Here is a 57,671-nt window from a genome sequence, read left to right on the forward strand (position 1 = left end):
ATATCAATTACTGTTGCTTCGACAATATCAACAACCTGCATGTCCAATTTAAAGAAGAAACATTCATCTTTAAATATAAAGTTTTGAATCGCAATATTATCTGGTGTAATTATGGTATCGATATCACTAAGTAGATTATAGTGTACATCTTCAATCGATACGCATAAATCAAATTCAGCTATCCCCTCCTCCATAACATTGAATGTAAAGTAATTGGTGAATTTGTATGTAGCTTCTGGTAGATGATCTATGGATATGTTGAAATTTTCAATGCTGAAATCTAGAATGTTATCTTCGTCATAATTGTACTCTTGGTAAATTACTTCAAACGTTTTAATTTTACCATTCTCGTAAATTGGCTCACCCATTAGCTCAACTTGTGATGGAATATTACCTTTTGCAATAAGTTTGATCGATGTGATTAATGTGTTCATTTCTCATTCTCCTCTTCTTTTGTGAAATTTATTTAGTTTTGTACGTTTGTACGTATTTGAGTACATTTACAATTTAGCATACAGTAAAAATTAAAGTCAACGTTTTTCTGTACGTTTTTCCGTAAAAACGGTATAATACTATAAAAGCAATATGATTGGAGAATGAAGTTCTATGAAGATAATCGAAGTAAAACTTAAAAAAGTTTTGAAGGATAAAAATTTAACACAAGAACAGTTATCAGAAATGACAGGGATAAGAAGAGCTACTATTAGCGAAATCAGCACCAATAGTAAAACTGCTATGAATAGAATTCATTTAGCTCGCATTGCAGAAGTCTTGGAGATCGATGATATTAGAGAACTTGTTGACTTTAAAAATGAATAAATTGCTACATATATCATAAATTTCATAATTATGCTATCCTATTTGTATACAATTTTGTATTTCAGGAGGCGTAATTATGAAATTTAAAGTATTACCTGTATGTTTATTATTCATAAAGAGGGAGACTTTTTATGAGTGATAAAAATTTAAAATTAACATTGACTGGTATGCTTTTTGTGTTGAGTATATGTTTAATATTTATCCCCTTTTTAATTGACGGTTTACTAGATGACTTTGTAGGAGTATCTATGCTGATAGTAGGACTCTTATTTAGTGGAGTATCGATTGGTTTATTTTTTAGGTTTAATCAAAACAAGCCTCATTTAGTAAAGAAATTAGAAGATGAGATAAAATTTAAGTATCAATTAGATGATATCTTTGTTTCAAATGATTTAAGTGGAGTTGTTGGTTTTTCAAAAGAACGGAATACTCTGTACTTAATGACTAGAGCAGATTTATCTACAGGGATAGAAATTTTAAATAATCGATACATGATTGATGCCTTCCCGTTAGATAGCGTTACAAAAATAAACATAATTGAAAATGATAATGTCATTATTAACTCTTCTAATAAAGACTCGATAGGTAAATCTGTTCGTGGTGGATTTGGTAATGGCGGAATTGATAACAAAAAAGTCATATACAAAGTTAGAATCCAAGCCATTACAAAAGATATCATAAGACCATCATCAGAAGTCTTTTTATACAACAGTAATATTGGGCTTAAACGCAATTCTAGTGAACAATTGGAATTATATAAAACGGCAAATGAACTACTTGATAAAATGAAAAAACTTTTAAAAAGACAAATGAGTTTTTAAATCATTAATTCAAGTCTTCACCACCCTACCCACCTAACAGTGGGTTTAATTTTAAGTTTTATATTAATAAATACATAATATATAATAAAGGAGAATAATAAAATGTCAAATAAAATTACTACAGTAGATGCGTCATTCTTTACTCAAAGAGCTAAAAACGCCAATCGTAAAGAGGTATATCATTTCGACGAAGAAAAAGGACATAGTATTACTTACTTCCCTAAGTTTAGCAAATCTAAAAAAGACAGTCTTATTGTAGAATTAATGGGAACTATTCAATACTGTAAAACTAATAATATCGATTATCTTAAAGATGATGCAGATATGGAACAGTATACTGGTTATCTTATCATCAAGTACTTCACTTCTCTATTCGACACCCTATCTAAATGGTCAGTTGAAGATAATATTGCATATTTAAAAGGTTTATATGATAGTGGTGATTTTGAATTATTCTTTGATGAAATATTTAGTTTTGAAGAAGTGACTAAAGTATTTGATCAACTTAAAAAGACCAATGAAATTGCCAATATGTATAAAAAAGAATTGGATAAACAAAAAGAAATTATTGAATCAAATGTTAATAGCGATGTACTCAAGGAAAAAGCAATAAATCAATTACCTAATTAATAGGTGATGATTATACAACTAACCTGTTTAACTGCGCTTTATTATTTACAAAAATACATAACTATATTATTGTTACTCTGTTTTGTATATGTTAATATTTAACTCTCCCCCCCCCCTCACATTATATAGATAAATAATACTGGAGATTGTCGAAGGAAAAGTTAAACATTCTTGAAAATAAGCTAAGATATGCTATAATTTTCCTAACTAAACTCTATCAAACTCTCATATATAATAGAGATATCGCTATTATATATTGGGAGGTGATAGAGGATGAATAAAAAGGAGGATGAAGATATGCCAGCAGTCGAAGATAAATATGAAGCAAAAGACAAAGATGCTAAAAAATATGAATTTGACAATGATTGTATTAAGGAAATTGTAGCAAGTAAAGAAACTATAATTGTTAAGAATGGGGTTATGAAAATTAATCCTTCTCATCCTGACTATGATTTTTGGATGGAGGACTAATTGATCTATGAAAGCAAGAGAAATATACAGACTGAACCATAGTTATGAAGAAGGACATGGTGGGAAAGTTCGCCCTGTCCTTATTTTCATTTTAACTACCACGCCTAATGAATTTCTTGCATTGAAAATTACTTCTACTCCAAGACCTCAAAATAGAGTGGAAATCACACATTGGCAAGAGGCTAACTTAGATCATATATCTTATGTTCAATGTGATAGATTGTCACCTATGATGTTAGATGGAGAAGCAGAGTTAATAGGTATACTTGAACAAAGTGATTATGACAAAGTGGTTTTAAAGGTTAATGAATTTTATCCGAGATTGCAAAAAGAGTATGAGAAAAGTTTAAAACGACCATAGCATTTACAACTAAGAAAACTTATATACATAACTCTACCCTTCTATATTCTATGGAAGGGTTTATTGTTCGCCAAAATAACTAAATACATAAAAATAGAAAGAAGAAGTTGAGTGATTATTTCGCTTACCTTCTTCTTTCTATTTTGCAAATTTACAAAGGAGGACGAAAATGGCTACAAATAATCCCATTACATTATTGATGTCACTTGACGTAAACAGCAGTACTTCCCAACAAAATGTTAATCAATATGTAAGTTCTTTAAAAAAATATTATGACAAAAATCCATTACTCATAACAATGGGCATCAATAAAGGTAATTTAGAAAAAGAATTAAATGATATCTCTAAAATCATTAGTAAAAAACAAAATGAGTTAAATGTAAATATTGATCCAAATAATGCCGTTAAAGGTATGAAAGAGCTAGAGAACCAGATAGACAAAGTAGTGTCTAAGTTGAATGAATTAAATGCTAAAATGAGAGCGTCTAGTTCAAGTGGAATTAGTTCTAATGTAGGCAATGTAGCAACAACTTCACTTAGTAACTCCATTTCGCAGTTACAAGCAATAAACTCTAGCACTAAACAATCTGCATCGCATTTTACTAATTTACAACATGCAATAAATAATACTGGAACAAGTTTGAATACAGTTAGTAGGAATGCTTCGGAGGCAAGTCGATCAACCTCAGCTTTAGGAGATGCGTTTCGGACAGCTTTCACGAAATTTCCGATTTGGATATTGGCTGCTCAGGCATTTTATACCCCTATTCGAGGTATTCAGGATTTAACTTCAAGAGTAATAGAATTAGATTCTGCTTTAATTAGTTTACAAAGGGTTGACTTATACTAGCCCCATATAACGGTGACGTTATATAGCAAATGCCGAATATGCTGGAAACTCCTTACAGTCTTTAATAGTAGTTTATATTGGAAACTATATAAGCATCTGAAAATTTAAAGGATTGGACAATCAGCAGAGACAGACCTAAGTGTACTATACATATGGTAAGCTCTCAACGACTACCAAGGCAGTTCTTATCAAAAAAAATAAAATCACATTCCACTGTTTAATAAGATAAATAAATACATAAATAAAATGAAATTAAGTTGTTTAAAATTATTTAATATGTTAATATTTAACTATAGGGATAGATAAGGAAGTCATGAGCCATATTGACAAGTAAAGCATCCTAACTTTACTTCCCTATTTATTATAATTAGGAAAAATAAAATTACTGTAGGAGGTAATTATAAATGCGAGAGATTAAAGTGAATAAATACATAAATATTCAAACTGGCGAAGAATTAGATGTATATAGAGTAAGTGAGTTAAAAGATAATGCAATGTTGAAAGTTAAACCTGAGTTGTTCAATGAATGGGATTTTGAAAAGAATATTAAGTTAGGTTTAAATATATACAACATGACTAAGGGTATGAGTAAAAAAGCTTGGTGGATTTGTCCGAAATGTAAAAGTGATTATGACTCTGCTATTAACGAAAGAACTATGAGAAATGCAAAGTGTTCGTATTGTGCAGGTCAAAGAGTTAATTCCTCAAATTCATTGGAGTCACTAAGACCTGATATAGCAAAACAATGGCATCATACTAAGAATGGAGATTTAACTCCAGATAAAGTACCATGTGGAACAGGCAAGAAGGTTTGGTGGTATTGCGAAGAATGTAAAGGTAGCTATCCACAACGTATAGACTCAAAAATTAGAGGTTCTGGATGTTCTATTTGTACTGGAAAATATGTCACTGAAGTTAATTGTCTTGCGAATACAAACCAAGAAGTGTGTTCATTACTATTAAATAAAGAAAATGGATATAAGTATACTCAATACAGTGATAAAAGATTAGATTGGAAATGTCCTGATTGTGATAATATAATAAGAAATAAGCAGATTAAAACTGTATCTATAGATGGGCTATCATGTGGTGAATGTAGTGATGGAGTTAGTTTCCCTGAAAAAGTAGTAAGTAATATGTTGAGATTATTAAATGTTAATTATGATAATGATATATCCACTGAATTTAGTGACAAAAAGAGGTATGATTTTGTATTTAATCATAATAATGAATCATTTATAATAGAGGTTCACGGATCACAACATTACTATGATGGGTTTAAAGCATTTTCTTCTAGAAGTTCAAATTTCGAAAGAGAAAATGATAAAATAAAAGAAGCATTAGCTATGTCTAATGGAATTGACAATTACATAGTCATAGATGCTAGAAAAAGTGAAATTGGCTTTATAAAAGAAAGTATTATTAAATCTAAACTATCTGAAGTATTCAATTTAAAAGAATTAGAATGGGATTATATAAATGAAAAATCGTGCAAGTCTAATAAGGTAGAATTATTAAATATGTATTTAAATGGTCGCAGAGATTTCAAGATTATGGCTAAAGATTTAAATGTTGACTATGCTACAGTTATGGTTTGGATTAAATACTGGTCTAAAACAGGGAAAATTGAATACAGTCCTTTAGATACAAGAAAGAAAGTAGTACAGTTAACAATGAACTTAGAATTTGTGAAAGAATGGGATTCTGTAGCAGATGTCAGAAAGTATTTTAAAAATGTAAATAAAGTATTAAAAAATGAAAGAAGCAACGATAAAGGAAGTAGATTTATTTATAAGGATGATTATGACTTATATCTACAAGACAATAATTCGTATGAATTTTATGAAAATAAAGATATAACTAAGAAAATAGTACAATTAACCAAGGACGGCAACTTCATAAGAGAATGGGATTCTATGATAGAAGCATCTAGATCACTTGGTAAAGCAAATCAATCAGGAATTGCGGGAGTATGTAAAGGACATAAAAATACTTCAGCAGGATATAGATGGATGTATTTAAATGAATATCACAAATTGACATGAGTAGGGTTCTCCCCTACTCTTTTCTTATTATCTTATTAAACAGTGGAATGTGATTAAGATAAGAATATTGTATAGTCTAGACCGTTCCTGACATATAGGAAGTTAAAGTACTAGGAAACTAGCGGTATAATCGATCTGATGCCCCATTATATCAATTTAATCAAACGATTGAAAAATCATTGGTTAATGTACGTGAATTATCAGGATTAACTACTGAGTATTTAGAGATTTTAAATGAATTTGCACGTATGGACAACACACTTACAGAAGCAACTGCCTTAACAAATACAGCTCAAATATTTACTAATATTTCAGATTTAAATGCACAAGAATCTGTAAATACGTTAACGGCGGCAACTTTAGCATTTAATATAGCTAAGGAAGATTCTATTCGTATTGCAGATACATTAAATGAGGTTGACAATAATTATTCAGTAACGACTAAAGACCTAGCGCTATCTATGAATAAAGCCGCTCAATCGTCAAAAACATATGGTGTAAGTCTTGAACAGTTAGTAGGATATACTACCGCCGTATCCGCTGCAACTAGGGAAACAGGAAACGTCACTGGTAATAGTTTAAAAACTATCTTTTCACGTATGGCAACATTACCAAAAGCACAAGATGCAATGGCAGCTGTAGGAGTATCAGTAAGAAACTCTAGTGGTGAAATGCGCAAAATAGGTGACGTTATCAATGATTTAGGAAGCAAATGGAAGTCATTGAGTGCCGAACAACAACAAAATTTATTAATCAATGTAGCAGGTACATATCAACAGAACAGATTGGCTGCTCTGATGAATAACTTCAAAATGGCGACAGATAGTACTACAACAGCAATAGAATCACAAGGTTCAGCTATGCGTGAGCAGGAAAAGTATAATCAGTCATTGGAAGGACGATTGAATCGTCTTGACACTGCGTGGACTAGCTTCAGTAAATCCGCAGGAGATACTGTGATTTACGACGGAATCGTGGTGGCAACCTCGGCATTAGAAAAAATGACTGACTCTGGTAACGGAGTAGTTTCAACTATAGGATTACTACCGCCTGTCATTACAGTTGCAACAGTTGCCGTTTATGCTTTTAGTGGTAGTTTCAGAGCATTAACACTAAGAACATACGAACAAGCCTCTGCAACTGTTGCAGCTACAGGCGCAACAGGTGTATTCTCTGGAGCATTGGTTGGACTTAGAACTGTTGCAGGTTTAGCCACAGTTGCTCTAAAAGGTTTAGCTATAGCTACAGGTATAGGTGTAGCTTTTTCAGTTGTTGGTGTAGTAATTGAGAAATTGACGAATGTAATATCAGATAATATTCAAAAACAAGAGGAATTCGATACATACTTAAAAAATAATGCATCTGCTCTAACCGATAATCGTGAAGCTGTAGAAAATTTAATCACTAAATATGGAGAATTATCATCAGCTAAAGAAAATGGTAATGCGTGGGATTCAACTAAAGAAGAAGAATATCTAAAGGTGCAACAACGACTAGGCGAGCTTTACCCTGCCCTTATTTCATATACAGATGCATCAGGTCAAGCTCATCTTAAGACTTCCGAAGAAATTAAAAAAGAAGTTGATGCTACAAACGAGTTAATTGAAGCTCAAAACAAAGTAACATTAGCAAAAGCTGTAGAAGAATTTGATAAGTTCAATGAAAAAGTTGATGGTGCTTGGTATGATTCATTCTCTAATTATATCTACGGTAGTTTAGAGTCACAAATCAAGAATCAGAAGCAGATTATTGAGGCTATGCAAAAAAATGGCGTAGACACTTCTGAACAAGAATATGAATTATTAAAATTAGAACAGCAAGTAGTTGATACCTCTGATCAAATTAAAGGCAAAATGTTAGAAGTTGCCAATGCTGTAGACGAAGTTAAAATTGAACCTTCTGTTGCTAAAGATATGGAAAATTTCCTACGAGGGTTAGATGTTTCTAATTTAGATAGTGCTCAATTAAAAGACTTCTCTACTAATTTTGGTAAATTACAAACTCAATTACAAGAAGCAATTAATAATGGAGATAAAAAGCTATATAAAGAAACTGTTGATAGCATCAACGAATTAGCTAAGTCTACTAATAATGCCGATTTTAAAGAGTTCAAAACAGATTTCGTTGAGTTGGTTAATTCTATTTCTGATGGTAAAAATGCAATTGTTGATGCTGAAGTAGAAATTGATGGATTAGGTAATGAGGCTGAAGGTTCAAAAGAGCAGTTAAGTGAACTAGCTTCAAAAATGCAAGACTTCAAAGATGTAACTGAACAAATGGCGGGTGTATCGCAATCAGGAGTCGATGCATTAAACGACCTAATATTCCAATACGATACATTATCTAATCAGGTAGCAGGTTATACTCAACAGCAATTACAAGATATCTACGTTAAAGAAAACTTATCTGCTGAAGAACAACGTGTAAAAGATGTATTAGATAAACGTGTAGCTGTAATGAAAGAATTGTCAGGCGTCTACCCTGACCTACTAGGTAAAGATGACAAAGCTATAGCCTTATCAGATGAGAAACGCAAAGCTATTGAAGAAGAAAGTAAAGCTAATGAAGTTTTACTAAAAGGTTATAAGCTTGCTCGTGATGGCAAATTAAGTGCCGAAGAACAAGCTACGTTAGCGTCTGCTACTGCAACTAGAGCACGTATTGAAAATATAAAAAAAGAAATACAAGCATTAAGTATACTTCAAACTAAGCTTCAAGAAGCTTATGATGATGCAATGGATAGCATGAAAGACGAAGATCCAAACAGTTATACATACGGTATGAAAGCAGCTCGTGCAAGTACTCTATTAGGTCAAGCTCAATCACAAATAAGCAACTATACTTCAGAATTAGATGATCTACAAGGTTCATTGAACACTAATATTGGCACGATTGATAGCTTTAATACTGCAATTGAAAACTCCTCTAAATCCACTAACAGTAACACTAAAGCTACAAAAGAAAACAATGCTGAAAAAGAGAAGTCTATTTGGATTACTGATAAGTATAAGCAAAAATTAGAAGAGCTTACTTTAGCAATTGAAAAACAACAAAAAATACAATCTAAACACTCTGATTACTCTAAAGAATATAAGAAGTCACTAGAAGCTCAAATTAAGCTAGAAAAAGAAAAATTAGCCTTACAACAAAAACAAGCTAAAGCAGTACAAGCTCAGATTGCATCAGGTAAAATTCAGCAGGTTGGAAGTGTTTCTGCTAATTCAAACGGTAATATCAAGGGTTATACTGGTAAAATTACTTCTGGTTATGGTGAACGTAAAGACAACCATCGTGGTATCGATATTGCGATGGATACAGGTACTCGTGTAGATGCCCCTGTCAGTGGTAAAGTTATCAAAGCAGGTTCTGCTACATCAGACACAAATGGTAAAAAGATGGACTGGACTTATGGTAACTTAGTAGTCATTGAAGATAAAGATGGTATTAGACATTTACTAGCCCACTTAGATAGCACTCTAGTAAAAGTCGGAGATCAAGTAGAAGCAGGTACACAAATTGGTAATTCTGGTAATTCAGGTAATACTTCAGGTGCTCACCTACACTACGAGCAAAATAACTCAAAGGGTCAAACAATCAACCCTACTGCTACGCTAAATGCTATTCGTTCTGGTGGTTCTTCTGCCTCATCAGCATCAAGTCAACAAGCTATAGTTTGGAACTATTTCAAAAATAAAGGATTAAATGATAATGCTATTGCAGGGCTAATGGGTAATATTCAACAGGAATCAAGCTTTAATTCAAGCCTTGTTAATAAATCTACAGGAGCATCTGGTATTTTCCAATGGCTAGGCGGAAGAAAAAACGGATTACAAGACTATGCTAAATCTATAGGTAAATCTTGGACAGACTTACAGGTTCAATTAGATTACGCATGGAAAGAGTTAAATGGTAGCGAGAAAAAGGCATTAGCTTCTTTACAAAGAAGTGATTTATCATCTTCTCAACATGCATCTGAGTTTGAAAGATTGTACGAACGCTCTGGTGGTTCACAAATTGCTAAACGACAAGACTATGCTAACCAATATTACAACCAATACGCAGGAACTAATGGTGGTGCAGGTGTCGGTATTGATACGTCTCAACAAGCTATTGACCAAGCTAAATCTGATTTAAACGGTTTGGAAAGTGACGTTCTTAATACTAAAGATACAATTGATAATTTGAATGAACTATTAGTTAAATCTAATCTCTCTTACTATGACCATCTTATTGAGGGTATAGATCGTTCTATTCAGAAGTCTAATATCCTCGCCTCACAACAATCCGAGTACTCAAAAGCATATCGAGATGAACTAGAAAAAGAAACTAAACATCTAAAGTATAAGCAAGATTTATTACATAACGAAGCAAATTTCATTCGCAATCAACTTAAACGTAAAGACCTCTCCCCTGCTCTAAAAGATGAGTTAACTAATCAGTTAAGTGAATTATCTCTATCTTGGTGGGACGTAGCTGAAAGTATAAAGGAAGTAGACAATAAGATTCAAAATAGTAAAGTTGAATCAATCATAGTTAAATATGAAGAACTACGTCAAATACAAGATAAAGCAATTAACAATGAAAAAGCTAATATTGAAGAATTGGACACCTCTTCTGCTAGATATGTAAAAACTCTCGCAAATATAAATAATGCAATGAGAGAAAAGCAAAATTCCAATCGCTATGAATTAACTCAGTTAACTGCTTTAGTAAATGGAAATAAGCTATCTGGTGAAGCTTTAGAATCTACTAGAAACCGTATAGAGGAATTGACTATTGGAATTAAAGAATTGCAAATCGCTATTCAAAATGGCGATTACGATATTTTAATTAATATCAAGACTCAATCTGATGAAAAAGTCGGTTTAATGGATTCTGCAATTAATCAAGCTGAAGCAATTCGTAAAATGTTTGACGAAGGTTCTGCTGACTACGTTAAATATACGAAGATTATACTTGAAGAATATGAAAAAATGGCTAAACAACATTTAGCTACTAGAGATGCCTTAGTAGAAGAATTAAAGCAACGTGATATTACTGCTGAACGTATCAAAGAAGTAAAAAAACTAATAACAGATGAACAACTTGCATATCTGAACGCTACCCTATCGATTAAAGATTACACTAAGCAAGTTGAGGAAGCTAATAAATCTCAGCTTGAAAGTATTGCAGACAAAGCTATCAATGCCTATAAAGAATATATCCAAGAGCGTAGAGATGAACATATAAAGACTCTTGATGATGAAATTAAGCGTGAAAATGAAAAACATGAGCAAATCATAAAAAATCTTAATGATGAGATGGATTTATTCAGAAAGAATGTAGATGAGAAGCTAAAACTTATAGATCGTCAAGAATCACAGCGAAGCTATGACATGGAAATTTCAGATTTAGAAAAAGAGCGTAATGATATTCAAAGTCAATTTGATGACCTAGCCTTAGATAAGTCGCATGAAGGTAAGGCGAAACGCAAGAAGTTGAAAGAACAATTAGATGAAATTGACAAGCAAATTGAAGAAAAACGTCATAATCGTGAAATTGAATTACGTAAAGAATCTTTAAACGATGCCTTAGAAGCCAAAGAAGAAGAAGTGAATGAAAAAATTGAGCTTCAAGATAAAGAGCATGAGAATGTAATCAATAAGATTAATCGTGAAAAGGAATATTGGGAGAAGCATTATAAAGATTTGCTTAACGATGAGCGAAAATTCGCCGAAATGAGAGAGGCTATTTTATCTGGTCATTTTGAAAAAGTAGATGCTGAATTCAAAAAGTTTGCAGATGAAATGAGAGCTACAATGCCTGAACTTGCTGATACGCTTGATGACACAATGCAAGCTGTAGGTATGACGATTCGTCAAAATGTAATTGATAATTTAGAAGAAGCACTAAAATTATTTAAAGAATTCAAGGATAGTCAAATATCCACAGATGATGGTTCATTTAATTTCAATCCTAATATTGATAATGGCAACGGAACTCAAACATCTAACGGTAGTCTAACTCAAGGCGATTTACAAGTATTGCTTGGTAAATTCTTATATGACAATGTCTCAGCACAAACATCTGGAAAAGATAAAGATGCGGTTCGTCAAATGGCTGAACAATTAGCTGAACAAGGTAGAAAAAATGGCAGTACTCAATTCACTAAAGATGACGTTAATTTTAATGATTCGATTAAAGGACTTACTCAAGCAGATATTGATTCTTTATATGAATATTTTGATAGTAATAAAGGTATTTTAGGTGGAAAATATGATGGATTCATTGAACAATTCATTAACAGTATTTCTGGTAATAAACATGAAGCTACAAATGATGGAAGCTTATCGAAAGCAGATATGCAAGTTATGTTAGGTAAATTTATTTATGAAAAGATTGTACCTGACAAATCATTAAGTGCTAATACAAAAACAGCATTAAAAGCTAAAGCTGACGGTATTGCATCACAAGGTAGAAGAAGTGGCTCTGAGATTAAAGATAGTGTAACATTCGACTCCATCAAGAGTACATATAGTTCTGCACAAGTTAATCAATTGAAGTCGTTCTTCGACTCTAATTTAGGAATGATCGATAATGCTACAACTAGAGATTTAATGCAGAAAAAGATAGCTTCACTTGATACGGGTGGATTTATGAATTGGACTGGAACAGGTATTGACGGTAAAGGCGGGAAAGCCATTATTGCTCATCCTCATGAAATTATGCTGGACAAGGTTGATACGAAAGGATTCTTCAATTCGATAAATGTAATGGACAAAATTATGTCTAGTCTATCCCCTATCCTATCTAAGTTTACTCCACCACAAAAAACAACCTCAGTTGTTAGTGGAGATACGTATGGCGATATTAAAATAAACTTCAATATTGACAAAATGAATGGCGACAAAAACGATTTAAATAAATTTAATAAAATGATTGATGATGATCTATTACGTAGGAAAGGAATGAGAAAGTAATGTTGGAGTCTATTCATTTTATGTATGATAACATTTCATCGAAAGAGATGGGTGTTAAAATTGCTTGGTCTAAAGGTGGATTGTACGAAGAAAACTTTCTCCCTACACGTAAAATAATTGAAAAAAAAGTAGCTAATAATGAGAAGCCTTACTTTCAGAGAGTGGAACACGAACCACTCTCTTTTAGTTTGTCTTTTTATCTAGAAAGTTGGGTTGAAGATAAGGATATAAGGAAAATTGCACGTTGGTTATTTCAGCCGTATTACAAACCTTTAGTCTTTGAAAGTAATCCTAACAGAGTATTCAATGCGCTAGTTGAAGGTGATTCTAAATTGCTGCATAACGGTTTAAAACAAGGTCATGTTGAATTTAACATTAGATGTGATTCACCTTACACCTATTCACATGAACACGTATTTAATAATTTAGAATTTAGAGATTCTAATACAGGTTATCAGATTATTGATGACATTAATACTTTTGAACAAGGAAGCCTTATCAATACAAAAGTCACATCTAATGGATTAACTATTGATAAAGTAGACAACTCTTGGGGTGCGTTATATCCCAACATAAAGAGATGGGGTGAATTATAAATATGGAAACTACGGATCAACTTGAATTAAATATTACAACTGAATCATCTTTTAGTGAGGATGATATAAAACAGACAATTGTGAGTTATGGAGACAACTTCAAAAAAATAGAACAATATATGAAGAATTCAATCAGTGATATTGAGGATTTGAATGATAACAAACTTTATAAAATTGGACATATACTTTGGAACAAAACTCCTGTAATTAACTCATTTGTTGGATGGGTTGTAACTAGAGAAGGTATTCAAGCTAAAAAATGGCTACCTAATAAAAATTACAGTATTGGTAATCTGATCAAGCCGTCTGTTGATAACGGTGGATTATATGAATGTGTTGTAGATGGCAAAAGTTCCACCACTCCTCCTACTTTTCTAAATACTTTAAATCAAGAATTTTATGAAGTGACAGGTTCAGTATGGCGGAACGAATTTAACTATGAAGTAGGAAGTTTAGTATTCCCTACAAATGGTAGTAAAACACATTATTACATATGCGAAACAGCAGGTTACTCCTCCCCTACTGAACCCGAATGGTCATCTGTTCAAAACGACACTGCATTTATAGATGGTTCAGTTGTATGGCGAAAGGCTAAAAATATTATTTGGAAAAAGGTCGGAACTAATTGTGAATTTAGACCATTTGGAAAAATAGAATAGGAGTTGTTGGGATGAAATGGGGTTCTTTAATAAAATCAACAGGTTCTTATACATCTAAGAACTACGAAATCTCCAACGTTTCGTCTAAGTATTTAACTACTATACTTTCAAATATTATAAACATACATAATCAAAAGGTAGATTTCTTCTTTTCTATTTCTTATGACTATGTTAATTGGACTGACTGGAAGCTTATAAATTTTAATGGTACTAACTTATTGGATGGTTATGAATTAGATGGTTTAATTTTCAGATACAAGATTGTCATGGATTCAGAGAAAGATAATGAAAAGCCTTATATCCAATCTTTCTCTATCTCTTTTGACCCTTGTGAGTCTTTTGAAAACTTAGGTGACTTCGATATAAAGCCAAAACTATGGATTAGAAAAAAGAATGGTAACGGTGCTATTGAAATTACAAATATAATAACAAATCAAAAAATTGTTGTTGAAAATCTTATAGACAATGAAGAAGTTTTTATTGATTGCGAAAAAGAAGATATCGTATCTAATAGACAAAATTTAGGTGTATATCGATACGATGATCACAATGACGAGTACCTTGAAATAGTGAAAGGTGAAAACTTCTTAAAAGGCAAAGGTGATTTTGATATGGATATTAGACATCGATATGTCTTTTTACAAGAGTGAGGTGATGAATGATTGAAATTAGGTGAAATAGATTATAATTTAAAGCCAGATGATGCTAGAATTTTTCTTTGTAGACCTGACAAAAAAACAATAGCTAGAATTAGTGAAGCTTATGACATCAATTACAGTACTAAGCTTTCAGTGTTAAATGAAATATCATTTAAAATTCCAACAGTATTAATTGAAGACGGAGTTCCTGTTGATAATAAAAATATTGATAAGATAAAAAATCGATACCTTTTTAAATTAAAGTACGGTAATGTCACAGAGTATTTCTTAATTAACGAATCTAATAAATCGTATAGCGAAGATGAGCATATTGAGTTCACTTCCCTGTCGCTTGGTGTTCAGTTAAGTGATAAAAATATAAGACAATTTGAAGTCGTCAGTAAAACTTTATCTCAAGTAACAACTGAAATTCTGTCATCAGTTAATACAAAATGGAAATTAGGCTATGTAGATACTTACTTCGAAGAAATTTACAGAAGCTATGAAGTTGCCTCTAATAATGTTTTAGAAATAATATATGATTTGGCTAATGTTTGGAATGCCTTAATTGTATGGGATTCAGTTAAGTATGAAATAAACTTCTACAAACCTGAGAATATTGGGAAAGATAAAGGATTTTACTTACGAGACGGAAAATACTTAGAGTCATTTAATTTAGCTACAAATACCATTGACACCATAACACGCTTAAAAGTTTATGGACAAGATGGTTTATCAATACATAGATTAAATCCTACAGGTCAATCTTACCTTGAAGACTATAGATATTACCTCTACCCTTTTAAGCGTGAAAATGGAGTTGTAGTTAGTCATTCAAAATACTTGAGTGACAGTTTATGTATTGCATTAGAAGACTTTAAAGAACTAGTAGAATCATTATCAGAAAGATTTACTAACTTGACTGAGATAATCACTACTCAAAAATCAATTATTCAAACAGAAGAACAAAGACTAAGTAGTTTAAATACACAAAGGATAATAATTGAAGATGAATTAGATTTATCTAATGCTAACTTTCAATCCTCCTCCCCTAACCATTTAGACATCATTCAACGCTTAGAGGCAAAAAGAGACGAAATATCAAATCAAAAAGCATTCATTAGAGAATTAAAATACCAATTATCAAATTATGAAGATGAATTAGACGATTTAAGAACAAAGTTGGCAAGAGAAAATAACTTTACAGTTGAGCAATTAGAAGAGCTATCAGACTTTGAAATCGAAAAAGAATATACCAACGATTCTATCGTATACGATGAGGATTTAATTGAGGATGGCAAAGAGGTATTTAGGCAGTATCTTGAACCAAAAATTAAGCTAGATGTAAATTTGATTGATTTTCTATCTATAGTAGAATGTCAAAATGATTGGGATAAGTTAAGTTTAGGAGATATTGTAAGAGTTAGATATGATAGACTACAGGTTGATGTAAAAGCAAAAATTACTGAGATTACTCGTGACTTTGAAAACGGAAGTATTTCAGTCGTTATAGAAAATGAATTTGATGAAGGTAATAATTGGTTAGAGCAATTAAATAAAGCAGGTAATACTTCTACGATAGTTCAGATGGACAAATGGAAATGGAATTTATCAGAGGAAAATAACGGCGCTATCAACAACATCGTCAATAATAAATGGGATGCGTTAAAGAATGCAGTAATGGCAGGTTACAATCAGAAGATAGAAATAAGTGAACGTGGGATAATTGTAAGAAACTTAGAAGATCCATTAAGCTGGCTTGTCATTCAAAACGGCTTTTTAGCCATAACCAATGATGATGGGCAGTCTTGGAAACATGCGATATCAAAAGACGGTATATTTGGCGAGCGCATTTTCGGAAAAATAATTTCTGGAGTTAATTTAATTATTGAAGATGAATCTGGTATATGGATGACTCAAGGTTCAAGAACAACAATCTATAATCGTTATGGTGACGAGGTTATGCGTTTAGGATTAGTTTCGGATAATGAAAAAGATAATGACGGAAACTTAATTCCACAGGAAAACGAGTGCTTTGGACTTGTCTCATGTAATAATATTACTAAAGTAACTTTAACAACGTGCGAAGGATTTTCAGTGAGCAAAAGAGATGGTGATGATTGGAAAAAAGTGTTGTGGGCTAATACAGACGGTACACTGTATTCTCGAAACATGGTAGCTGAAAACATAAAAATCGTAAATAATTTAGATGAAGTAATCTTGGATGCAGAGAATGATTATTTTAATATTGGATTATTTGACAAGATTGTGGCAGATGGAAAATTAACAACACTTGAGAAATTAGAGATCATTAAAGAACTATATAAAATCCATTCTGACTATAAGTTACTTCTTCAACAGGCACAAAAATACATAATAAGTGAAAGAGATAATATTACCGATGTGGATTCAGAGTTTGATACAAAAACACAAACATTCGATACTGTTTACTCTACAACTGATAAATACTCAACAAGTGCTTTAAAAAATTCCTATCTAGAGTTAATGGATTACATTTCAAACTACATAAAAGTCATTAGTAACGGCTATTTAGAATCAGATAGCCTAAATATTGATATGACTGATCCACTTACTGAATCCACGAGTGCAATTGAGAATCGTGGTATTTTTGTGCAGAAATTTAAAGATTACTACGATGAAGCTACTCGTCTTCGTCAAGCAATTGAAGATTCCCTATTCTATTCTGGACTTCAAATGGGTTCATACCATAATAACCTCATTATGAATGATTTTGGATTTATTGCTGTGCGTAGTGATGGTAAATATCGTGCATATCTTAATGCTACCAATGGTCTAGCTCTGCAAAAATGGGAAAATGGAAAATGGACAAGTAAGTTATTTGCAACTTTAGGTGATTCTAAATGGGAAGATGGTACGCTTTATGCTGAAGGACTTGTAACAAAAAACCTTCGAATTGTTGACGGTGATTTGGGCGATGCAATTACTCTTGATTGGAAAGATGGCATTACTATATACGGTGATCCTGATGGAGATGGAGTTAAAGAGTCAGTAATTAGATTAAACGCTTCTTCGGGAATTTCTATTCATGTAAAAGACGATAAAAAATTCTATATAGGTATTGATGGTAGATTGTATGCTAAAGACATTACTACTCATAATTTAAAGATTGTTGATGGTAAATTAGGTGAAAAAATAGTCTTTGACCACGAGAAAGGCATCACCATCAATGGTAATAATGGTGAACAAATTAGATTAAATGCTAATGAAGGTATTGCTATTGATGTTAAAAAAGAACCTAGATTTTGGATAAATAAAGACGGTCACTTATATGCACGAAAACTATTTATCATGAATGGTGAGTTAGATGAATCTGTTCTAGAATCATTAGACAAAGATGATAGCTTTATCTCTGATTTAACCGTTACGAGATTAAGAACATATGACAAGGATGATCCTTACAATTACGTTCATATAAAGCAAAAATATTTGAGATTTATAACAAGATTTGATTTAAACAATCCATCCTCCGAAACAGCGAAATATGAAATGTACTTTGAAGGTTCTGGAGTAGAAGCTTATCCTGTCGCAATTTGGGGTACAGGTTCAGGAGCTAATACTGACTATAATAAAGCTAAACAATATAAGACTCCTAATGGATTCTTTACTGAGTATGTTGATGAATATGGTGAAAAACACTCCATGAACTTAACAACAGATAGGGAAAAATCAATTGAACTTACATCCCCTAGAACTGTCTCTATTAAAGGTGGTGGTGGGAGTATTACAATGAACAATTCTAAACTAGAATTAACCTTTGGAACTAACACTATATCCATGACTGCAAATGGTATAAAAATAAACGGTAATCGTATTGATCTTAACTAAAGGAGGATATCTATGACTTCAATCGCACTAAATGGTGCTTCTATAAATCAATCAATCGCCACCTCCCATATAAGTACTGAAAGATATATCCAAACAGGTACAGAATGTACATCATGGGATGACGATGGGTACTGTACTAATCGTGAGCCTGTTTATAATTGGGTTGGAGGTTATAGTACTAATGCCACAATTAACGGAACAATAAAAGCTAAACAATCCAACGTCTTTATTCAAGGGAAAAACCCTGCCTTACTTGGTGATAACACAATTGAATCTGATTCTTATAACTTATCATCAAACGAACGTTATGCAAGTGGACAACATAGCAGTGCCACAGGAAAAATATCTAGCGGAAATAGTAAAAATGTTTATATTGGAGGAGTCCTGATTGCAACTAATGACTCTACAATTCAAACACATGCAAGCACTAATACAACTATAAAAGATGGTTTCAGTTCAAATGTACATATTGGCGGATAGAAAGAAGGTGATAAATTGCCACTACCTTTAAAAGATTATTTAGAATTTAATAGCCCTATTCATATTTCATGGAGAAGTGGGCTACCAAATGACCCATTTATCGATAGGTTAGATATTGCTCGTGTAGTGAATCAACGTATCTTTTTATTAGAAATTCCTGACAAAATGTTTAGAGTAAGAATTACAGATATGTTTGAAATTAACTATGAAAAGTTCATGAAAAATGATATAGAGAAAAATGAATTTTATGTAGACTACACAAATGGATTTGTTTATTTCCATACTTCAAAAGAAGCCGAAACATTGTCTATAGTGTACAAAGGTAGAGGTTTAATTCTCTACCCTTCTACACGAATTGTTCATTTTGACGGTACAGACTCGACCGAGACTCTACATGAGATCATTGAAAAAAGTAAATTGCAAGTACAAGAATTGATTGATAGAACAGATAATTATGAGGAGTATTTGAAAAAACTTGTAATTGCTATCAATAATTCAAATCACGCTACAGATCAAGCATTAATTGCTACTCAAAAAGCTGATGATGCTACAAAGTTAGTTAATGATGCTTATGAAACAACGGTCTTAATTTATCAACCTTTCGTAAATACATATGATGAAATTGCTCAGAAGTTCCCCTATCCTGAAGTTGGATGGACTACACAAGTGTATGACACAGGTATTCGCTATAGATGGAATGGAAAAGCATGGATACCCATTGATGCGCTTGGAGGGAATGTTCCTCTTGCAAGTGAAGTTATCAATGGCTTGATGAGTAAAGAGCAATTTACCAAAGTAAAAAATATAACTAAATTTGTTAATGAGAAAACAATTGTATTCATCATTCCAAAAGATATTTTAGAAGGAGTTCAAGATCCAGAAGTTGAGTTTGAATGGGACGGGGAAATAATCGATGTTAAATCGTTGGTTTCTATTAAAGGACAACAACCTACTCCAGTTCAAATACAGAAATCTTCAAATTTTAAAGATTGGACTGATATTACTGTCAATCCATTAACAATTGACGCAGATAATCACCGAAACAATAAAGAATTCACTTTAATTGATACAAAAGTAAAAGAAGGCGATGTATTTAGACTATACATCCCTTCTTTTAATGTAGATGCTCAAAGTTTATCCGTTAATGTGAAAATTGCATTGAACGACTCCCTCAATTGAATTTAATAAAAGAGGGATTTTATTTAAAATAATACATAAGAAAGAAGGAATTTTTAATGAGTGAAAGACCTATAGTTTCTTGGTATGAAGGCACAAATACTACATCAACAGAAGTAAAGACTACAGTTAACTATGGTACAGTAGATGCACTTTCAGACTCCCCTCAGAAAACATACTTTATTTGGAATAATCGAGGTGGCACAAAAGATTGTTCCAAGATGGAAGATGTTAAATTTACTACTCGTGACCGTAATGGTGGCGATGGCAGTACTGGTACTATTGTAGAAGCAGTCCGTGATAATTGGTTTAGAGTTAGAGTTGATAGCTTAAATGAGCAAGCATTTACTCCTGTCGGTAAAGGTGGAGTTGGAACAGAAAACCCATCTGGAACAAAGTCTTTAGGAACAAATGGAACTACTAGAAATATACATGTAAGCACAGCTTCATCGTGGATTAAAGATATCCCGTTAGCTATAGACGCCTATATTAAACCTTCTGTTGACAATGGTTTTATTTATAGAGCTATTAATGCAGGTACTACAGGTGCAACTGAACCGAGTTGGCTAACAGAAGAAGGAAAGTCCGTGTTTGATAATGGAATTGAATTTGTAGCTATTAAAATTGATAAAAAACCAAACGCAAAAGAAATTTTAGGTTTAGCAAATAATACTTTGGCAGATGGAAGTAACGCTAACTTAGCAGGAGGAAACTTTGTACAAGTTAGCGTATTTGCTAAAGTCCCTATTGATGCTTCCGCGGGTAAGAACACTTTATTAAAACGCGTAAATTTTTCGTACGTTTAATTAACAAAATACATATAACGATTTAGGGTTGGAGGTTTATTCCTCTACCCTATTTTTTTATTTAAAAATACTCAATACAATGAGGTGTATATAAATGATATTTTCAAGTTCAAATAATTTACAAGCAATTGGTATTCCTTTTAATTGGAATGCTGATTATGCAAATGGAAAAAACTATGCTGAGTATGACCTACTTACGCATAAGAAAAATGATTTTTATTTAATTCAGAAATATCAGGTTGTACGTTTCGGTTTGTTTGGTCAAGGAATGAAATTTTTCTTTGAGATGTCCGATGGTTCTTTTTATTTACATGGAAGAAGAATAGAAATTGAATATGAAGATGAAAATGGAGAAAAATATTATTTAACAACAAACTTTAGAGACAAAGACCTTATTACATATAAAAGAGCCTCTACTGATTTTAGTAGTAAACAAGGTTTGCAAAATACTAGTATCGAATCAATTAATTTTGGTTATAAAACAATTTATCAGAAAGATGATGTACAACTATTCTTTCAGCCAGTAGTATCCCTCCCCTTCAATCAAAGTGCTTTTATTGAAGTTAAAATAACCTCTAATAAGGATTTGAATGGTCATATAATTTTTAAATCTAGTGGCGTTGAAGTAGAACGTTTTTATGCCCCACTTGTAGCTAATGTATCAGGTCAAATTAATTGGACTATTAAATAACTAAGCAAGGAGGATACCCCATGACAACAGTTGGTGGTAATACAGAGAAGAAAGAAATAGGTTTATCTATTGGCGTCTCAGGAACTCATAACAACACCGAAATTGATAAAGCTACAGGATATCTTCGATTAGCTCAAGTAGATATTGATGGTAGTGGAAACCTTATCTACGCAGAAGAAGGTGTATGGGTTTCTGATGTAATAAATCTTGAAGATAGATTTCAAAGTTTTGATAAGGTGTTTACCAACAATACTGAAAATGGATCAAGTTCATTCGCAGTATTAACAAGAGTGTCAGACAATGGTGAGAATTGGTCTGAGTGGATCGCTATTGCAGAAGACGGAGCTATTCAATCAGAAACTAAACAGTATATACAAGTGAGAATTGATTTATTTGCAGGTTTTGTGACTGATTTGTTTAGTATATCAAACTCTGATTTTGAGATTAATGCATTTGTTGAAACTTCTAATGGTCTTCAATTAAAACGTAACTATAAGTACGATATGACGGAAGATGAAACTTGGTCAGATACAGGTAGTCTGCACAGAAAAAAGATTACTCGTGACGAGTGGCTAAGAATAGATAGATTGGATGTGAGATAATGAGTAACAATAACATTCCAATAGAGAATGAAAAAACTAGGATAATGATGGATAAACATGGCTTGTATTGGTTTCAATTTAATGAAGATTCTGGTGATGCATTAGACTCTAAAGGTAGTTTGTACAAAGGAGCATTATCTAATGTCACTAGAGTTGAAGCTTGGGATGGAACAGGTCATTCCTTAAGTTTTAATGGTAACTCTTTAGCAACTTTCAATAACAGTCTAATGACATATGGAGAAAAAACTGTAGTATTCAGATTTAAAACTACTTCTGATAGTAATATGTATTTATTTGAGAATTATGCTACTTCTACAGTGAATCAGACTGGTTATAATATCCTCATAAATAAAGGAGTAATTGTAGCAAGAAGATTTACATCTACTGGAGGTAATGCTACATTTGCTTTTGTTTTGGCATCTCCTAAAGCCTATAATGATGGAGAGTGGCATAAGGTGCTATTCTCATGGACTGGAAACACACAGCAGAAAGCAAACTTATATATTGATGATGAATTAGTTGCTTCTGAATCATCGACTGCTAATGAAACATCATCAAACTTTGCTACTCAGAATATGGTATTAGGTGGTTGCAAACTGTCAACATATAGACAGTATTTCACAGGTCAAATTGATGACTTCCAGTATTATAATAAAACACTCACACCAAAAGATTTTACTCTTAATAAATCACTTGTTCTACACGATGGAGAATATAAAAAATTTGAAAACGATTGGCTTAATACATCTTCAACTCTTCCCACTTCAAACCAATTCTTAGAGCAAGGTATGGATAGTCTATCTACATTACTAGACCGTAAAGTAACAACTCTAAAACCTATGTTAATGACAGATAAGAGCGAAATTCTAAATGGTGAGGATGGAAAGGTGTTCAGTAAGTCTATAGATTTGAAGAAACACTTTGATATTAGAAGTATTAAAATTGAGGTGAAACAATAACTATGAGATACACACTTGATACAAGCTATTCCACAGGAAGAGTATACAGCAATGGCGATAGAACAGTATTAATGACAAATAATATATATCCAGTAAGAGGAATAAAGCCATTAGAAAAAAACAAGAAACTCTATTGGGAAGTGAAATGTGAAAAAGTCACAAATGGTTATGTTGTTATAGGAGTAGGAAATGTAAATGCCTCTATGAACTCTTATGATGAAACTCTTAATAGAAGAGTGTACTATGGCTCAAGTGGTCAAGCATGGACTAATACAGGGAAGGTATATGGCGCAATATATGGAGAAGGAGATACAGTAGGTATTGCTGTAGACTTAACTGTGGGAACTGTAACCTTTTATAAAAATGGAGCAAGTCAAGGGATAGCATTTAATGATTTAACAAGCATGGGAGATATCTATCCATATGCCTCAGCTAACCAACCAAACACCCCTGCCACAGCAACATTCAACTTTGCAAAAAAAGATTTGAAATATTCTATACCACAAGGATACAAAGCGTTAGACTTTGGCGGTGTTTTACTACAGTCGAACAATAAAATATACTCACTAGAGTCAATCGACAAGTGGTATGAAACTAAAATGACATCAAACAATTCTCCAGTACCATTAGTGGCGAGTGCAAGTAGTTCTTATAGTACTGATTATCTTCCTTGGAGAGCATTTGATGGTTCACTAGTAGACCTTCCTAACGGAGGAAATAATTGTTGGTTAACAAGTAATAGAGTGCTTACTGGTTATATTCAATTAGATTTCGGAAAGAATACCAATATCAGTGGTTTTAGCTTAACACCTAGACAAAATAGTGATGTAGCTGTTGGTATCAATTGTATGCCAAAAAATTTTACTTTTTTAGGGTCTGATGATGGTATTAATTACTCAGTTATAAACGAGTATAAAAATGAATCGTGGACTCACCATACTCAAGAACGAACATTCACTTTTAAAAAACCTGTAAGCTATCGCTATTATAAATTAGATGTTAAAGAAATCAATGGCGGAACGTTGTATGTTGCTATTGGAGAGATTAAATTTTTAAAACCTATGATTATTAATGAACTTCCTATTGCATCAATGAAGAACTTTGTTAATTACGGTCAAACTTCATTATTAAACCTTAGCCTGCCAATAACTACTAAAAACTATACTTTACAAGACATTGTTTCGAAGAATGGACAAGGTCTTTGGACAGCTAAATTAGATAGAAAACCACTCAGTATTAGTTTTAAATAGTGCTGAGTTTTATATTTCTTAATACAATAAGAAAGGAATGATTATATGGCAACCATTGGTCAAACTCTACCTCAACCAGAGATAGGATGGAAACGATATGATGATAGATTTAGTCTCATAAAATATACTGGAGATTGGATTTTTGAAAATACAGTGGGCTATTACAATGGCACTGTTAGCCATGTCAATCAAGGGTCTATAGGAGCAAGAGTAGATTTCTATTTTTATGGTACAAAGATTAGAATTATCGCTAATCAGTTTACTAACAAGCCAAAGGATATAAAGATTATTATCGATGGCAAACTAGAAACATTTTCAGAATACACAACAATAACATCTCCACCTCAACACATGATTCTTTCATACGAAAAAACAGGACTAGAGAAAACTCTGCATAAGGTAGAAATAGTTAGTCCTGATGATATGGTAGGTAAATCTTGGAATGTAGATGCTATAGATATAGATAATGATGGTGAAATAAGACCACCATACAGAAAAGCTATATTGGAAAATGAAAACCAATACTACTCGCTTGATGACGAAACTCTAATTCACCTACCTAATACATCCAATGAAAGTATAATTTCATTGGGCATAGAGCAAGGGAAAGAGATAGCATTAAATGTACCATTTACTAAGCAAAACTACGTAAATGAATCTCCGATTTTAGGCATATCCAATAAAATCTTTTCTCAAAAAATTGGAGAAATTAATACTTTGAGAGTTAAAGAACAAGTGAAAGAATGGAATTCTATCTATACTTGGCACGAAACTAAAATGACTTCAAATACAACACCAAGCCCGTTAGTAGCTAGTGCTAGTGGTGAATATAATACAACTTATCAGGCTTGGAAAGCGTTTGATGGCACAAAAGATGTAAGCGCATGGCTAACTGTGGCTAATACTACTACAGGGTGGATAAAGCTAGATTTAGGTAGAAAAGTAATAACTAATGCACTAAAGATGACCTGTCGTGGGGGGTCTACAGATGCAATAACAAGAGCCATGCCCAAAGACTTTGAAATATATGGTTCTAATGATGACTTAGCATTTACATTGCTTGGAAGTTTCAAAAATCAAACTGATTGGAAATTTTTAGAAGAAAGAGTTTTTGAGTTAGGTAATAGTTTAGAATACAGATACTTTAGATTCAATATTTTAAGCAATAATGGTTTTCCAGAATATTCAAACATAGGTGAGTTATTATATGGATATAAAAGAGAGGTGAAATAAATGGCAACGACAGAGCAATTAATGGTACAGTGCGGTGTCGCATGGTTTGATTTTGATGAGTCTAGTGGAAACGTTACAGATAAACTAGGCTTAAATAATTATATAGGCACAGTTACGGGAGCAACAAGGGTCGAAGGTTGGAATGGTCAAGGCTATTCAGCAAGTTTTTCTAATAACTCATTTATCTTATTTAATAATAAATTGCCAGTAGCAGAGAAAACCATTAGGTTTAAAATGAAATCTAGTAAAACTGGAAGTTATCAAACTATTATGTCCACTTGCGCAACTGGCAGTACTAACTCAAATGGTCACTATATTTCAATACAGCCAGACGGCATTCTTAACTGGATTCACTATAAAGCATCTTTGACTACTAATTTTGTAATTTCATCAAAATCTGACGTCCTAGATGGGAAGTGGCATGATATTCTTTTTACTTGGACTGGCGACACATCAATTTCTGGAGTTAAATTATATGTAGACGGAGTGCTAGAAAGCACATCTATATCTACAGTAAATGAAGTGCTAGATTATTCAAACATTTGTTTTGGGAGATATAATCTAACAGGTAGTCAGTATTGGCTATCATACACAGGTCAGCTAGATGACTTTCAAATCTATAATAAGGTTCTCTCCCCTTCTGACTTCACTCAAAAACGTTTAGTAGTTAAAACAACAGATAATAAAACCCTTGCTTTATCCCCTACTTTAAATCGAGTAAAAGAGATACCAAATACTACTGAGAAACTTTTATTTGACCAAGGTTATAAAGTAAAAGAAATAGACGAAGCTGTAGACTATCCTGTAATCGACACAACTAGGAACACTACAGAGTATGAGATTGTAAGTAACAATAGTATATCTTTAGGAAGTGGTAAAGTATTTACTATTCCTATTAATGATTTTAAGACAATCTTTATAGAGGATAATTATTAAGTAAAGGAGTCAATACAATGGCTAATAGCAAAGACAACTTAAGTAAATATGGTAAAGCCTTTATTGGATTTGATGAACCTAGTGGGAATGCTATGGACTCTATTGGTGGATACACAGGGGTATTAAATAATGCACCTACTCGTGTAACAGGTTGGAATGGTAAAGGCAACGGTATGAGTTTTAATGGTAGTAATCAGTATATTACTTTTAATGATAGGATTATCCCAACTGGAGCTAAGAGCATTAGATTTAAACTGAAAACAACTCAAAACTCAATTGCTGCCTTACTTACACAAACTGCTGGCAGTGCATATAGTGGAACACAAATATATATTTCCCCTAGCGGATATTTAGGGGTAGTTATTGGTAAATCTATATCTGGCAATCCAATTTTTGAACTTTTTTCAAAGACTAAAATCAATGATGGTAAATGGCATGATATTTTATTCACTTGGGATGGCACAACACAAACAAATAGTGTAAACATATATATTGATGACATGTTAAATCCAGACAATATGATGACATCTACGGAACAAGAAACTTTAATTCCCACATATAATCTAAGAATTGGAGCTAGTAACACAGCCACAATCACATATTATTTTAATGGACAATTAGACCAAATCGAAATCTACGACAGAGTAATTTCCCCTATTTCAGATAAATACCTAGTACAACATGGTTCACAATACAAATACCATGATGGTACTTCATGGCAATCAACTACACCAACAGAAGAAAACTTCATTATATATGGTATGAACAATCTTGACCATATCACAGAAATTCAATGGAAAGAGCTATCCGGAGATAAATCATTGATGATGTGGTCTGTTTTTGAAGATAAACAATGGGCTCATGCAGTATTAAATAAAGAAGAATTTACAGTAAAAGAGCTGTTAGGAGACAGCTCAGAGGTACTCTATTACACCGACTCAGACGCTTCACAAATCGTTGTAGAGACAGGTGTTGATGAATACAGTGTGTATGACTATATCGGTGAATTACCTACTGTAGTGGCTTATACAGAGTCTACAGACGATATTATCGTGTCAACAACTACTGAACCATTTGACATCTATGATGAATTTGGTGATGAAGTAGAGGTTCTTTATTATACAGATGATGAAGCCGTAACTGAAGCTGATTTAATCTTAGAAGCTAATTGGTCGCCTATTGACGAACTTGAAGGTGACTTTGAAGTTGTGACATGGACGGATGAAGCCCTTGAGACTGCTCAAAGAGTACTTGAAATGAAAGCAGTTCCTAAACCTCAATTTATCAAATTGACGAACCCTAAGCGTGTATATGGGTCTTTAGACGATGTATTTGCTAATGATATTTCTCAATCATATCGTGATGAGGCTCATTACTTTGTATCAGACTCAGACCCAAGTAAATGGTATATTTGGGATAATTCAAAGCAAACATTTGTGGTTGCAGATAATTCAACAGAAGAAGCGATTCTTAAAAACGGTATGAAGTATCATGAGTTAAATAGTATCACTGATAAACAATGGAGAACTTGGGATAAGCAATTTCTGAATATTGGTGTATTTTTAAAGGACAATCCTCGTGACACAATTGTTTCTGTTGTTGAGAGTGTATCTTATAAAGATTATCTACCTAGAGATACTACAACAATTAAGGATACGAGCCTCTATATTTTAAACACTACTGCTAAGATCGATATTGAATTTGATGGTAATATTTTAAAAGGTATTCTAAGTGATGATGATTTAACTCGTGTTCAATATCGTGTTCTATTAAACGGTGGAAACTACCACCCTTCCGATGGAAGCTTTACTGAACTAGGTGAATCACCTCAAAACATTGAATTAATCATTGGTAGTAAAGACATTAAAATTGACGATTGGAACACAATAAAAGTAGAATTTCAGGACTTCTTCGGTACTACTGATTATTGGCAAACTAGCTTTATTGGTACATACTCAGGTCTTATGTTCAAAGATGTTTATGGGCAATACTTCTCTAGCGAGATTGGAGAGGTTCTACAGTATCTTGATTTCGGAGTCATTATTGCAGGACAAACTACAATTGAACATGAAATTATATTAAAAAATCAGTATGGATACGATGTTGAAAATATACACTTGTTTGCACATACATCCAACTTCCCTACAGGAATGGCTATAGAGTTTAGTGAAAATCTTACACCATTTATTCCTAATGAAGAGTTGATACTTAATAAAATACTTAAAAATAATGAAGAAATGTCATTCTTTATTAGATTAAAAACAACATTGGGCGCAACGCCTGACGCTAATGGTACATTCGACATTATCGTAAGAGCAGATAAAGCCTGATCACAATACAATGTGATGGGATGTGATTATATGGAGGAAGTAAATGCAAACAGTTCCTCTCAATCAAATGAAGATGAAATCTTAATTGATCCTATTGAAAATTCATCTTTTATAAATATCGAATATGAAGTTAAGCCAAATAATAAATTTAAAGCAAAATTTAAATTATACGCAGTTGATGATTCAGATATCTCAACAGAATTAACTGTAAGACAATTTGAAAATTCAGATGTGATAACAGAAATTGTACCAAGAGCTTTTGGTGTAAGCGAAAAAGAAACGTATATAAATATCGTCTATCGTGGTAACTCAGATGTTGTAACAGAGATACAACCTTACATACACAATTATATTGAAACTGAAATCGAAATACCACCTCATAATAGAATGAGCGCAATTTTTGATGTACAACAACCACCTATTGTCACAGATGTTTTTAACCCTACTCAAGATGCATTCACTCGTGAAAAATTAGAATATCAGTCTATTAATTATGGTGACTTCCCTTCTATGATAGTTGGACGAAGTGACGGTGATATTTGGCGTTCATTTGTACAGTTTGATTTAAAATCTATTCATTCTTCTTATATTTTAACTGATGCTAAATTAAGACTACGCTATGATGGCGTAATTCCAAAAGATATAAATTTAGAGCTACTGAATGCAGATAAAGTATGGTCAGAGTATGGTATTACTCATTTGAATAGACCTGTACCTATTAAATTAATTTCAAATCAGTTTACTATCAATGAAGACTTAAAATTTATTGAATTCAATGTATTTGATATTGTTAAAGATTGGGTAGCGTTAAATCAAGTTAATAATGGCTTTATAATTCGCATGTCAGTAGAAACAACTAATAATTCAGTAACTTTTAAAACTAGAGAATCATCACTACCTCCCGAATTAATTGTTGATTACTACGATTCTAGAATTTTTAGTACTGGTAGAAGCGATGTAATAACAGAAATATTTGTTTATAAAAATGGTGAATCAGATAAAACTACAGAAATTACTGTAGGTTCTACTTACGAATTCTCTGACAGAGAAGTAATTATTTACGTACATAGAAAAGAAGTTCCTTTAGATGTGGATATATTTGTTGAAATTACTGTTACTAAAGAATTCATACCTGCTGAATTAACAGTGTCAATTCCTGACAAGAGTGAAATACTCGCCACTATAGATATTAGATTAAAAGATAAAGACGATAAGGTTAATTCTGAGATATCTATTAGCAGACCAAATATACTAACTGAAATTTCATGTACAAAAAAAGATCATTCTGAATTTTTATCTACAATATCTATAAGTAAACCTGATGTTGTGACTGAAATCATTGTGCCAATTAAACATTACAGTGATATATATGTGGAAATAGAAGCAAATGACATTCGCCCTAATGAAATACCAACAGAAATCACCGTGAGTCGTGAGTCAATTTGTACTGAAATTATACCAAGGGTTAAGTTAGATAGTAATTTATACACTGAAATAATTGTAAGTAAATCTACTGTTCTGACTGAAATCTACGTTAATTATACTAGTGACATATTAGTTGAAATTGAAGCTAATATTAAAAGCGATATTCCAAGCGAAATAAGCGTCTCTAAGCCTAATATCGAATCAGAACTAAAAGTTAGAGCGTATGATAACAGTCAGATAGATACAGAAATTTTTGTTGCTTTTACAGATGATATTCTAATTGAGATTATTTCAAATTCCACAAGTCATATCACAACTGAAATCGATGTTAATGCAATTAATCAAGTGAATGCAGAAATCTCTATCTCTAAGCCAATTATTTATGCGGATATCACTGTTCCAACTAAAGATAAATCGGATGTATTAGTATTGATTGAGCCTAGAATTTTAACAGTTGATAATATCCCTACAATAATTACAGTAAATGGCAAAGTAACTGGATATGTATTTATTATGTAGGAAGAAAAAGGAGAAAGATAATTTATGATGATGAAGAACTATGAAATTGGAGAGTTACAATCGTTTCTATTCAATTTAATTTTAAAAGGTAAGGAATCTAGAATGCGAACACGTTTCATTAGTTTGTTAGATAATCAAGTAGAACTAATAAAAAAAGAAAGACAATTATTAATTAACGATTATGCTTCTAAAGATGATGAAGGTGATATTAAAACAGAAACTAAAGTGATAAATAATAAAGAGCAAGAGGTTGTTACATTCCCTTCTATTGAAGCAGAAAAAGAAGCGCAAATGCAAATTATGTTAATGATGAATGAGGATTTTATCATTGAAGAAACTATAGATAAAATTGAAATGCTTAAGACTTTACAGAATATAATTTTAAATTGTGATTTAGAGTTTACTGGTCAAAAAGCTGTTTTATATGATAGATTCTGTGAAATCTTTGAAGAAATAGATTTACTTGAGGACTAATTAAAGGAGGTGATTTAATGTCTGTAGAAGTTCAATACATAGATTACATTGAAACAATTAAATCTGCTAAAGTTCCAATTGAGAAGGATATATTTCAAATAATTACTCCTATTGTAAAGAAAGTAGAAACAAATGGACAAACAGAAATTGAACGTTACGTTGAAATTGCTCTACATGATGAACGATTGAGTAATGTTATTACAAAACGGTACAACCAAAAGGAAATGCTAGAATATATCAGACTTTTACAAAGGATGGCTAAAGAGATTATGGTTGAGGATTCTGCATGTAATTCTAAACTTTAAATAACAAAATACATAAAAACAAAAGAAGAAAAGAGGAAATTATCTATGAAACTAGTTATTACAAATGATTTAAAAAACAACATTTATACTGTTAAAGCAGATATTGCCGATGTAAGACCTGAAGACACAGAATTATTTAGTGATTATGGAGAACAACGAGTTGATGTTTCTGCTGTCATTAAAAAGAGCGAAACTAAAGAGATTGATAATGGTGACGGGACTACCACCCCTTCTACAACTGAAATTACATTAGTGAATGAAGGTGCATCTTACAAGTATATTCTATCAGACTTCCCTATTATTAAATCATTCTCTACTGCTCAATATGGAGATGATACGGAGTACATAGCTAAAGAGTATGGAAAGTTAATTGAAACAAGAGTAAAGGCTATTATAGATGAGTTAAAAGCTAAACCTGATAATTTTTCAGGTAGTCATGAAACGCTTTTAACTTAATTTAGATAAAATACACATATTATTTAAAAGTTAATGTATATTGATACAATAATAACTAATAAAACATGTATAAACTAATCAAAAATGTATCAATATACAACAAATTAAAAGTGAATCAGGAAATTCAGTTTAGAGTAGGTGTGAGGTCATTCTCCCCTACTCTTTTATTATTTTGATAAAAGTCGGTGATTAAATTGGAAAATGAAAAGACTGGTGAAAGATTAGCAAGTGTGGAAACAGAGTTAAAAAATCAAAACAGTAGACTTACTAATATGGAAAAAGATAAAGAGTTACTTTATCGTATGACAGTTGTATCTGAACAACAGCAAAAAATGAATGAAAATCAACAAATACAACTTAACAAGATGGATGAAACCTTTAACAACATTAATATCAATTTGACTAAACTAAATATGTCTCAAGATGAGTTACAAAACAATGTTAAAACTATCGGTAAACGTGTTGATGGTATCGAAGAAGATTTAAAGGTTGAATCTGACAAAGGATCAATTAAATTTAATGAAATTTTTTCTAGGTATCTTATGTGGTGGATTATGATTCCAACTTTAATTATTGGCGCTTTGATACTTTTAATATTAGGACTATAAGAAAGGAAATGATAAAGATGAAAATTAACTGGAAAGCTCGTATTTATAATCATCATTTTTGGATTGCTATTGGTATTGTATTTTTTACTAACTTGTTTGCAATGGCAGGTGTCTCTTTAGAAGATGTGACAAGTTGGAGTAAATTAGGTGGTTTAGTTTTTGACGCTTTAAAAAATCCAAATATCTTTATTAATTTGTGTGGAATTATTTATTTAGCGGTAATTGATTTTACTACTAAAGGTATTAGTGACAGTGCATTAGTGATGAGTCGATTACAAACAAAAAGTACTACTAAGAAATAGATCTTTCATAGGTTTAATTTTATTTTGTATTTATTATTACTTGTTGAAAATAACACAAGAAAAAAGAAAGGATGAAGAATAAATGAAAAAAGATTACATAGTAATGACACAACGTCTAGCTGGAACATTAATGCAGAATGGCTTTGTCCTACAAAAGCTTAAACCAAGTAATAAAAATGGAATTAAACGTAATGTATTTATATTTAATGAATCAGAACAACTAATTAATTTTATTCATAATTATAAATCAACTAAATAAACAACATATTTAAAGGCTTCTCATTTTGAGGAGTCTTTTTATTTTGTCTAAAAATCAAACTAATGAAAGCAGGAAACAATCTATGGACTATTGTGGAGTTATATATAAAGCAACTAATCTAATTAACGGGAAAATATACATAGGTCAAACAATTCAAGAATTTAGAGTAAGAAAGTTAAAGCATTTAAATGATGCTAGAAATAATAGAACCTCTGTATTTCACAAAGCTATTAGAAAATATGGTGATAACAATTTTAATTGGGAAATAATAGATTATGCATCAACCATTGACGAGTTAGACGATAAGGAGATTTATTGGATAAAATATTATAACTCTTACGTTAATGACAAAAATGCGAATGGTTATAATATGAAAATAGGTGGAGAAGGTAATTTTGGAGAAAGTATATCTAAAAATCTTACTAACTCGAAAATAATAAAGATGTTTGAATTAGCTAGCACCGGTAGATTTTCTGTTACGAGTTTGGCAGAAAAATTTAATTTAGGAAAAAGTCAGGTGTACAATATTTTTAATTTAAGCACAGGATGGAATTTAATAATACTTAAGCACTTCACAAAAGAGGAAATATCTACAATAAATGATAAATTACATAGTAAAGCAATCAAGGAGTGCTCCGAAAAAATAAGCAAACATAAACGAAAAGAAAATCACCATATGTGGGATAGGAAAGGTAAGGACTCTCCTATTTCTAAAAAAGTAAGACAGATAGACTTGGAGACTAACGAGATCATAAGAGAGTTCTTTAGTGCTACTGATGCATCCAAATTTGTAGGAGCATGTGACTGTAGCAAAATCGCAATGGTATGTAGAGGAAAAAGAAAAACAGCATATGGTTTCAAATGGGAATATGCGCAATAGATGATTATAACAAGCATAAGAAAGGATGTAGTGTATAGTGGCTTTTACAATGATATACGATACTAGAAATCGAAACAAAGTTTCAAAATTAGCAGATAATACAAAGCTTTTAACATTGAAATTGTACCAATATTGTATTGATAATAGCATTCAAATATTAATATATGAAACTATTCGTACAATTGAACAACAAAAATTAAACGTTGCTAAGGGCGTTTCTCAAACTATGAAGTCGTATCACTTAGTTGGTCAGGCATTAGATTGGGTTCTTGTAGATTCCAATGGAAATGCACTGTGGAATGCTTATAAAACTCCAAATGCTGATAAAGTAATAAATTATGCAAAAAAATTAGGATTTGAAAGTGGTCGTGATTGGGGTTGGGACTCCCCCCACCTACAGTACGAATATAAGGGATATGGAACTGATACATTTGGCAAAATAATAGAAAATGGAGATGAGCTTACTATGTCGCAATACACTGAATTAAAAAAAATGATCACTGAACTACAAACAGACAATATAAATTTAAAGAAACAATTAACAAATAAACTTGATAACCAAAGCGTCAGAGAGCCTTTAGAGTGCCATTCTGAAGATTGGAAATGGTTTAAAGCAAATGGTATTACAGATGGCTCAAACCCTCAAGACTATTTGACTCGCGAACAAGTATCAACAATGCTTCATCGTATGGATCAGTTCAATACTAAGAAGTTTAGTAAGTAGTTAAAATTACACATGTAAACACAGTTAACAAACAGCATTTTAATCAAATACATATTATTCAAGGTCAAATTTACATCATATTATAAATCCCTATTCAGTTTTAGTTTCTGATAGGGATTTATAATATATTCAAACTTATACACCTTCATCAAGATCTCCATTTCCTTTTCTTCTTCACTTACAATCAACTTGCATCTGATATGTTTATTTTTTGGAAACTTTAACTACCCTTCTTTTACTTCCCCTCCTTCATTAGATCATTAAACTTACAATTAAAATTTCATAAGATTAAACAATAATTACGTTGTACTTTTTGTTTGCTAAGCCTTATTTAATGTCATAAAATAGTACTACAGTACAACGTAATTATTGAAAGGATGACCTTATATGGACATAACTAACTTATTAAATTATGACGACAGCATAGCTTCATATTCTAGAAAATCACGAGATGATGATGGTGAAGATACCCTAGAAATGCACAGAAATAGATTAGCAAATTTCATTGAGAAACAAGGATTTACAAATGTGGATTGCTATGAAGAAGTTGCTTCTGGTGGAAGTATTTCTGGAAGACCAGAGTTTCAAAAATTACTAAAGAAAGTTAAAGAATCTAAGTACAAAGCTGTTATAGTAGTGGACTTCGATAGACTCTCACGAGGAGATACATATGAGCGTGGAGTTATCGAGCGAGCATTTAAAGAATCTAAAACGTTAATATTGACTACTAGAGGAGAAGTCATTGATTACTCTGATTCAAACCAAGTATTGAATGCAGGTGTTAAAGGAATGCTTGCCAACTTTGAATTAGAGCAGACCAAATATAGGATGAAGGAAGGAAAAAAATCAACAGTGCTGAAAGGTACTCCGCATTCTGGAAATCCACCATATGGTTATAATTGGGATAGAAACTTAATGCAAGCGATTGTAAATGAAGAAGAAAAGAAAATATTTAAATTAATTGTAAATTGTTATATAAATGATGAGATGTCAGCAGTAGCTATTGCTGATAAATTAAACGAAATGAAAGTCCCCTCCCCTAGAAATGGATTCTGGAATTCAAAAACAATATATAGACTTTTAAGAAATGAATTTCATTTAGGTTTTGTAGTACATGGGAAATACAAATCATTACCAGAAGAAAAAAGAACAGGTCATGGTACAGTTTACCGTTATATAATTGAAAATCCAAACAAAGATGAAATTATCATAGCTAAAGGGAAGCACGAACCAATAATAACAGAAGAAGAACATGCTAAAATTCTAAAACGTTCCCTTGAATTGAATAAATACAATAATAAGAATGTCTCTAGTAAAAATAGATATAGATTATCTTCTTTAGTAAAATGTCCTCATTGCGACAAAACCATGAATGTTTCACAGACTGGCAATAGAGATGTACATGTAAGGAAATGTCTAAGAAAGTCTCAATTCAGAACTTTAGAGTGTGATAAAACAATCGGTATTTCTGAGAGTATATTGTATGAAGCAGTAATTTCAAATATTAAATTATATAGACAAGAGTTTTTTCAAACAATTTCGGAAAATGATTCTCAAGATACAGCAGGCATTATTGCATTAGAAATTGAAGCGTATGAAAACTCAATCCTAAAATCTAAAAAGAAAATAGCAAAATCAAAAGAAATGTTTGCTGAAGAGATTATCGATATGCAGGAATTAAAGCAAAGAATTTTTAAAGAAGAAGCAAATATTTTAGATTCAGAAAGAAAGCTATCAGAACTAAAACTCAGCTATAATCATATTGAGAACAAAGAGCGCATGGAACGAATTGAAAACTGGTCTTCTGAAAAAGTAGAAAGTCTTATAAGTGATAAAAATTCAAGTATGTCAAATGAAGAAATAAATATGATTTTAAAATCCATTCTTTTGAAAATTTCATATACAATTAATGATGAAAATAAACTCAATTTGTCTATTGATTATAGATAAAATGTTGATATCACTAGTTTTATAAACGTTGTACTATTGAGTCTATAGAAGAAACGATGGCTAGCACGACTACCACAGTTGAAGCGCTTGGTCGAAAATCCGCCGATATCACATCTATTATCGGCACGATTACTGCTATTTCAGAACAAACAAATTTACTTGCCTTAAATGCTGCGATTGAGGCAGCCCGCGCTGGTGAGCACGGTCGAGGCTTTGCTGTTGTCGCTGATGAAGTTCGAAAGCTAGCAGCGCAATCTCAAATTGCCGCAAAAGAAGTAACATCCATTGTAACGTCCATTCAAAATGAAGTAACATCCATCATCTCTCAAAACCACGAGGGTGTATCTTCCGTTATTCGCGGCGTTGAAGTAACGAATGAAACAAATCAATCTTTAGCCAATATTTTAACCCATACTAAAGAAACATCGACAATTATCACGACTATGGTAGAAAAGATTGCACTAACACTTGATTATAGTCATAATGTAGCGAATGATTTTGTACAGGTCAATGCCTACGCTGAACAATCAGCTGCCAACACCGTCACTTCTGCCGCTGCGGCAACTCAAGGATCTGCGTCCATGCAGGAAATTAATGCCGCTGCCACTGAGCTTGCACAACAAGCAGATAGTCTACGAAATCTTGTCAGTGAATTTAAAGTTTGAACGTCCTAAAAGGTTCTCAATCACATGTTTGGGTGAAGCTCAATGTAGTAGCTTACCCAAACATTCAGGAACCTAACTTAATGATATTTAGTGCATTGATTGGTCATTCGTCGGTTCGGTGGCTCTTTCCGTCACTTGGACTTTTCTATCCGTCGCTACGTTAGCTCTTTCCGTCAGTCCGATGCTTCTATCCGTCGCATCTTTTTTCTTCCGTCGATTTAATGGCTAGTTCCGTCACTCTCGAAACAAAAATCATTTTAAAACCAAAAAAACTCCTAGCACGATTCCTGCTAGGAGTTGTTGTTATTTAAATAATGAAAGGTATTTTGCATAGCCTTCTTTTTCTAAATCCTCTTTTGGTACAAAGCGGAGTGCTGCGGAGTTAATGCAATAGCGTAAGCCTCCAAGTTCACTTGGTCCATCTGGAAAGACATGTCCTAAATGGGAATCGGCTTCTTTGCTGCGAACCTCTACGCGACGCATTCCATGAGATGTATCGAAATGCTCCATTACTTCTTCTCTTTCAACCGGCTTTGCAAATGCAGGCCAGCCGCAACCTGAATCAAATTTATCAAGCGAGCTAAATAACGGCTTCCCTGATACGATATCTACATAGATACCCTCGTCAAAGTGCTTATCAAATTCATTTCGGAACGGTGGCTCCGTACCATTTTCCTGTGTTACGTAATATTGCATGTCCGTTAACTGTTGTAAACGTTGTTCTTTATTCATTTTTCAGCCCCCCCAGTGTTTCTCCTGAAATGCTTTGCGACCAGATCCTACAGCATAGCGCTCATAGTGCATTGGATTTTTCTTATAATAATATTGGTGATAAGTTTCTGCATGGTAAAACGAACTTGCCGGCAAAATTTTTACGGCGATAGGTTTATCAAATTTACCGGATGCCTGTAAATCAGCTTTAGAACGTTCAGCCAAATCACGTTGCTCTTCATTGTGATAAAAAATCGCAGTTGTGTAGGACTCTCCACGATCATAAAATTGGCCTCCAGCGTCTGTTGGATCAATTAATGTCCAAAATGTCGCGAGTAATTGTTCATAAGAATAAAGCTCATCATCAAACTGTATTTGCACCGCTTCTAAATGCCCTGACGTTTCAGAGCACACTTGTTCATATGTTGGATTGACAACATGTCCACCCGTATAACCGGAAATTACTGATTCAATGCCAGGTGTTTCGTCAAAAGGCTTGACCATACACCAAAAACAACCACCTGCAAATGTTGCGTATTGCATTGCCATTTATCTCACTCCTTATGCACCAGGAACAATAATTTCTAGTAAAATTTTATCCTTTGGCAAGTCTAATTCTTTTGCTTTGATACGAGATCCTGAAGCAATGTTTACGCGCGATAAATCAATATAGATTTCAGCCTTATCTGGATTGACTGAAATCCATGAAGGGAAATCCACCGTATCTCGCATAATTTTCATCGTTGTCTCAGGTGGAATATTTAACAGCCCAACATTCATTCCTGTCTGTTTTAAAATAATATTCCCTTTCTCATCCACTATCGGATCGAAGTTCATAGAAATATCGATTTCTGTATAGAATACCTTTAATGTACTTTTCAATTGAATATCGTCACCAATCGTAAAGTCCAACGGTAATGGTGACCCCGCATCCTTTAAATACTTTTTCGATATAGATTCTAATTCCTTCCTTGTTGTTTGCACAACGAGTACATTTCCTTTTACTTCACTTTCAGCTTTTGTACTTTCCGCTAAATTTACTCCATCTACTGGTCTAGTTGCTAAAAAAACGACGAGGAGGATTGCAAAAAGCAGTGTGCCCGCTAAAGCAAAAAATGCAAATTTCCACTTATTCATTTTGTCACTCCTCGTACCCTATTTCCTTGTTAACAATTTGTTCCATGTTACATTTCTCCATTGCCTTTATTATTCGCTCATTCATTTTGTCATAGCCTTTAGCATTTGGATGGAAGAAATCCGTATGATAAACGAGTTCTTTATTTGAATCAAACAAGTCTTCCACTGATACATAGCACGCATTATTATCTTTCTTAGCTATGTCTTCAATGACTTTATTCCACTCCGTAATAATCGAATCAAATTCATTCGCTTCATTTGTCACGATGGAGAATGGATTATAAAAACCGATAAGTAATAAAGGGACTGTTGGATTTTTCTCACGAATGCCTTCAATAATTTTACTATAACGTTTCTTATATGCCCGCAATTCTTTATCAAAAGCATTTCGTTTCAAATTAAACAGATCGTTTCTAACGATCTTCATGACATCGTTTCCACCCATTGTAATTGAAATGAGCTGTGCTTTTTGCAACTCTTCATCATAATGCCCTTTTTCCACTAATTTTAATAACTGATCACTACGTCTTCCTCTTTTTCCTCGATTATCGACTTCAACATCAGAAATCGAGGGCCAAGCTATTAATGAATCTGTTAATCTTCCAACATAACCGTCTTTACTATACTCATCACCAACACCGGCAGTTAAAGAATCTCCGAGTGCTAAGTAATGTAGTTGCTTTGCGTTATTATCATCAATCTTCCCTAAATCCTCTGGTGATGGCTCAAAAAAATGTTCATAAATTTGCGTCAATACATTCTTTGAGGTCTTTTCCTCATTTTCTGTTTGTTGCTCATCCTGTTTCATATCTTGCTCCGTCCTTGCCTGCTCCCCTTCTGGGTCTGCTTGCGGATCCGGTTCATCTATTGATATTGCACAACCACTTAGTACTAAGACGGTCAAACATGACAAAACCATAATTCGCCAAATGTTCATTTGACCACCTTCCATCATTTTCTTCTTCTATTATAGAATAGTTCATAGTGCAATGAAAAGTCACTATACCTAGGTTTTGAGTAAAAAATGTGTGTTTACATCTTTTATTCGTATAATGAGCGATGCATTTTTCAATAGCTACATGAAAATAAAAAGCCACTACAATTATTTATGTAGTAGCTCTTATATATTATTCTGCGAAATAAATAAAACCAATAGCACCTGGGCCAGTATGCGTAGAAATGATTGGTGAAGTAAAGGCAATTTCTACTTCATTAAAACCTGTTCCTTCAACTAATTCTTTTAATGGTCCACCCATCGTTGTTAAACCTTCTGCGTGAGAAATCCCAACTGATTTTACTGTTTTTCCAGCTGTGTCTGCTTGGAATTGTTTAAATAAGTAGTTCACAACCTGTTTATGGCTCCGTACTTTGGATACCGGATTGTATGCGCCACCTTCTAAGTTTGCAATTACTTTTATGTTCAATAAAGAACCGATAAAACCTGTCCCTTTTCCAATTCGTCCGCCTTTAATAAGATTTTCAAGTGTATCAACAATAACATACAAATACGTATTTTCGCGCACTTTCTCAAGACGCTCAACAATTTCCTCAACCGTAGCGCCAGCGTCGCGCATTTTAATAGCCTCACGTATTTGAATAGCTAAACCTATAGCAATAAAACGTGAATCGATCACAGTTACATCGGAATCCGTCATTTGCGCTGCCTGACGAGCTGATTCCACTGTTCCACTCATACCACCAGTCATATGAAGAGAAATAATTTGATCTCCGTCTTTACCAAGCTCATCGTACAATTCTTTAAATTTCCCCGGTGCAGGCTGTGAGCTTTTAGGTAAATTTTTAGCATTTTTCATTAAGCTTAAAAAAGATTGTGGTTCTAAATCAACACCATCTGTATATGTTTTATCGTCAATTTGAATCGTTAAAGGCACAATATGTATATCATGTTGCGCTACTTCTTCATTTGTTAAATCACAAGTTGAGTCCGTTACTATATGAATTCGTCCCACTTCGACACATCCTTTTACTTCATTAAAATTATTATATAGACTAATGAATCATTATGTAAACATGACATTTGTCATTAGGTTTCGCTCGTTTTAGTCCATTTTGAATCCGCTACCTTGGATACTATAGCGCTTTGTTCAGTCCTTGTCTAACAATGTCCCTCACACATTTCGACATTTATATGACACTTTTGATGTTGAAAACATGACAAATGTAAATACCAGGATGAAAATTATTGGGGTATAGTAAATGTATGCACGAAAGGAGTGTTCGATATGATTGATTCTTTTGACTACAAAACATGGAAGGAAGAATTGTGGAATGCCATTACTCATGGCATTGGATTTATCGCAAGTATTCCAGCTCTAGTTGTTCTAATTTTAGCAGCAGTTCAAACCGGAAGTGCGCTCCAAATAACTACGTTCACTATTTTTGGCGCTTCTGTGATCATTTTATTTTTAATGTCAACTTTGCTACATAGCATGCCAGAAAAATGCAAACACTTTTTCGCTATTCTTGACCATTCCTCTATTTATATATTAATTGCTGGAACGTATACACCTTTCCTTTTAATCGCAATTGGTGGCACACTGGGTATTACGTTATTATGTATTATTTGGTCCTTAGCGATACTAGGCGTTATTTTTAAATGCTTTTTTATTAATCGATTCGAAAAGCTTTCTTTAATTTTTTACATCGGTATGGGCTGGCTAATTATTTTTGCCGTTAAACCTGTCTACCTTTTCTTAGGCTTTCATGGCTTTGCTTTACTATTAGCAGGAGGGCTATTCTATACGATTGGAGCTATTTTTTACGCATGGCGTTCACTTCCCTACAATCATACGATTTGGCATCTATTTGTATTAGCTGGCTGTGGCGCAATGTATGCTTGTGTTTATTTTTACTTATAAATATAAAAAATCGCTTCCGTTAAAAAAGAAGCGATTTTTATTATTTGTTAAACCCTTTTATTTCCTTCGATTTTACTTCCGTCGTTTGGAGGGCTCTTTCCGTCGCTTCGAGGTTCTATCCGTCGCTTCGAGGTTTCTATCTGTCGCTTCGTCGGTTCTTTCCGTCGTTTCGGTGACTCTTTCCGTCGTTTCGGTGACTCTTTCCGTCGCTGCGACGACTCTATCCGTCGCTTCGATGGTTCTTTCCGTCACTTCGAGGTTTCTATCCGTCGCTTCGTCGGTTCTTTCCGTCGATCGATTCTTCTTCCGTCGTTTCGATGACTCTTTCCGTCACTGCGACGACTCTTTCCGTCGCTTCGAGGTTTCTATCCGTCACTTCGTCAGTTCTTTCCGTCGCTCAATTCTTCTTCCGTCGTTTCGATGGTTCTTTCCATCACTGCGACGACTCTTTCCGTCGCTTCGAGGTTTCTATCCGTCACTTCGTCGGTTCTTTCCGTCGCTCGATTCTCTTTCCGTCACTTCGACGTTTCTCACCGTCACTACGGTGTACTTACCGAACTTAATGCGCTCGCCCGGAACATCCTAACAACCCTTTATTCTACAAATATTCCCAAACCTTTATTTAATAACGCAAAAAAGCACGGTCATTTATAACCGTGCTTCCTTACTACTTACTGGCTTTAGCTTTTACGCTCGAAAATCTGATATTGGAATGTGTATCCCTCTGGTGCAGTTTCTGGCTCCTCTGAGGATACTTCTGTAAAATCCTCATATTTCGGGAAGTATGTATCCCCATTAAATGAATGATTAATTTTTGTAATGTACAAGCGATCTGCGATATCCATGGATAAGCGGAAAATTTGCTCGCCGCCAATTATCATAATTTCTGGAACATCCCCAGCAAGAGCGAGGGCACCCTCTAAGCTTGTTACTACCTCAATCCCGTCCGCATGATAACTTGCGTCACGTGTAATGACAATATTGCGTCGACCAGGAAGCGGTCTACCGATGGATTCAAATGTTTTACGCCCCATAATCATAGGCTTCCCCATCGTTTTATCCTTAAAATATTTTAAATCCCCAGGCAAATGCCATGGCATGCCATTTTCATAACCAATCACATAATTATTATCATGTGCCACAATTAATGAAATCATATTGTCCCTCCAAATACTATCGTTCATTATATTATAAACATAATTTAACTTTACAATCAGATTATTTCTGCATAGAAATTAAATTTATTTTCATTTCCGATATTAAATCCTAGTAATTTTATATGAATAGTTTATAATAGAGCTATCAAAGTAATTAAAAGGATTGATGAAGATGACGAAGTTAAGAGATGAAGCGATCCATTATATAAAAGCAAGTGATTCTTCTAAACAGTATTATGAACTATCACCACAAGAAGCGAGAGCCATTCGAGTTGTGCCAAAATGGACATCACCACACAGCCCACAACTTGCGGCAATTGACAATAGAAAAATAACCGTTCGAGATGGTGCGCAAATTAATGTGCGCATTTATAAACCTGTTTTAGACGAAAAGCTTCCTGTCATTGTTTATTATCATGGAGGCGGTTGGGTATTTGGAAATATAGACTCTACCGATGCAGGCTGTCAGCTACTAGCAGAAAAAGCACAAGCCATTGTTATATCAGTTGATTATCGCTTAGCTCCAGAATACCCATTCCCTACACCACTCTACGATGCCTATGACGCTTTAGTGTGGGTAAGCGAAAACATCCAAAATTTTGGTGGAGATGCAACAAATCTGACAGTCGCTGGTGATAGCGCAGGTGGAAACTTAGCAACAGTAGCTGCCTATTTAGCTGCTACATTTAATGGACCAGTGATTAAAGCGCAGGCACTTATTTATCCTGTAGTCAATGTTGATTTTACAACGGCTTCTTACAATGCATACGGTGAACACTTTGGCTTAGACAAACGAGGAATGCAATGGTTTACAGGTCATTACACAGATGAACAAAACTATATGAATCCACTTGTTTCTCCACTTCAGATTGAGGATTTCAGTGTTTTACCGAAAACAATCATTATTGCTGCTGAGGCAGATGTCCTCTACGATGAAGGTCTTGCATACGCGCATAAGCTTACAGACGCCGGAGTGACTGTTGAACATGTCAATATGACTGGTTTAATCCATAGTTACTTTAGTAAAATGAACTTTTTTGAAGAAGCGACGATTGAAACAGCTGAAAAAATTGCTAATTTCGTGAAATAAGTTTGTCTATCGACATAAAATAGTGCGATAATAGAGCAAAACGTTTTTTAAAGGATGACAACATGACACAATCTATTGCTTTACAAATTAACAATCCATTTTCTGATCAATTAAAAAAAGGCTACCCTCTTATTTCGAAAGATGCAGTTGATGCACGTCATCTTCCAAAAGAAGAAGGTGCACTACTAAGACTTATGGATAATCATAACCGTTTTATTGGTACAGGATACTATGGCATACAAAATAAAGGTATTGGTTGGGTGCTAACGACCGATGCAAACGAAAAAATAGACAAAGCCTTTTTTATGAAAAAAATTAATAAGGCCATACAAAATCGTGAAGCATTTTTCAACAATCCTCAAACAACAGCCTTCCGAATCTTTAATGGCGAGGGTGATGGCATTGGCGGTCTTACGATTGACTTTTTCGATTCTTACTATATGGTGAGCTGGTATAGCGCCGGCATTTATTCATTTAAAGAAGAAGTGTATGAAGCCCTTGCAGAGACAGTAGACTACAAGGCTATATATGAGAAAAAACGTTTCGATACGAAAGGTCAGTATATGGAACAGGACGATTTTGTCATGGGAACGCCTGGCGAATTCCCCATTATCGTATCGGAAAATAATATGAAATACGCAGTTAATTTAAACGATGGCGCCATGACAGGTATTTTCCTCGATCAACGTGAAGTGAGACTTGCCATTCGTGAACGTTATGCGGAAGGTAAAAATATGCTTAATACGTTCTCCTATACGGGGGCATTTTCTGTCGCAGCGGCACTTGGAGGAGCAGTAAAAACAACAAGTGTGGATGTTGCAAAGCGTAGTTTAGCCAAAACAATTGAACAATTTAGCGTTAATAGCATTGATTACGAATCACAGGACATTAAAGTAATGGATGTCTTTAACTATTTTAAATATGCTCAGCGCCACAATTTAAAATTTGACCTTGTAGTTTTAGATCCACCAAGCTTTGCACGTACGAAGGAAAGAACGTTCTCAACTGCGAAAGACTACCCTAAATTACTAGTAGATACAATCGCTATTACGGAGAAAAACGGTATCATCGTTGCCTCAACGAACAATGCAAGCTTTGGGATGAAAAAATTCAAGAGCTTTATTAACCAAGCATTTAAAGAAACTAAAACAGCCTATAAAATTGTTGAAGAATTTAGCTTACCAAAGGATTTCCGTGCCACACGTGAATATCCAGAATTCAATTACTTAAAAGTTGTTTTCATTCAAAAACTTAACTAAATGAAATTAGACAGAATCACTCCCAAATGATTCTGTCTTTTTGTTTGGCAGAAATATTTATATTAACCCTCCTGCCATATTGTTAGAATTCTTAGAATGTTATAATACAAATTATTGATATATCGTCAAATAATAGGGTTAATTTTTGTTCCAACTGGGTGCTTTCCTGGGGCATATATCAGATAGTACAAGACAGAAAATAAAGGTAGGAAACTTAAAAAGGAGTGATTTAGACTGGAATTATTAAAAATGAAATCATTCATTATGACAATGACTTCAGTTACTTTTGGATTAATTTGTACAACTTATTTTATTAATTCAACATCTAATGTTTTAGCACTTAATATCATTTCATATTTTTGGCCATTAATATTTCTATTAGGAATCGGTTTCGGATTATTTATGTTTATAAAACAAATAGTTTACTTGACAACTTAATGTCCATCTTTGTTATTTGCTTATGTGTTTCCTCTTTCTGTTTCTATTTATTTTTCTTATTCCTTGCTAAAATTTTGGGTTCTTAAATTACTCTAAATATCGATAAACGGAGATGATTAAATGGGATATGTTCATGAAAAATTAATGATTACTACAGAAAGACTCGTTCTTAGATTATTTGAAACAACTGATGCAAAAACGATTGCAAAGCTTTGCAATAACTATAATATATACAAAAGCACGATGTACCTACCTTATCCATATAGTTTAGATGATGCATTATCATGGATGGAACATCATTACGATAATTTTACGAAGGATATTTCGTACGAGTTTGCAGTTACAGATAAGGAAATCGGCGAATTATATGGAGCCATTGCATTATCGAATAATAAACGTTTTAAGCAAGGTGAAATCGCCTATTGGATTGGCGAGGAGCATTGGGAAAAGGCTATGCCACGGAGGCGGCGCAGTCGATTGTTCAATTCGCTTTTGAAGAAAAGAAATTGCATAAAGTATTTGCTCGATATTTTTCAACGAACCCCGCTTCTGGAAAAGTAATGGACAAGATCGGCATGAAACAAGAAGGAATTTTAAAGGATCACATCATTAAAGACGGAAAATATGAGGATTTGGTGTATTACGGAATAATTAATCAATAGCTAAAAAGTATTTCAATCATCTATTTCCTTCCTCAAGATAAAAAAGATTTTTCCCTCCCTATAAAAAGGTGGCTTAAGAAGTATTTCCACTTCTTAAGCCACCAATATTTTTCTTATAGATAGTCTACAAACCAATCTCTAATATATTCTAGTCGATTAATTCGTAACGTTGGTTTTCCGCTCCTTGAAAGTTCGTGATTGGCTTCAGGGAAACGCACAAATTTCGTTTCTTTTTTACGATGTTTTAAGGCGATAAACAATTGCTCTGCTTGTTCAATCGGACAGCGATAGTCTTTTTCGCCGTGTAAAATTAACAATGGCGTCTCCACGTTGTCTACATACTTAAGTGGTGAATGTTGCCATAGCTTCTCGATATCGTCTAGTCCCGCTTGAATCTGCCAGTCATTGAAGTAATAGCCGATATCACTTACGCCGTAAAAGCTAATCCAGTTAGAAATGCTACGTTGCGTAACAGCTGCTTTAAATCGATTTGTCTGTCCAACAATCCAGTTTGTCATGAAGCCCCCATAGCTTCCACCTGTAACGCCGAGACGCTTTTGGTCAATGAAATCATATTGCTCCAATGCATAATCAACAGCAGCCATTAGATCATTATAATCATTGCCGCCATAATCACCACGTACTGCATCCACAAATTTTTGACCATAACCATGGCTTCCTCGAGGATTCGTATATAGTACCGCAAAGCCTTTTGCAGCAAGGATTTGGAATTCGTTAAAATAAGAGTTAGCATACATTGCGTGCGGACCACCATGGATTTCAAGAATAAGTGGGTATTTCTCCCCTTCTTCATATCCAATAGGCTTCATCATCCAGCCGTTTACTTTCCAGCCATCTGCCCCTTCAAATTCAATTGCTTCTGGGACAGATAATGCTCGCGTCTGTAAAAATTCTTCATTAACTGTAGTAAGCTGTTCCTTTTCACCGGTATTTAAATTTACGTAAAATAGATCCCCAGGGTTTGTAGTCGTACTGATTGCGACTACCGCTCTATCATTTTTAGCATCAAGTGAAAAACCATATACATATTGATCATCATGAATAGCTGGATACAATTCTCCTGATAGATTGCCAAAATAAATAGATGTATTTCCGTGATCTGTCAATTGGAAGTAAAAGCTTTTATTATCCTCTAACCATTGAAGGCGTGGAGGAACAACACCTTGAAGGAAATCACCGATAGCAAAATCACCGACAGGCGCGTCAAATTCACTCGTAACACAAATCTGATTATCATTGTCCAAATCATAAATCCATAGCTTTGGTTGTGTTGCATTTTCAAATTCTCTTTCGTTTCCAACATAAGCTATGAAGCGGCTGTTCGGAGACCATGAAGTTTGGTAAAACACCCCTGACCCATCTGTTAGCTTGCGACCATGTTTCGTTTCTAAATCCAATAAATAAATATCACATATAAATGAAAAGTCTAGATCCTCTGTTAAGTCCGCAATGTACGAAAGATATTTTCCATCTGGAGACCATGTACCAAGCTGTAAATTATGTTTCCCTTCCGTCAGTAGCTCTAATTCTCCTGATGCAAGATGAACGATCGCAATTTGAGAAAATTGCTCCATATCCATAAATCCAGCTCCATCTGATTTATGTTTCATCTTATCTATTACAAGTGGTTTTAGCTCTTTGTCTTCCTTTTGATTGTTCTCAACTTTATCATCAATGTTTTCATCTTTACCAAGCTGTACAGAGAAGGCAATTTTCTCTCCACAAGGAGACCAAGTAGGCGATGTCGCACCGTTTTTACAATTCGTAACTTGTTTCGCTTCCCCGCCTGTTTTTGAAAGAACAAAAATTTGTGGTTTGCCATTTCTCGATGACACAAACGCGATTTTACTGCCATCCGGAGACCAAACAGGTGAATGCGTTTTATCTTCCCCAAATGTCCATTGTTGCGTTTTTTTATCATCCAGATTTATGTAAAATAAATTAGACACATAGTCCTTTTTCTTCTCATCAATATGAGTCTGTACATACACCACTTCTGTTCCATCAGGTGATACTTGTGGATCCGCCACTGATTTTAATTCATATAGATCTTCTGGTTTTATCCCTTGTTTCAATGTCATAACTTCCCTATCCCCTTTGTGTGAAAATTTGGTTACTTAGTACAATATTTCGATACACTAAGCATTATTCCTCCTTTTTCGGAGAAATTGTTTTTTATTCTAAAGTGGATTTCGAATACCCACTAATGACTTGCGTATAAAAAAACATAGCTGTTCGTAATAATTACGAACAGCTACGGCTATCATTTATTTCAAGAGTGAATCCGGGATTGATGGTTGTGCCCCCATTTGTGTAACGACATAAGCGGCAACTTTCGTGGCAAAATCGATCGAACTTCGAAGCGAATCTCCCCGGCATAGTCCAACTGCCAAAGCACCATTAAATGCATCTCCGGCACCAGTTGTATCTATTGTGTCAACGCTTAACGCTGGAACCCAGCCACTTTCTTCATGATTCATATAAAAAGAGCCTTTTGATCCAAGTGTAACGACCACTGTCCCAACCCCTTTTTCTAGCAATAAACGACATGCGGAGCGAATATTTTCTTCCGTTGTCGTTTCAATACCCGTTAATTGAGCAAGTTCTGTTTCATTTGGCGTTAAAAATGTAATTTTCTCCAATAATGAATCTGGTAATCGATGAGTTGGTGCTGGATTTAGGATAACGATTTTTCTATGATGAGATGCGATTTCCACGGCCCTTTCAACTGTATCAAGCGGTATTTCAAGTTGAAGAAGGAGTACCTTACTTGAAGAAAAGATATGTGTTTCTTGTTCAATTTGTTTAGGAGTAACTAAAAAGTTTGCACCGGAAAATAAAACAATCGCATTATCACCGGCATCTGTCACTTGAATAATCGCTTGCCCAGTTGCTCCTTCCTTTTGAACGAAATCAACATAAACGCCTTTATTTCTTAAATTGTCTATAGCCTGTTCCCCGAAATCATCTTTACCTACTTTTCCAATAAAATGAACGTTTGCTCCTAGCTGGCTTGCAGTTACAGCTTGGTTCGCACCCTTTCCACCGAAATGAACACTATGGAACGTACTATGAAGCGTTTCACCATTATTAACGATATAAGGAACACGATAAACAAGATCTATGTTAATGCTCCCAACTAATGAAATATCCATACCAGTTATCACCCTCTCATTAAAACTCTTTCCTTTAATACGGATAATAATTGGTCTTTTGTCAAAATACCTTTCTCCAAACCCAATAAGTTGGCAATTTTAGCAACTGCAGGCGGTTTCAGCATACTCTCTTCTAATATCGAAGGATTATAGAAAATGCGTTCTGAATCATCATCTGCAATAATCTTTCGATTTGCCATTACAACAATACGAGAGAAATAATCCGTGACAAATTCCATATCGTGCGTAATCGCAATAACAGTTTTTCCCTTTCCCTCTAATTCGTCTAAAAGCTTACTTAATAAATCTAATCCGACCCGATCCTGCCCAGCTGTCGGCTCATCTAAAATAATCACATCGGAATCCATTGCCAAAACGGACGCAATGGTAACAAATTTACGAACCGAATAGGGAAGATTATAAGGATTTTCGTGAGAAACATTATAAATTCCACATACTTTCATCGCCCAATCTGTTAAAAGCGATACACGTTCTGAATCAAAGCCCATATTTTTAGGACCAAACTGGACTTCTAATGCCACATTATTATGGAAAATTTGATCGTCCGGGTTTTGAAATACATAGCCAACCTTTCGAGAAACTTGTGCTGTCGTATAATCTTTTGTATGCCAATCCCCAACAGTTACCTCGCCTTCAGTTGGTTTTAAAAGACCGTTCATTAATTTTACTGCCGTTGTCTTTCCGGCCCCATTTTGTCCAATAATGGCTAAGCGTTGCCCAGCAGGAACAGTAAGTGTCAAATTTTCTAATGCTTTTGTTCCATCGGGATAAGCGAAACTGACATTTTTAAATTGAAGTTCAGTCATAAGTACACTCCCCTATGCTTGCCCAACTAATGCTTTCAGGTAATTCCTCGTTACGAATCGGGACATATTTTAATGCAACACCGTTTTTCTTTAAATTAAGAGCGACCTCGGTTACATGAGGATATTGAATGTTATATTCTCCAAAGCGTGAATCGGCAAAAACAGCTCGGGTCGAACCTTGTAAAGCAATTTCTCCCTCGTGGAGGACTATTAAATTGTCGGCATATTCAGCAATTAAGTCCATTTTATGTTCTACTAGGATAATTGTTTTCCCCTTATCTTTCATAAGACGAATGATATTAAATACATGCTCCGTTCCAATTGGGTCTAGCTGAGATGTTGGCTCGTCAATGACAAGGATATCTGGATTCATTACGATGATTGAAGCAAGCGCAACACGTTGGCGTTGACCACCCGACAGCTCCATTGGGTGTTTTTCTCGTAAATGCTCGATTTTAATAAGCTTTAATATTTCATTTACTCTCTCTATTATTTCATTTACTTCTACACCTAAATTTTCGAGCCCATACGCTACTTCGTCAAAGACAGTATCTTTTACTCCTGATACTTGGATAAAAGGATTTTGAAAGACATATCCAATTTTTTCTCCTAATTGACCTAATTGGTATTCTACTATTCTTTTATTATCGACAATAACGTCCCCTTCAAGGTTGCCTTTATAAAAGTGTGGAATGAATCCACGTATGATATTACAAAGAGTCGTTTTCCCCGATCCATTGTTGCCAATAATGGCTGTAAATTTCCCCTTTTCAATTGTAAAAGACACATTTTTTATATTCCAATCATCACTAACTGGATATCGATAGGAGACATTTTTCATTTCAATGATCTTATTCATGTAAGTATCCTCCATAACACCAATCCTACTAAAATGAGAATATAGACGAATGGTAAAATTCGATCAGCTGTACTTTTTGTTAACTTATGCAAACTAGTCTTCTTTGTTGGAGCAGAAAATGCTCTCGATTCTAAAGTAATTGCTCGTTCCTCAGTACTTGATATAGATGATAATATGAGAGGAGTTAAGGTTGGAATAAATGCTTTAGCTCTTATGAACATTGACCCTTCCGTTTCTACTCCACGTGTTTTTTGCGCATCCATAATTGTGTTAGCATGGCGTCGCATTTCAGGAATAATTTGTAATGTGGATAAAACAACATACGCTCCCATTGGAGGTAAGCCAGCATCTTCTAGCGATTTTACAAAGTCACGAACCTCTGTCAAACGGAAAAATAATATGAAGGCAGAACCCATCGCAAGAATACGAGAAGTAAGCGATAATCCATAATTCAAGCCTTCCTCAGTCCATTTGAATATTCCCCATTGTCCAATCAGATGATCACCTGGATAGAAAAAGAGCTGCATGAGGAAAACGATAATTAGTAAAAATAACAAAGCCTTCACAACAGTTCCAAAAAATTCATTCAAAACGCTTGCAGCGGCAGCGATTAGAAGTAAAATTAGAAAAACTAGAAATGAAAATTTAAACCCTGGAATTATAAGTACGGCAGCTGATACAAGTAATGCAAAGAAAAATTTAGTCAATGGATGCAATTGTTGAATGAAATTTTTCTGCACTGTGAACCCTCCTCAGAAAAAGTAGATCTTTCCGCTCAGGCAGAACGGAAAGAATTCATGAAACTACTGTCAGTCTTCACGTTTCATGTATAGAGTCCCGTAATTCATTTTTGATAAATAGCGATCAGACATTTTTCTTACAATAAAGTAAACGATTAGAGCAGATACTACTTTGTCAGCAATTTCAAAGATAAAGGATGAAGCGAACACGGCACTCCAAATTTTTTGTCCTGAAGCAAGGAATGTTGCTGTAAGGAGAGATCCTGTACTTCCTGTTGCTCCTCCAAAAACTAACACTGTAATCGGAGCAGAAACTATAACAGCAATAAATGTAATCACAATTCCGGAAATAATCGTTTTAGGAATATTTTTAAACATTCCACCTTTGGACAAGTATCCTACTCCTAACCCAATTGCCACCGATGTAATGACATATGGAAAATACGTAGGATTGAAAATACCATTAATAAGGTTGGTAATTAAACCAGCAAGTAATGCAACCCAAGGACCAGCAACGACTCCGATTAAAATGGTTCCAATCGTATCAAGAAAAATAGGGAGCCTTAAAACGTTAGCAATTTGAAAACCGACAATATTAACAGCTACACCAATTGGAATAAGAAGCATAGACATCATATTAAAATCATCTTTAAAACTACGTTTCATCTTGGATTCCCACCCTTTTTATTATTGATTGATTTGACGGCCCATTTTCGCAACCGCTTCCATAAATTGATTGACAAAAGCTCCACGATTTACCGAATGCAAAACTTTTACATTATGAGGTTTGCCAGAACGGTGCATGTAATCTACAACCGTCGCACCAGCAGTATGACGCCCTTCTGTTTCAACCGCTACAAAGCAATTTTTCCCTTCAAAAAGTTCCGGAGTGACAACATAGGACACAGCACAAAGATCATGCAAACGAAAACTATTTTCAAAATCCGTTTCTTGAAAATCATTATTTTTTGCATTTAAAATATAGAAGCGCAGCATTGCCCCAATCTTTTGAGATAAATCTGTATCCATACTTTCAATTTGATTCAATTCTTCCATATTGATATACGCTTTATGAGTAACATCAAGTCCGCTCATAATGATAGGAATTCCAGAACGAAAAACGATATCGGCTGCATGTGGATCAACATATACATTAAACTCTGCAAAAGGACTCATATTGCCAGATACAGCTGCACCACCCATATACGAAATATAGCTAATTTTTTCTTTCACTTCTGGATGAGCAAGTAGTAATGCTCCGATATTTGTAAGTGGGCCAGTTGCGATTAAAACGATAGGTTCTTCACTTTCAGTTAAAACAGCAATTAAAGCATTTAAGGCTGTTCTATCGCTTTCAAATAAATCCGGCTCCGGAAAAATAACTTCTCCTAACCCACTCTCCCCGTGAACATCATTAGCAACCTCAAGTTCGCGGAATAAAGGTTCCTTTAATCCTCTTGCGATTTCAATATTTTGTTTCATGTAACTTGTAAAAGCTCTAGCATTGTAGATCGTTTTTTCTTGAGTTTGATTTCCTGGTTCCGTTGTAATTAATTTTATGTCCAGATCATCTCGAGAAAAAGCTAATAATAGCGCCATTACATCGTCAATTCCTGGGTCACAATCAATAATTACTGGTATTTTTTTCATCAAGTTCACTCCTATAGTTAATCTATAATTTTTACTGTTCTATGATGATAAATTACAGTAATAATTTAGGTGATGTACTACTTTCTCGTACTACTAGAGTCGGATTAAACATAATAGATTGCGTTTCATTATTCTCAAGTTTTTGTATTAAAAGCTTCACAGCCTCCCGTCCCATTAGATAAGTATCTTGACGAATGGTAGTAAGCATTGGTATTAATGCAGATACTAACGGAATGTCATCAAAGCCTACGATGGATAAATCCCTTGGTATATGAATCCCAAGCTCGTGAGCCATACGATAAACACCGAATGCCATCACATCATTAAAGGCGAATATTGCCGTTACCTCTTTTTTCATAAGGAGGTCTTTGGACTTTTGGTACGCCATTTCCATCTGAAAGTCCCCTTCAATAATTTGCGATGGCGAAAGTTCAACCCCTGATTCAGCCAATGCTCTTCTGAAACCCTCTAAACGGTCATTAGTCAAAGAAATAGACTTTGGACCAATAATGCACGCTATCTTTCTATGTCCCAGTTCTGTTAAATGTTTTCCTGCTAAATATCCACCTTTATCATTATCTAATAAAACACTGGAATGATTTTTTTCACTTTTTCCCCTATCAACGAGAATGAAAGGAATTTTTGCACGCGATAATTGCTCTTCATCCGAAGACTCCAAAGAATCTTTTGCAGAAAAAATGATTCCATCTACCTGTTGTTCTTCTAATAGTCGCAAATATCGCTTCTCTTTATCAGATTGATCATCAGAATTACAGATGATTAAACTATATTCTCGTTCATTCGCTTCATCCTCCACCCCCCTACATAATTCCGGAAAATAAGGATTAGAAATGTTCGGAATAATTAACCCAAATATTTTCGATCGCTTCGTAACAAGACCACGAGCAAATTGGTTAGGCTGAAAATCTACCTCCTCCATAACTTTTAGTACCTTTTCACGTGTCTTTGGAGACATTCCCTCTTCTTTTTCATTCAATACTCGAGAAACAGTGGTAATGGAAACACCCGCTTGTTTCGCAATGTCTTTAATGGTCCATCGTCTCACAATCTTCACCTACTATTACTATAAAATCACATTTTAAGAAAACGTTTTACGAAAACGTTTTCTCAACTACCATATCATGACATAGTCAAATTGTCATTATTATTTCTGAATAATCAGAAAATAATAAACACAAGCCTTGTTATGACAAGTAACACTATCTATATGAAATCGAAACAACTCAACAATATTTTTTGTAAATAAGAAGATGGGACAAAACTTAATAAGCGCAAGAAATCAGTTTTTAAAATGATAAATTCTTGCGCTTTAAAATGTGAAAATTTTAGTTTTCTTATGCCCAAGCCTCTTTAGTAAGGCAAATTGATATGTTGATGATAAAATACTTCTAATTTTCTATCATCACATGAAGCGATTTATCAGACGTAATCAGTCGCTAAGAGACATCGTTATGATAATAGTAAGATTAAATCTTTCCAATAATCAGCAGAATTTGTTCTGCGATAAAATTTATAAAAGGGTTCATTCGGACGAGCATGTTTCTGATAGAGCTCAATGATTTGCTTTAGAAAGCCTTCAATAAGCTCTACTCCTACCTTTTTCGCAAAGAGTGTCCCAGCTTTTGCATTCGCTCCCATCGGCACTGCTCCTAAATAGACATCAAAGCTATCCTTTTGATAAACAAGCCCAATATCATCATACACCGCATTATAACAAGCAGAGGCACAGCCATTGACGTTTACACGTAATCTTGTAGGGACAGTGATTCCTTTTAATGAATGATATAGCTTTTCTGTAATTGGTGCTGCCTCCATTTTGTCACCATCACAAAAATCACACGCTTTCATCTCTACAATCGGACCTTGCTTTGCCACATAAAGGCCAGCGTCTTCTAGCTCCTCAATCGTCTTTTCAACTTCTACTGTTGGGATAGATAATAATATGCTGTAAGAGGCAGAGTATTTTATGGCACCCTTTTCCCCTACAACCTTTGCTATTGTTTGGAATTGTGCAGGGGTATAATGTTTATTAATAATGCCTGGGCTTACGGCAAGGCGAGTAAAATCCCCATTAATGTTTAAGTTTTCGAAGGTTTTGTCCGGTATATTCGAACGGAATGCATTCATAAATACTTCTCCTTATGAAAAAGGAGCTAGCCAATTGCTAGCCCCCCATTTATTGGATAGCTTAAAAACTCTCAGGATAGAAGCCTTTCGCCAAAATTTGAATGGCTTCTGCAGCACGTACCCCTTCAGATGCAGCAGAAAGTGGTAGAATCACAAAGCGTTCGTTTTTCACTGCTTCCATTTCCTTCAAGGCTGGATCATTTTTTAAGAAGTTTATTTTTGCTTCCGCTGTTGTTTCTCCGTAATCTATGACAACTACGACCGCTGGATTACGTTCTACTGTATCTTCTTTGGACACCGTAGTCCAACCCGATTCTACATCACCAAAAATATTTTTACCGCCGGCCATCGTAACAAGTTCATTCATAATGTTTTGTCCTGCAGTGAAGATCTCTTTATCACCACTATCAAACACTAAAACAGGCAGTTCTTCTCCATTTTGCGGTAGTTTTGCACGGACATTCTCTACATCCTTTGTCATTTTTTCAATTAGTGCTTCTCCACGATCTTCAACACGGAAAATTTTTGCGATATTTCGAATATCTGTGAAAATATCGTCTAAAGTTGGTTTCGTCATGATTGAGGCTGTATGTAAATAAGTGTGAATGCCTAATGTTTCAAGCTCTTCTTGTGTACCTACACCTTTCTCTCCAAAGGCGCTTTTCCAACCACCTAATAAAAAATCTGCTTCTGCATCAATAACCTGCTCCTTTGTAGGATACTGTTTTGCTAACACAGGCACTTTATCATAGGCCGCTTGTAGGGGCTCATAAATTTTGTCATCTAAGTACGCCGTCCCTACCATTGAATCTTCTAGCTCTAAAGCTAACATAATTTCTGTCACGTGCTGATTTAAGCTAATCGCTTTTTTGGGGGCTTCCTTATATACTTGCGTTGTTCCATTATTTTTAATCGTTATGTCTGACTTTTCAGCTTGTGAAGGCTCTACCTTCTCACTTTGTGTAGCAGATTCTAGTTTGTCCTTTTCACTACATGCACCCAATATAGCCACCATTGCGATCGCAAAGACTAGCCATACGCTTTTCCATTTCTTCATGTCCTCTTCTCCTTTGATGTTAAATATATAGAAAGAAATCGTTTAGACTCCTATGCTACCAGATAGCGATTTTAGAAAAGGGCATAAAAAAACCCCCTTGTTTCCAAGAGGTTAGCATAGCAAAAGAAAGGTTTT

52 protein-coding genes and 2 pseudogenes (1 of these 54 running past the window's edge) are annotated in these 57,671 nt (G+C 34.0%); 37 read left to right on the forward strand and 17 right to left on the reverse strand.

What is annotated here, in order from left to right:
• On the reverse strand, nt 1–434 hold the 5' portion of the coding sequence (locus ABNX05_RS11580; protein WP_349659890.1) for a hypothetical protein. It extends 7 nt beyond the left edge of the window; only the first 434 of its 441 coding nucleotides appear in the window; it begins with the start codon at nt 432–434; the stop codon falls past the left edge of the window.
• A 172-nt stretch (nt 435–606) separates the two neighbouring features.
• On the opposite strand from ABNX05_RS11580, the gene ABNX05_RS11585 reads away from it, so the two are divergent.
• From ABNX05_RS11585 to ABNX05_RS11745, 33 genes and pseudogenes are all read left to right on the forward strand, one after another.
• Entirely contained in the window at nt 607–819 is a 213-nt protein-coding gene (locus ABNX05_RS11585) for a helix-turn-helix domain-containing protein (RefSeq protein ID WP_349659891.1), read from the forward strand.
• Nucleotides 820–950: 131 nt separating this feature from the next.
• Nucleotides 951–1,640, forward strand: coding sequence for a hypothetical protein (locus tag ABNX05_RS11590; protein WP_349659892.1), 690 nt, complete (start codon nt 951–953; stop codon nt 1,638–1,640).
• A gap of 102 nt (nt 1,641–1,742) precedes the next feature.
• Nucleotides 1,743–2,270: a hypothetical protein gene (locus tag ABNX05_RS11595; RefSeq protein WP_349659893.1), complete on the forward strand. Its 528-nt coding sequence runs from the start codon at nt 1,743–1,745 to the stop codon at nt 2,268–2,270.
• A 273-nt stretch (nt 2,271–2,543) separates the two neighbouring features.
• Nucleotides 2,544–2,741, forward strand: a complete 198-nt coding sequence (locus ABNX05_RS11600; protein WP_349659894.1) for a hypothetical protein — start codon at nt 2,544–2,546, stop codon at nt 2,739–2,741.
• 7 nt (nt 2,742–2,748) lie between these two features.
• Nucleotides 2,749–3,102, forward strand: a complete 354-nt coding sequence (locus tag ABNX05_RS11605) for a hypothetical protein (protein WP_349659895.1) — start codon at nt 2,749–2,751, stop codon at nt 3,100–3,102.
• Nucleotides 3,103–3,271: 169 nt separating this feature from the next.
• Nucleotides 3,272–3,952, forward strand: coding sequence for a hypothetical protein (locus tag ABNX05_RS11610; RefSeq protein WP_349659896.1), 681 nt, complete (start codon nt 3,272–3,274; stop codon nt 3,950–3,952).
• A gap of 404 nt (nt 3,953–4,356) precedes the next feature.
• Nucleotides 4,357–5,997, forward strand: coding sequence for a zinc-ribbon domain-containing protein (locus ABNX05_RS11615; protein ID WP_349659897.1), 1,641 nt, complete (start codon nt 4,357–4,359; stop codon nt 5,995–5,997).
• A 179-nt stretch (nt 5,998–6,176) separates the two neighbouring features.
• Nucleotides 6,177–12,956 (forward strand): phage tail tape measure protein, encoded by a 6,780-nt coding sequence (locus ABNX05_RS11620; protein WP_349659898.1) that lies wholly within the window; start codon nt 6,177–6,179, stop codon nt 12,954–12,956.
• Nucleotides 12,957–12,976: 20 nt separating this feature from the next.
• A complete protein-coding gene (locus ABNX05_RS11625; protein ID WP_349659899.1) occupies nt 12,977–13,552 on the forward strand; it encodes a distal tail protein Dit in 576 nt (191 codons plus the stop codon).
• Nucleotides 13,553–13,554: 2 nt separating this feature from the next.
• On the forward strand, nt 13,555–14,211 hold the full coding sequence (locus ABNX05_RS11630) for a hypothetical protein (protein WP_349659900.1): 657 nt from the start codon (nt 13,555–13,557) through the stop codon (nt 14,209–14,211).
• 11 nt (nt 14,212–14,222) lie between these two features.
• On the forward strand, nt 14,223–14,861 hold the full coding sequence (locus tag ABNX05_RS11635) for a phage distal tail protein (protein WP_349659901.1): 639 nt from the start codon (nt 14,223–14,225) through the stop codon (nt 14,859–14,861).
• Between the two features lie 12 nt (nt 14,862–14,873).
• Nucleotides 14,874–18,716, forward strand: a complete 3,843-nt coding sequence (locus tag ABNX05_RS11640) for a phage tail spike protein (protein ID WP_349659902.1) — start codon at nt 14,874–14,876, stop codon at nt 18,714–18,716.
• Between the two features lie 12 nt (nt 18,717–18,728).
• Nucleotides 18,729–19,196, forward strand: a complete 468-nt coding sequence (locus ABNX05_RS11645; RefSeq protein ID WP_349659903.1) for a hypothetical protein — start codon at nt 18,729–18,731, stop codon at nt 19,194–19,196.
• Between the two features lie 15 nt (nt 19,197–19,211).
• On the forward strand, nt 19,212–20,375 hold the full coding sequence (locus ABNX05_RS11650) for a hypothetical protein (protein ID WP_349659904.1): 1,164 nt from the start codon (nt 19,212–19,214) through the stop codon (nt 20,373–20,375).
• Nucleotides 20,376–20,431: 56 nt separating this feature from the next.
• Nucleotides 20,432–21,178: a hypothetical protein gene (locus ABNX05_RS11655; RefSeq protein ID WP_349659905.1), complete on the forward strand. Its 747-nt coding sequence runs from the start codon at nt 20,432–20,434 to the stop codon at nt 21,176–21,178.
• Nucleotides 21,179–21,272: 94 nt separating this feature from the next.
• The gene (locus ABNX05_RS11660) at nt 21,273–21,869 is read left to right on the forward strand and encodes a hypothetical protein (protein WP_349659906.1); all 597 of its coding nucleotides are present in this window, start codon (nt 21,273–21,275) and stop codon (nt 21,867–21,869) included.
• A 20-nt stretch (nt 21,870–21,889) separates the two neighbouring features.
• Nucleotides 21,890–22,471 carry a hypothetical protein gene (locus ABNX05_RS11665; RefSeq protein WP_349659907.1) on the forward strand — a complete coding sequence of 194 codons (582 nt, stop codon included), beginning with the start codon at nt 21,890–21,892 and terminating at the stop codon, nt 22,469–22,471.
• Complete coding sequence (locus tag ABNX05_RS11670) at nt 22,471–23,430, forward strand: laminin G domain-containing protein (RefSeq protein ID WP_349659908.1); 960 nt, start codon at nt 22,471–22,473, stop codon at nt 23,428–23,430. The genes ABNX05_RS11665 and ABNX05_RS11670 overlap by 1 nt, the downstream gene beginning before the upstream one ends.
• A gap of 2 nt (nt 23,431–23,432) precedes the next feature.
• Entirely contained in the window at nt 23,433–24,680 is a 1,248-nt protein-coding gene (locus ABNX05_RS11675) for an SPRY domain-containing protein (RefSeq protein ID WP_349659909.1), read from the forward strand.
• Nucleotides 24,681–24,725: 45 nt separating this feature from the next.
• Entirely contained in the window at nt 24,726–25,913 is a 1,188-nt protein-coding gene (locus ABNX05_RS11680; protein ID WP_349659910.1) for a discoidin domain-containing protein, read from the forward strand.
• A complete protein-coding gene (locus ABNX05_RS11685) occupies nt 25,914–26,849 on the forward strand; it encodes a LamG domain-containing protein (RefSeq protein ID WP_349659911.1) in 936 nt (311 codons plus the stop codon).
• Between the two features lie 17 nt (nt 26,850–26,866).
• Entirely contained in the window at nt 26,867–29,179 is a 2,313-nt protein-coding gene (locus ABNX05_RS11690) for a LamG domain-containing protein (protein ID WP_349659912.1), read from the forward strand.
• Between the two features lie 30 nt (nt 29,180–29,209).
• Complete coding sequence (locus tag ABNX05_RS11695) at nt 29,210–31,123, forward strand: DNRLRE domain-containing protein (RefSeq protein ID WP_349659913.1); 1,914 nt, start codon at nt 29,210–29,212, stop codon at nt 31,121–31,123.
• Nucleotides 31,124–31,147: 24 nt separating this feature from the next.
• Complete coding sequence (locus tag ABNX05_RS11700; protein ID WP_349659914.1) at nt 31,148–31,597, forward strand: hypothetical protein; 450 nt, start codon at nt 31,148–31,150, stop codon at nt 31,595–31,597.
• A 17-nt stretch (nt 31,598–31,614) separates the two neighbouring features.
• Complete coding sequence (locus ABNX05_RS11705) at nt 31,615–31,902, forward strand: hypothetical protein (protein ID WP_349659915.1); 288 nt, start codon at nt 31,615–31,617, stop codon at nt 31,900–31,902.
• 45 nt (nt 31,903–31,947) lie between these two features.
• On the forward strand, nt 31,948–32,358 hold the full coding sequence (locus tag ABNX05_RS11710) for a hypothetical protein (RefSeq protein WP_349659916.1): 411 nt from the start codon (nt 31,948–31,950) through the stop codon (nt 32,356–32,358).
• A 194-nt stretch (nt 32,359–32,552) separates the two neighbouring features.
• Entirely contained in the window at nt 32,553–32,966 is a 414-nt protein-coding gene (locus ABNX05_RS11715; RefSeq protein ID WP_349659917.1) for a hypothetical protein, read from the forward strand.
• 17 nt (nt 32,967–32,983) lie between these two features.
• Nucleotides 32,984–33,268, forward strand: coding sequence for a phage holin (locus tag ABNX05_RS11720; protein ID WP_349659918.1), 285 nt, complete (start codon nt 32,984–32,986; stop codon nt 33,266–33,268).
• Between the two features lie 103 nt (nt 33,269–33,371).
• Nucleotides 33,372–33,527 (forward strand): hypothetical protein, encoded by a 156-nt coding sequence (locus tag ABNX05_RS11725; protein ID WP_349659919.1) that lies wholly within the window; start codon nt 33,372–33,374, stop codon nt 33,525–33,527.
• 43 nt (nt 33,528–33,570) lie between these two features.
• Nucleotides 33,571–34,407, forward strand: a complete 837-nt coding sequence (locus ABNX05_RS11730) for a GIY-YIG nuclease family protein (RefSeq protein ID WP_349659920.1) — start codon at nt 33,571–33,573, stop codon at nt 34,405–34,407.
• 37 nt (nt 34,408–34,444) lie between these two features.
• A complete protein-coding gene (locus ABNX05_RS11735) occupies nt 34,445–35,131 on the forward strand; it encodes a M15 family metallopeptidase (protein WP_432760140.1) in 687 nt (228 codons plus the stop codon).
• 387 nt (nt 35,132–35,518) lie between these two features.
• A complete protein-coding gene (locus ABNX05_RS11740) occupies nt 35,519–37,081 on the forward strand; it encodes a recombinase family protein (RefSeq protein ID WP_349659921.1) in 1,563 nt (520 codons plus the stop codon).
• A gap of 35 nt (nt 37,082–37,116) precedes the next feature.
• Nucleotides 37,117–37,746: pseudogene (locus ABNX05_RS11745) on the forward strand (methyl-accepting chemotaxis protein); the annotation flags it as partial.
• A gap of 303 nt (nt 37,747–38,049) precedes the next feature.
• Here ABNX05_RS11745 and msrB read toward each other — a convergent pair.
• The 5 genes from msrB to ABNX05_RS11770 form a co-directional block, all read right to left on the reverse strand.
• Complete coding sequence (gene msrB, locus ABNX05_RS11750) at nt 38,050–38,478, reverse strand: peptide-methionine (R)-S-oxide reductase MsrB (protein ID WP_349659923.1); 429 nt, start codon at nt 38,476–38,478, stop codon at nt 38,050–38,052.
• Between the two features lie 3 nt (nt 38,479–38,481).
• Complete coding sequence (gene msrA / locus ABNX05_RS11755; protein WP_349659924.1) at nt 38,482–39,006, reverse strand: peptide-methionine (S)-S-oxide reductase MsrA; 525 nt, start codon at nt 39,004–39,006, stop codon at nt 38,482–38,484.
• Nucleotides 39,007–39,018: 12 nt separating this feature from the next.
• Nucleotides 39,019–39,594 carry a YpmS family protein gene (locus tag ABNX05_RS11760; RefSeq protein WP_349659925.1) on the reverse strand — a complete coding sequence of 192 codons (576 nt, stop codon included), beginning with the start codon at nt 39,592–39,594 and terminating at the stop codon, nt 39,019–39,021.
• Between the two features lie 4 nt (nt 39,595–39,598).
• Nucleotides 39,599–40,531 carry a GDSL-type esterase/lipase family protein gene (locus tag ABNX05_RS11765; protein WP_349659926.1) on the reverse strand — a complete coding sequence of 311 codons (933 nt, stop codon included), beginning with the start codon at nt 40,529–40,531 and terminating at the stop codon, nt 39,599–39,601.
• Between the two features lie 190 nt (nt 40,532–40,721).
• Entirely contained in the window at nt 40,722–41,564 is an 843-nt protein-coding gene (locus ABNX05_RS11770; RefSeq protein WP_349659927.1) for a DegV family protein, read from the reverse strand.
• A gap of 273 nt (nt 41,565–41,837) precedes the next feature.
• On the opposite strand from ABNX05_RS11770, the gene trhA reads away from it, so the two are divergent.
• Complete coding sequence (gene trhA / locus ABNX05_RS11775) at nt 41,838–42,473, forward strand: PAQR family membrane homeostasis protein TrhA (RefSeq protein ID WP_349659928.1); 636 nt, start codon at nt 41,838–41,840, stop codon at nt 42,471–42,473.
• 680 nt (nt 42,474–43,153) lie between these two features.
• Here the strand turns inward: trhA and ABNX05_RS11780 are convergent.
• A complete protein-coding gene (locus tag ABNX05_RS11780) occupies nt 43,154–43,630 on the reverse strand; it encodes a dihydrofolate reductase (protein WP_349659929.1) in 477 nt (158 codons plus the stop codon).
• A gap of 172 nt (nt 43,631–43,802) precedes the next feature.
• Between ABNX05_RS11780 and ABNX05_RS11785 the strand changes: the two genes are divergently transcribed.
• The 3 genes and pseudogenes from ABNX05_RS11785 (at nt 43,803) to ABNX05_RS11795 (ending at nt 47,079) form a co-directional block, all read left to right on the forward strand.
• Nucleotides 43,803–44,720: an alpha/beta hydrolase gene (locus ABNX05_RS11785; RefSeq protein ID WP_349659930.1), complete on the forward strand. Its 918-nt coding sequence runs from the start codon at nt 43,803–43,805 to the stop codon at nt 44,718–44,720.
• 62 nt (nt 44,721–44,782) lie between these two features.
• Nucleotides 44,783–45,979: a class I SAM-dependent rRNA methyltransferase gene (locus ABNX05_RS11790; RefSeq protein WP_349659931.1), complete on the forward strand. Its 1,197-nt coding sequence runs from the start codon at nt 44,783–44,785 to the stop codon at nt 45,977–45,979.
• Nucleotides 45,980–46,537: 558 nt separating this feature from the next.
• A pseudogene (locus ABNX05_RS11795) lies at nt 46,538–47,079 on the forward strand (GNAT family N-acetyltransferase).
• A 113-nt stretch (nt 47,080–47,192) separates the two neighbouring features.
• Here ABNX05_RS11795 and ABNX05_RS11800 read toward each other — a convergent pair.
• The 10 genes from ABNX05_RS11800 to ABNX05_RS11845 all read right to left on the reverse strand — a co-directional run bounded on the left by ABNX05_RS11800 (nt 47,193) and on the right by ABNX05_RS11845 (nt 57,536).
• Nucleotides 47,193–49,181 carry a S9 family peptidase gene (locus tag ABNX05_RS11800; RefSeq protein ID WP_349659932.1) on the reverse strand — a complete coding sequence of 663 codons (1,989 nt, stop codon included), beginning with the start codon at nt 49,179–49,181 and terminating at the stop codon, nt 47,193–47,195.
• A 186-nt stretch (nt 49,182–49,367) separates the two neighbouring features.
• Nucleotides 49,368–50,255: a ribokinase gene (gene rbsK, locus ABNX05_RS11805; protein WP_349659933.1), complete on the reverse strand. Its 888-nt coding sequence runs from the start codon at nt 50,253–50,255 to the stop codon at nt 49,368–49,370.
• A gap of 8 nt (nt 50,256–50,263) precedes the next feature.
• Nucleotides 50,264–51,082 carry an energy-coupling factor ABC transporter ATP-binding protein gene (locus tag ABNX05_RS11810; RefSeq protein ID WP_349659934.1) on the reverse strand — a complete coding sequence of 273 codons (819 nt, stop codon included), beginning with the start codon at nt 51,080–51,082 and terminating at the stop codon, nt 50,264–50,266.
• Nucleotides 51,075–51,941 carry an energy-coupling factor ABC transporter ATP-binding protein gene (locus ABNX05_RS11815; protein WP_349659935.1) on the reverse strand — a complete coding sequence of 289 codons (867 nt, stop codon included), beginning with the start codon at nt 51,939–51,941 and terminating at the stop codon, nt 51,075–51,077. The genes ABNX05_RS11810 and ABNX05_RS11815 overlap by 8 nt, the downstream gene beginning before the upstream one ends.
• Complete coding sequence (locus ABNX05_RS11820; RefSeq protein ID WP_349659936.1) at nt 51,938–52,681, reverse strand: energy-coupling factor transporter transmembrane component T family protein; 744 nt, start codon at nt 52,679–52,681, stop codon at nt 51,938–51,940. Before ABNX05_RS11820 ends, ABNX05_RS11815 begins: the two co-directional genes overlap by 4 nt.
• A gap of 69 nt (nt 52,682–52,750) precedes the next feature.
• A complete protein-coding gene (locus ABNX05_RS11825; RefSeq protein WP_349659937.1) occupies nt 52,751–53,347 on the reverse strand; it encodes an ECF transporter S component in 597 nt (198 codons plus the stop codon).
• 21 nt (nt 53,348–53,368) lie between these two features.
• A complete protein-coding gene (locus ABNX05_RS11830; protein WP_349659938.1) occupies nt 53,369–54,331 on the reverse strand; it encodes a nucleoside hydrolase in 963 nt (320 codons plus the stop codon).
• 52 nt (nt 54,332–54,383) lie between these two features.
• Nucleotides 54,384–55,397, reverse strand: coding sequence for a LacI family DNA-binding transcriptional regulator (locus ABNX05_RS11835; protein ID WP_349659939.1), 1,014 nt, complete (start codon nt 55,395–55,397; stop codon nt 54,384–54,386).
• Between the two features lie 404 nt (nt 55,398–55,801).
• Entirely contained in the window at nt 55,802–56,479 is a 678-nt protein-coding gene (locus ABNX05_RS11840; protein ID WP_349659940.1) for a precorrin-3B methylase, read from the reverse strand.
• A gap of 61 nt (nt 56,480–56,540) precedes the next feature.
• Nucleotides 56,541–57,536 carry an ABC transporter substrate-binding protein gene (locus ABNX05_RS11845; protein ID WP_349659941.1) on the reverse strand — a complete coding sequence of 332 codons (996 nt, stop codon included), beginning with the start codon at nt 57,534–57,536 and terminating at the stop codon, nt 56,541–56,543.
• Between the last annotated feature and the right edge of the window lie 135 nt (nt 57,537–57,671).

It is taken from the genome of Lysinibacillus zambalensis (genome assembly GCF_040183165.1).
GTDB classification, from domain to species: Bacteria; Bacillota; Bacilli; order Bacillales_A; family Planococcaceae; genus Lysinibacillus; species Lysinibacillus zambalensis.

Coding starts and splice junctions, on each gene's coding strand:
- ABNX05_RS11825 (WP_349659937.1), bottom strand. CDS start 53,347: ATGAAACGTAGTTTTAAAGATGATTTTAATATGATGTCTATGCTTCTT.
- ABNX05_RS11670 (WP_349659908.1), top strand. CDS start 22,471: ATGAGTAACAATAACATTCCAATAGAGAATGAAAAAACTAGGATAATG.
- ABNX05_RS11740 (WP_349659921.1), top strand. CDS start 35,519: ATGGACATAACTAACTTATTAAATTATGACGACAGCATAGCTTCATAT.
- ABNX05_RS11680 (WP_349659910.1), top strand. CDS start 24,726: ATGGCAACCATTGGTCAAACTCTACCTCAACCAGAGATAGGATGGAAA.
- ABNX05_RS11725 (WP_349659919.1), top strand. CDS start 33,372: ATGACACAACGTCTAGCTGGAACATTAATGCAGAATGGCTTTGTCCTA.
- ABNX05_RS11625 (WP_349659899.1), top strand. CDS start 12,977: ATGTATGATAACATTTCATCGAAAGAGATGGGTGTTAAAATTGCTTGG.
- ABNX05_RS11720 (WP_349659918.1), top strand. CDS start 32,984: ATGAAAATTAACTGGAAAGCTCGTATTTATAATCATCATTTTTGGATT.
- ABNX05_RS11590 (WP_349659892.1), top strand. CDS start 951: ATGAGTGATAAAAATTTAAAATTAACATTGACTGGTATGCTTTTTGTG.
- msrB (WP_349659923.1), bottom strand. CDS start 38,478: ATGAATAAAGAACAACGTTTACAACAGTTAACGGACATGCAATATTAC.
- ABNX05_RS11655 (WP_349659905.1), top strand. CDS start 20,432: ATGAGTGAAAGACCTATAGTTTCTTGGTATGAAGGCACAAATACTACA.
- ABNX05_RS11685 (WP_349659911.1), top strand. CDS start 25,914: ATGGCAACGACAGAGCAATTAATGGTACAGTGCGGTGTCGCATGGTTT.
- ABNX05_RS11630 (WP_349659900.1), top strand. CDS start 13,555: ATGGAAACTACGGATCAACTTGAATTAAATATTACAACTGAATCATCT.
- ABNX05_RS11585 (WP_349659891.1), top strand. CDS start 607: ATGAAGATAATCGAAGTAAAACTTAAAAAAGTTTTGAAGGATAAAAAT.
- ABNX05_RS11790 (WP_349659931.1), top strand. CDS start 44,783: ATGACACAATCTATTGCTTTACAAATTAACAATCCATTTTCTGATCAA.
- ABNX05_RS11645 (WP_349659903.1), top strand. CDS start 18,729: ATGACTTCAATCGCACTAAATGGTGCTTCTATAAATCAATCAATCGCC.
- ABNX05_RS11830 (WP_349659938.1), bottom strand. CDS start 54,331: ATGAAAAAAATACCAGTAATTATTGATTGTGACCCAGGAATTGACGAT.
- ABNX05_RS11760 (WP_349659925.1), bottom strand. CDS start 39,594: ATGAATAAGTGGAAATTTGCATTTTTTGCTTTAGCGGGCACACTGCTT.
- ABNX05_RS11615 (WP_349659897.1), top strand. CDS start 4,357: ATGCGAGAGATTAAAGTGAATAAATACATAAATATTCAAACTGGCGAA.
- ABNX05_RS11675 (WP_349659909.1), top strand. CDS start 23,433: ATGAGATACACACTTGATACAAGCTATTCCACAGGAAGAGTATACAGC.
- ABNX05_RS11695 (WP_349659913.1), top strand. CDS start 29,210: ATGGAGGAAGTAAATGCAAACAGTTCCTCTCAATCAAATGAAGATGAA.
- ABNX05_RS11635 (WP_349659901.1), top strand. CDS start 14,223: ATGAAATGGGGTTCTTTAATAAAATCAACAGGTTCTTATACATCTAAG.
- ABNX05_RS11605 (WP_349659895.1), top strand. CDS start 2,749: ATGAAAGCAAGAGAAATATACAGACTGAACCATAGTTATGAAGAAGGA.
- rbsK (WP_349659933.1), bottom strand. CDS start 50,255: ATGGATATTTCATTAGTTGGGAGCATTAACATAGATCTTGTTTATCGT.
- ABNX05_RS11690 (WP_349659912.1), top strand. CDS start 26,867: ATGGCTAATAGCAAAGACAACTTAAGTAAATATGGTAAAGCCTTTATT.
- ABNX05_RS11705 (WP_349659915.1), top strand. CDS start 31,615: ATGTCTGTAGAAGTTCAATACATAGATTACATTGAAACAATTAAATCT.
- ABNX05_RS11785 (WP_349659930.1), top strand. CDS start 43,803: ATGACGAAGTTAAGAGATGAAGCGATCCATTATATAAAAGCAAGTGAT.
- ABNX05_RS11710 (WP_349659916.1), top strand. CDS start 31,948: ATGAAACTAGTTATTACAAATGATTTAAAAAACAACATTTATACTGTT.
- trhA (WP_349659928.1), top strand. CDS start 41,838: ATGATTGATTCTTTTGACTACAAAACATGGAAGGAAGAATTGTGGAAT.
- ABNX05_RS11780 (WP_349659929.1), bottom strand. CDS start 43,630: ATGATTTCATTAATTGTGGCACATGATAATAATTATGTGATTGGTTAT.
- ABNX05_RS11600 (WP_349659894.1), top strand. CDS start 2,544: ATGAATAAAAAGGAGGATGAAGATATGCCAGCAGTCGAAGATAAATAT.
- ABNX05_RS11765 (WP_349659926.1), bottom strand. CDS start 40,531: ATGAACATTTGGCGAATTATGGTTTTGTCATGTTTGACCGTCTTAGTA.
- ABNX05_RS11810 (WP_349659934.1), bottom strand. CDS start 51,082: ATGACTGAACTTCAATTTAAAAATGTCAGTTTCGCTTATCCCGATGGA.
- ABNX05_RS11700 (WP_349659914.1), top strand. CDS start 31,148: ATGATGATGAAGAACTATGAAATTGGAGAGTTACAATCGTTTCTATTC.
- ABNX05_RS11665 (WP_349659907.1), top strand. CDS start 21,890: ATGACAACAGTTGGTGGTAATACAGAGAAGAAAGAAATAGGTTTATCT.
- ABNX05_RS11840 (WP_349659940.1), bottom strand. CDS start 56,479: ATGAATGCATTCCGTTCGAATATACCGGACAAAACCTTCGAAAACTTA.
- msrA (WP_349659924.1), bottom strand. CDS start 39,006: ATGGCAATGCAATACGCAACATTTGCAGGTGGTTGTTTTTGGTGTATG.
- ABNX05_RS11610 (WP_349659896.1), top strand. CDS start 3,272: ATGGCTACAAATAATCCCATTACATTATTGATGTCACTTGACGTAAAC.
- ABNX05_RS11800 (WP_349659932.1), bottom strand. CDS start 49,181: ATGACATTGAAACAAGGGATAAAACCAGAAGATCTATATGAATTAAAA.
- ABNX05_RS11845 (WP_349659941.1), bottom strand. CDS start 57,536: ATGAAGAAATGGAAAAGCGTATGGCTAGTCTTTGCGATCGCAATGGTG.
- ABNX05_RS11660 (WP_349659906.1), top strand. CDS start 21,273: ATGATATTTTCAAGTTCAAATAATTTACAAGCAATTGGTATTCCTTTT.
- ABNX05_RS11815 (WP_349659935.1), bottom strand. CDS start 51,941: ATGAATAAGATCATTGAAATGAAAAATGTCTCCTATCGATATCCAGTT.
- ABNX05_RS11595 (WP_349659893.1), top strand. CDS start 1,743: ATGTCAAATAAAATTACTACAGTAGATGCGTCATTCTTTACTCAAAGA.